General features: G+C 50.5%; 38 protein-coding genes, 1 tRNA gene and 1 CRISPR repeat array (2 of these 40 running past the window's edge). Of the genes, 17 read left to right on the top strand and 22 right to left on the bottom strand.

Going from position 1 to position 57,671, the window contains the following annotated elements:
* From murC to ACRQU7_RS16575, 3 genes are all read left to right on the top strand, one after another.
* Nucleotides 1-1,280, top strand: partial view of a UDP-N-acetylmuramate--L-alanine ligase gene (gene murC / locus ACRQU7_RS16585; RefSeq protein WP_444641979.1) — the 3' portion only. 97 nt of this gene lie to the left of the window's left edge; the window shows 1,280 of its 1,377 coding nt (coding positions 98-1,377); its start codon lies beyond the left edge, outside the window; the stop codon is at nt 1,278-1,280.
* A gap of 114 nt (nt 1,281-1,394) precedes the next feature.
* A complete protein-coding gene (locus tag ACRQU7_RS16580) occupies nt 1,395-1,904 on the top strand; it encodes a glycosyl-4,4'-diaponeurosporenoate acyltransferase CrtO family protein (RefSeq protein WP_444641977.1) in 510 nt (169 codons plus the stop codon).
* Nucleotides 1,905-1,988: 84 nt separating this feature from the next.
* The gene (locus tag ACRQU7_RS16575) at nt 1,989-3,116 is read left to right on the top strand and encodes a cadherin-like beta sandwich domain-containing protein (protein ID WP_444641975.1); all 1,128 of its coding nucleotides are present in this window, start codon (nt 1,989-1,991) and stop codon (nt 3,114-3,116) included.
* 115 nt (nt 3,117-3,231) lie between these two features.
* Here ACRQU7_RS16575 and ACRQU7_RS16570 read toward each other — a convergent pair whose 3' ends face one another.
* From ACRQU7_RS16570 to cas3, 9 genes are all read right to left on the bottom strand, one after another.
* A complete protein-coding gene (locus ACRQU7_RS16570; RefSeq protein WP_444641973.1) occupies nt 3,232-3,762 on the bottom strand; it encodes a CDP-alcohol phosphatidyltransferase family protein in 531 nt (176 codons plus the stop codon).
* A 355-nt stretch (nt 3,763-4,117) separates the two neighbouring features.
* On the bottom strand, nt 4,118-4,270 hold the full coding sequence (locus ACRQU7_RS16565; RefSeq protein WP_444641971.1) for a hypothetical protein: 153 nt from the start codon (nt 4,268-4,270) through the stop codon (nt 4,118-4,120).
* Nucleotides 4,271-4,462: 192 nt separating this feature from the next.
* A CRISPR array of direct repeats spans nt 4,463-8,241; the repeat unit is 32 nt; unit sequence GTTTCAATCCACGCTCCCGTGCGGGGAGCGAC.
* A 172-nt stretch (nt 8,242-8,413) separates the two neighbouring features.
* Nucleotides 8,414-8,704: a CRISPR-associated endonuclease Cas2 gene (cas2, locus tag ACRQU7_RS16560; protein ID WP_444641969.1), complete on the bottom strand. Its 291-nt coding sequence runs from the start codon at nt 8,702-8,704 to the stop codon at nt 8,414-8,416.
* Nucleotides 8,705-8,714: 10 nt separating this feature from the next.
* Nucleotides 8,715-9,746: a type I-C CRISPR-associated endonuclease Cas1c gene (gene cas1c / locus ACRQU7_RS16555; protein WP_444641967.1), complete on the bottom strand. Its 1,032-nt coding sequence runs from the start codon at nt 9,744-9,746 to the stop codon at nt 8,715-8,717.
* Complete coding sequence (gene cas4, locus ACRQU7_RS16550; RefSeq protein ID WP_444641965.1) at nt 9,743-10,408, bottom strand: CRISPR-associated protein Cas4; 666 nt, start codon at nt 10,406-10,408, stop codon at nt 9,743-9,745. Before cas4 ends, cas1c begins: the two co-directional genes overlap by 4 nt.
* Nucleotides 10,398-11,258 (bottom strand): type I-C CRISPR-associated protein Cas7/Csd2, encoded by an 861-nt coding sequence (cas7c, locus tag ACRQU7_RS16545; RefSeq protein ID WP_444641963.1) that lies wholly within the window; start codon nt 11,256-11,258, stop codon nt 10,398-10,400. The genes cas4 and cas7c overlap by 11 nt, the downstream gene beginning before the upstream one ends.
* Nucleotides 11,255-13,231: a type I-C CRISPR-associated protein Cas8c/Csd1 gene (gene cas8c, locus ACRQU7_RS16540; RefSeq protein WP_444641961.1), complete on the bottom strand. Its 1,977-nt coding sequence runs from the start codon at nt 13,229-13,231 to the stop codon at nt 11,255-11,257. The genes cas7c and cas8c overlap by 4 nt, the downstream gene beginning before the upstream one ends.
* Nucleotides 13,206-13,955, bottom strand: a complete 750-nt coding sequence (gene cas5c, locus ACRQU7_RS16535; protein ID WP_444641959.1) for a type I-C CRISPR-associated protein Cas5c — start codon at nt 13,953-13,955, stop codon at nt 13,206-13,208. The genes cas8c and cas5c overlap by 26 nt, the downstream gene beginning before the upstream one ends.
* A gap of 26 nt (nt 13,956-13,981) precedes the next feature.
* Nucleotides 13,982-16,453, bottom strand: coding sequence for a CRISPR-associated helicase Cas3' (gene cas3, locus ACRQU7_RS16530; protein ID WP_444641957.1), 2,472 nt, complete (start codon nt 16,451-16,453; stop codon nt 13,982-13,984).
* A gap of 406 nt (nt 16,454-16,859) precedes the next feature.
* On the opposite strand from cas3, the gene ACRQU7_RS16525 reads away from it, so the two are divergent.
* The 3 genes from ACRQU7_RS16525 to ACRQU7_RS16515 are packed head-to-tail and all read left to right on the top strand — an operon-like array spanning nt 16,860 to nt 20,439.
* Nucleotides 16,860-17,498 carry a TetR/AcrR family transcriptional regulator gene (locus ACRQU7_RS16525; RefSeq protein ID WP_444641955.1) on the top strand — a complete coding sequence of 213 codons (639 nt, stop codon included), beginning with the start codon at nt 16,860-16,862 and terminating at the stop codon, nt 17,496-17,498.
* Between the two features lie 2 nt (nt 17,499-17,500).
* Entirely contained in the window at nt 17,501-18,199 is a 699-nt protein-coding gene (locus tag ACRQU7_RS16520; RefSeq protein WP_038325831.1) for an ABC transporter ATP-binding protein, read from the top strand.
* Nucleotides 18,193-20,439 carry an ABC transporter permease gene (locus tag ACRQU7_RS16515; RefSeq protein WP_444641952.1) on the top strand — a complete coding sequence of 749 codons (2,247 nt, stop codon included), beginning with the start codon at nt 18,193-18,195 and terminating at the stop codon, nt 20,437-20,439. The genes ACRQU7_RS16520 and ACRQU7_RS16515 overlap by 7 nt, the downstream gene beginning before the upstream one ends.
* 48 nt (nt 20,440-20,487) lie before the next feature.
* Here ACRQU7_RS16515 and ACRQU7_RS16510 read toward each other — a convergent pair whose 3' ends face one another.
* From ACRQU7_RS16510 to ACRQU7_RS16500, 3 genes are read right to left on the bottom strand one after another with little or no spacing between them, the layout of a single operon-like run.
* Nucleotides 20,488-20,886, bottom strand: coding sequence for a DUF5616 domain-containing protein (locus ACRQU7_RS16510; RefSeq protein WP_444641950.1), 399 nt, complete (start codon nt 20,884-20,886; stop codon nt 20,488-20,490).
* A 44-nt stretch (nt 20,887-20,930) separates the two neighbouring features.
* Entirely contained in the window at nt 20,931-21,188 is a 258-nt protein-coding gene (locus ACRQU7_RS16505; protein ID WP_444641948.1) for a DUF434 domain-containing protein, read from the bottom strand.
* A gap of 30 nt (nt 21,189-21,218) precedes the next feature.
* Nucleotides 21,219-22,118 (bottom strand): ribonuclease Z, encoded by a 900-nt coding sequence (locus ACRQU7_RS16500; protein WP_444641946.1) that lies wholly within the window; start codon nt 22,116-22,118, stop codon nt 21,219-21,221.
* A 953-nt stretch (nt 22,119-23,071) separates the two neighbouring features.
* On the opposite strand from ACRQU7_RS16500, the gene ACRQU7_RS16495 reads away from it, so the two are divergent.
* Nucleotides 23,072-23,148, top strand: a tRNA-Met gene (locus ACRQU7_RS16495).
* 834 nt (nt 23,149-23,982) lie between these two features.
* On the opposite strand, the gene ACRQU7_RS16490 is transcribed toward ACRQU7_RS16495, so the two are convergent.
* Entirely contained in the window at nt 23,983-25,710 is a 1,728-nt protein-coding gene (locus ACRQU7_RS16490; protein WP_444641944.1) for a hypothetical protein, read from the bottom strand.
* A gap of 320 nt (nt 25,711-26,030) precedes the next feature.
* Here ACRQU7_RS16490 and ACRQU7_RS16485 point away from each other — a divergent pair, with 320 nt between their 5' ends.
* The 8 genes from ACRQU7_RS16485 (at nt 26,031) to ACRQU7_RS16450 (ending at nt 45,582) form a co-directional block, all read left to right on the top strand.
* Nucleotides 26,031-27,803: a hypothetical protein gene (locus ACRQU7_RS16485; RefSeq protein ID WP_444641942.1), complete on the top strand. Its 1,773-nt coding sequence runs from the start codon at nt 26,031-26,033 to the stop codon at nt 27,801-27,803.
* 203 nt (nt 27,804-28,006) lie between these two features.
* Nucleotides 28,007-34,342 (top strand): glycoside hydrolase family 38 C-terminal domain-containing protein, encoded by a 6,336-nt coding sequence (locus ACRQU7_RS16480; protein WP_444641940.1) that lies wholly within the window; start codon nt 28,007-28,009, stop codon nt 34,340-34,342.
* 289 nt (nt 34,343-34,631) lie between these two features.
* Entirely contained in the window at nt 34,632-40,286 is a 5,655-nt protein-coding gene (locus tag ACRQU7_RS16475; protein ID WP_444641938.1) for a leucine-rich repeat protein, read from the top strand.
* A gap of 302 nt (nt 40,287-40,588) precedes the next feature.
* Nucleotides 40,589-42,976 carry a pyruvate formate lyase family protein gene (locus ACRQU7_RS16470; protein WP_444641936.1) on the top strand — a complete coding sequence of 796 codons (2,388 nt, stop codon included), beginning with the start codon at nt 40,589-40,591 and terminating at the stop codon, nt 42,974-42,976.
* 15 nt (nt 42,977-42,991) lie between these two features.
* The gene (locus ACRQU7_RS16465; RefSeq protein WP_444645621.1) at nt 42,992-43,930 is read left to right on the top strand and encodes a glycyl-radical enzyme activating protein; all 939 of its coding nucleotides are present in this window, start codon (nt 42,992-42,994) and stop codon (nt 43,928-43,930) included.
* A 469-nt stretch (nt 43,931-44,399) separates the two neighbouring features.
* Nucleotides 44,400-44,744: a transposase gene (locus ACRQU7_RS16460; RefSeq protein ID WP_444641934.1), complete on the top strand. Its 345-nt coding sequence runs from the start codon at nt 44,400-44,402 to the stop codon at nt 44,742-44,744.
* Nucleotides 44,745-44,839: 95 nt separating this feature from the next.
* The gene (locus ACRQU7_RS16455) at nt 44,840-45,112 is read left to right on the top strand and encodes an IS3 family transposase (protein ID WP_444641932.1); all 273 of its coding nucleotides are present in this window, start codon (nt 44,840-44,842) and stop codon (nt 45,110-45,112) included.
* A gap of 20 nt (nt 45,113-45,132) precedes the next feature.
* Nucleotides 45,133-45,582, top strand: coding sequence for an IS3 family transposase (locus ACRQU7_RS16450; RefSeq protein ID WP_444641930.1), 450 nt, complete (start codon nt 45,133-45,135; stop codon nt 45,580-45,582).
* A gap of 254 nt (nt 45,583-45,836) precedes the next feature.
* On the opposite strand, the gene ACRQU7_RS16445 is transcribed toward ACRQU7_RS16450, so the two are convergent.
* Nucleotides 45,837-47,837: an oxidoreductase gene (locus ACRQU7_RS16445; RefSeq protein ID WP_444641928.1), complete on the bottom strand. Its 2,001-nt coding sequence runs from the start codon at nt 47,835-47,837 to the stop codon at nt 45,837-45,839.
* Between the two features lie 177 nt (nt 47,838-48,014).
* Here ACRQU7_RS16445 and ACRQU7_RS16440 point away from each other — a divergent pair, with 177 nt between their 5' ends.
* Entirely contained in the window at nt 48,015-48,638 is a 624-nt protein-coding gene (locus tag ACRQU7_RS16440; protein ID WP_444641926.1) for a TetR/AcrR family transcriptional regulator, read from the top strand.
* 242 nt (nt 48,639-48,880) lie between these two features.
* On the opposite strand, the gene ACRQU7_RS16435 is transcribed toward ACRQU7_RS16440, so the two are convergent.
* The 6 genes from ACRQU7_RS16435 to ACRQU7_RS16410 all read right to left on the bottom strand — a co-directional run bounded on the left by ACRQU7_RS16435 (nt 48,881) and on the right by ACRQU7_RS16410 (nt 54,782).
* Nucleotides 48,881-49,816 carry a thiamine pyrophosphate-dependent enzyme gene (locus ACRQU7_RS16435; protein WP_038325827.1) on the bottom strand — a complete coding sequence of 312 codons (936 nt, stop codon included), beginning with the start codon at nt 49,814-49,816 and terminating at the stop codon, nt 48,881-48,883.
* A gap of 15 nt (nt 49,817-49,831) precedes the next feature.
* On the bottom strand, nt 49,832-51,010 hold the full coding sequence (gene porA, locus ACRQU7_RS16430) for a pyruvate ferredoxin oxidoreductase (RefSeq protein ID WP_444641924.1): 1,179 nt from the start codon (nt 51,008-51,010) through the stop codon (nt 49,832-49,834).
* Between the two features lie 16 nt (nt 51,011-51,026).
* Nucleotides 51,027-51,338, bottom strand: a complete 312-nt coding sequence (locus tag ACRQU7_RS16425) for a 4Fe-4S dicluster domain-containing protein (protein ID WP_444641922.1) — start codon at nt 51,336-51,338, stop codon at nt 51,027-51,029.
* On the bottom strand, nt 51,335-51,913 hold the full coding sequence (locus ACRQU7_RS16420; RefSeq protein ID WP_444641920.1) for a 2-oxoacid:acceptor oxidoreductase family protein: 579 nt from the start codon (nt 51,911-51,913) through the stop codon (nt 51,335-51,337). Before ACRQU7_RS16420 ends, ACRQU7_RS16425 begins: the two co-directional genes overlap by 4 nt.
* Nucleotides 51,914-51,996: 83 nt before the next feature.
* Complete coding sequence (locus tag ACRQU7_RS16415; RefSeq protein WP_444641917.1) at nt 51,997-53,193, bottom strand: trans-sulfuration enzyme family protein; 1,197 nt, start codon at nt 53,191-53,193, stop codon at nt 51,997-51,999.
* Between the two features lie 59 nt (nt 53,194-53,252).
* Nucleotides 53,253-54,782: an alanine/glycine:cation symporter family protein gene (locus ACRQU7_RS16410; protein ID WP_141826309.1), complete on the bottom strand. Its 1,530-nt coding sequence runs from the start codon at nt 54,780-54,782 to the stop codon at nt 53,253-53,255.
* Nucleotides 54,783-55,382: 600 nt separating this feature from the next.
* On the opposite strand from ACRQU7_RS16410, the gene ACRQU7_RS16405 reads away from it, so the two are divergent.
* Entirely contained in the window at nt 55,383-56,270 is an 888-nt protein-coding gene (locus ACRQU7_RS16405) for a MerR family transcriptional regulator (RefSeq protein ID WP_444641914.1), read from the top strand.
* Nucleotides 56,271-56,565: 295 nt separating this feature from the next.
* On the opposite strand, the gene ACRQU7_RS16400 is transcribed toward ACRQU7_RS16405, so the two are convergent.
* Both ACRQU7_RS16400 and ACRQU7_RS16395 read right to left on the bottom strand, forming a co-directional pair.
* On the bottom strand, nt 56,566-57,573 hold the full coding sequence (locus tag ACRQU7_RS16400; RefSeq protein WP_444641912.1) for an electron transfer flavoprotein subunit alpha/FixB family protein: 1,008 nt from the start codon (nt 57,571-57,573) through the stop codon (nt 56,566-56,568).
* Nucleotides 57,574-57,593: 20 nt separating this feature from the next.
* A protein-coding gene (locus ACRQU7_RS16395; protein ID WP_444641910.1) for an electron transfer flavoprotein subunit beta/FixA family protein crosses the window boundary here: on the bottom strand, nt 57,594-57,671 show its 3' portion. The gene runs 723 nt beyond the window's last position; 78 of the gene's 801 nt are visible here — the last part of the coding sequence; its start codon lies off the right edge, out of view — the gene reads right to left on this strand; the stop codon is at nt 57,594-57,596.

Raw genomic sequence — 57,671 nt, 5'->3', positions numbered from 1 at the left:
GCGGCTATGAACTGACCGGGTCGGACACCAGCGAATCCGATACGCTCGCGAGGATCCGTTCCTACGGAATTCCCGTCTCAATGGGTCACAGGCCGGAAAACATAGGCGACGCCGAAATGCTCGTGTACACGGCGGCCGTCAAGGCCGACAACCCGGAGCTTGTCGCCGCCCGCGAAAAGGGAATCCCGGTTGTGGAGCGCTCCGTCATGCTCGGCATGGTGACGCGCCGCTATCCGCACCCGGTGGCGGTTTCCGGTACGCACGGCAAGACGACCACGACCGCGATGATTACCCAGATCCTGCTTCACGCGAAAAAAGACCCCTCGGCCGTGATCGGCGGAAAGCTCCCGCTGATCGGCGGGAACGGGCGCGTGGGCAAATCGGGCACCATCGTCTGCGAGGCGTGCGAATATGTGGACACCTTTTTGCAGCTGAACCCCGAAACATCGGTTATCCTCAACATAGACGCCGACCATCTGGATTACTTCGGAACGGTGGAGAATATTATTAAATCCTTCCATCAGTTTGCGCTTCAGACGTCAAAGACGCTCATTGTCAACGGCGACGACGCCAACACCATGAAAGCGGTGGAGGACATAAAAAATGCGTCCGTCGTTACGTTCGGCCTGAACCCGTCCAATGAGTACTACGCCGATCATATCGCGGACACAAAAGGTGCGAGAGAATGCTTTTCAGTGATGAAAAACGGGGAAAAGCTCGCGGATGTAACGCTGAGTATCCCCGGAAAGCACAATATCTATAACGCGCTGGCTGCGTTTGCCGCGGCGGACAGCATGGGTGTGGAGGCGGACACCATCGCGGAAAGCCTGCACCAGTTTACCGGCGTCCACAGGCGTTTTGAAATCCTCGGTACGTTCGGCGGAATTACGGTCGCCGACGACTTTGCACACCATCCCACGGAGCTGACGGCGACCCTTTCCGCCGCCATGAAAATGAATTTCCGGCGCGTGTGGGCGGTTTTTCAGCCCCACACCTATTCCAGGACCTACCTGCTTCTGGACGAATTCGCCAAGGCGCTTTCCATCCCGGATCGGGTTGTCCTTTCCGAAATCCTCGCGGTGCGCGAGGAGAACACCTACCATATTTACGCAAAGGACCTGGCCGACAAAATTCCGGGCAGCGTATGGTTCAAGACCTTTGAGGAAATCACGGAGTACGTGACCGCAAATGCGGAGGACGGCGATCTGATCCTTACCCTGGGCGGCGGCGACGTTTACAAATGTGCGAACATGATTGTAAAAAAATACAGGGAACACTGATCGGCTTTCATCTTGCACATGCCTGTAAATTGTATTATAATATGTATACGTTAATATTATCACATGCATATTATGATTGATCGGACTTTCATTTTTGCAGGGAAGGGATTACAAATGCTGAAAAATCTATCATTTCTCAACATGTTTCTATGGAATCTTTTTATTATCGGCGTCTGGCATTTGACGGTCTTTCTGGCCGGTGTCAAGCTTCCCCATTCCATTTCCCGGAAGGAGCGTTACGCGCCGAAGGAATGGGAACACGGCGGGCGTTGGTACAGGGATAAATTGAAGATCCAGCTTTGGAAGGACAGGGTGCCGCAGCATATCGGCAAAGACGGCTTTTCCAAAGAACATCTTACGGATATTTCCATTGATTATGTCGACGAGTTTATTTTTGAAACCTGCAGGGGCGAGTGGGTGCATCTGAAAAACTGCATCTGTATTGTCGTTACCATGCTGATTAACCCTTTTTTGGTGGGAATCGTGTTTTCTTTTTTGATTATGCTTGGAAACCTGCCCTTTGCCGTCATCCAGCGGTATAACCGTTTCCGGCTGCAGGTCCTGCGTAAAAAACTTTTACGCGATCTGCGCGCGAACGGAGTGGGGCAGACCGTTACCGCTTGACAAACCAAATGTTTTTTAAAAATCAGCTTTGCCGAAAACCGGCTCAGCTGGTTTTTATCTATCTGCCGTTGGGGGGAGCCGTCTGTGAAAAAACGGGATCTTCGCGTCTTTTTGCTTTTGCTGCTGTTTCCGGTCATTTTACGGATTCCTGCGCATGCTGCTACCGTACCCTATTTTACATACAGCGTGGACAAGCCCTCCGCCGCGCGCGGGGAGCTGGTCAAGCTGCAGATCAACGCGGGACAGGTCCCCGACACCGCGGCCGGATTCCGGATGCGGGTGGGGTACCACGCCGCCGCGCTCAGCTTTGTCCGTACCGAGACGTCCTCGCAGATCAAAAGCGGGACGATGGTCACAAACAGCGTGTCGAACCCGATCTGCAGCGTTTATGTGTGCAACGTGGATCAGGGTACCGCGCCGCAGCTTTCCGGAAATATCATTTCCTTTGTGTTTCAGGTCAGGGACGGCGCTCCTTCGGGCGATACGGTTATCAACGCGCATATCGACGAAGTCTGCAACTATGAGGCGAAGCAGCTGGACGTGGATATTGAGGAAAATCTGACCGTTTCCATCGAGCCGCCGGAGGAAGAGCCCTCCGACGAGGCGGCGCTTTCCCGTTTGGCCCCGTATAACGGCGAGCTGGTGCCGGAATTTTCCCCCGATGTCTATCAATACCGGCTGTCCGTAGATTACACGGTGGAGTCGGTGGAATTTTACGCCCGCGCGGAAGAAGGCGGGACGGTCAAAATCAACCGGAAATCCCTTTTCAAGCCCGGTACGGATACGCCCATTGTCGCGACGGTCACTTCCGCCGATAAGGCAAATCAGGTACAGTATGTCGTCCTTGTCAGCAGGGCCGAAAGGCCCGTTGCGGCTGCCGGGCTCAGCTCGGGCCCGCCGCGTTCCGGTGAAAAGGCATCCGGGCCGGAGAAAACGAATTCCAATCAGGCCAAGCTGTCCGAAAAGCGAACGGCAGAGATGCCGGCGCGGGAAGATGACTTTTCAGCGGCTACGGAAGCAGAAAATCAGGCTCAGCCGCAGACGGTACAGACGGCTGCCCAGCCATATGCAAATACCGGCTACGGCGGCAGGAATATTTATATTATTGGGAATCAGATGCCCGTCTATGTAAATGGAATGCTTACAGCCGCTTTATGCCTGATGCTTGGAATCGCGCTCAGTCTTTATCTGAAAATCAAGCCCAGGCAATAGCACCCATAAAAAGAAAACGGCCTGACGGCCGTCGGTATATGACAATACAATGAGAAAGGCCGTTTTACGGCCTTTTTTCTATGGCTTCGTAAGTTTTTTCTGCTTTGGGCTGTAATCAAAATTTAAAGATGCTCTTTCTGTTGAGGTCAAGAGTGGGGGAAGTGAGATGGATCAGGCTTTCCTCTGCCGCGGACAAGGCCGCAACGACGCATACGGGCCAGAGAATCTGTGTATTCTGGTAAAGAAGGAAAAGCGGAGTTATAAAAAGAAGAAATCCAGCCAGTTTATTTCCCCAGGTGTGCAGCATGGCGAAAGTATGGTATTTCAGGGCAGCCATTACAATATTTGCAAGACGGATGAGCGCAACAGCGATAACAAAGGGAAGAAATACCCGGCCCTTTTCCCCGATCCACAGGATAACGGATACGGTTATGACCGTGAACAGGAGAAAGTCCGCAATGGAATCCAGTCGGGCCCCCAGGTCGCTTTGCGTTTTCGTTTTCCGCGCGATATAGCCGTCCAGAATATCGCTGAGTCCGCAGAAAAGATAGATCACGGAAAACAGCAGAGGATTGTGAAGTGTAAAAAACAGGAAGAGCAGAAGCACGATCCTGCTGATGGAGAGAATATTCGGAACGTGTTTCAAGCGGCCACCGCCCTTCCTACCAATTGACGCTGCACAAGGTTCTGTTATCTAAGGATACCGGATGATTGTGCAATTAAAATTCCAAATTGGATTTTTGCACGAAACGTTCAGCACGCAATCAGTTTTTCCATGGGAGCGACCTTTGACACCTACTTTTGCAAATTTTTGAGCAATTTCAATCCGCGCTCCCCTGTGGGGAACGACCGTCCGAAAAGAAGGGGGTGACATAAGCCATGATGTTTCAATCCACGCTCCCGTGGGGGAGCGACTCGGGTCAATCGGCTCGTTCTGAATTTCCGAATTGTTTCAATCCACGCTCCGTGTGGGGAGCGACCAGAAGGTTCTCCATTTTCTTTTAAGGAGTAGTCGTTTCAATCCGCGCCCCCATGTGGGGAGCGACATCTCCGGCCTGTGCGAGCATTCTACCGATGCATAGTTTCAATCCACGCTCCCGTGTGGGGAGCGACCATTCCATCCGGATATGTCTTACCGGAATAGGAAGTTTCAATCCACGCTCCCGTGCGGGGAGCGACATTTTGACAATCGCGGTCCAGCAAAGCCGGAGCATGTTTCAATCCACGCTCCCGTGTGGGGAGCGACATTATCAGCCCGTATGATTTCTGCAGCTATGGAGTTTCAATCCACGCCCCCCGTGCGGGGAGCGACCCGTAAAATACGCCCCTGTACTTCACTCTGTGGTCGTTTCAATCCACGCTCCCGTGCGGGGAGCGACGGCCCGCAGCGGCCGCTCCCTTGATATTGGCTGCGTTTCAATCCACGCTCCCGTGCGGGGAGCGACTTGTTGGACATATTGCAATAATCAGGGTTTATATCGTTTCAATCCACGCTCCCGTGCGGGGAGCGACAAAACCATTGAATCAAAAGGTAATATCACCGCTACGTTTCAATCCACGCTCCCGTGCGGGGAGCGACCTATGCAGTATTATCCGTTCTATCTCGTCACCACCGTTTCAATCCACGCTCCCGTGCGGGGAGCGACAACAGGGTACATGTCACTGAACGGGACAATTGATGTTTCAATCCACGCTCCCGTGCGGGGAGCGACGGGCTTACCGGGTCAGAGCCGGACACTGGCACCAGTTTCAATCCACGCTCCCGTGCGGGGAGCGACCTTGAAGCATCTAATCAGCAGATTGAGCAGTTCGTTTCAATCCACGCTCCCGTGCGGGGAGCGACGCGCTCTTTACGGTGTCGGATACCTTGGAAGTCAGTTTCAATCCACGCTCCCGTGCGGGGAGCGACGTGTGTGTGTGTGTGTGTGTGTGTGGTTTCAATCCACGCTCCCGTGCGGGGAGCGACACATCCCGGATACATCAGACATCATCCAAAAAGCGTTTCAATCCACGCTCCCGTGCGGGGAGCGACTTACGGATCGGATATCCGTCAGGGTCTTTTCCCGTTTCAATCCACGCTCCCGTGCGGGGAGCGACGAATGGAATTCCGGTTAGGGTAGACAGCAAGTTTCGTTTCAATCCACGCTCCCGTGCGGGGAGCGACGGTAAGGGACTATATTAGGACTACTGCTTTATATGTTTCAATCCACGCTCCCGTGCGGGGAGCGACAGATCGTTCTTTGCTGTGATTGCTCCCCAAATACCGTTTCAATCCACGCTCCCGTGCGGGGAGCGACCGCTTCAAAGAAGCGTTTATTTTTATACCTCGAAAGTTTCAATCCACGCTCCCGTGCGGGGAGCGACACTCATGGAAAGCCCTTCTCCGTCCATCATTGTGTTTCAATCCACGCTCCCGTGCGGGGAGCGACCCAGTCTGTAACGCAGTGCTGGAAGATTCCTATTTGTTTCAATCCACGCTCCCGTGCGGGGAGCGACGAAAATTTCCGCGTTCTGGATAACAACCAGGAACGTTTCAATCCACGCTCCCGTGCGGGGAGCGACGTCAACCTGATATTGCGGGAAGTCCAAAGAAAACGTTTCAATCCACGCTCCCGTGCGGGGAGCGACTGATTCATTTCGCAGCCGGTCGTTTTCTTCGCGCGTTTCAATCCACGCTCCCGTGCGGGGAGCGACCATCGTTTTGCTACCAACGCCTACAGTATTGCAGTTTCAATCCACGCTCCCGTGCGGGGAGCGACGCCATGCAAGCGCAGAATGATCCGCAGCAGAGAGTTTCAATCCACGCTCCCGTGCGGGGAGCGACGAGCGCCAACCAATGCAGAAACCACCGCTTTCGCGTTTCAATCCACGCTCCCGTGCGGGGAGCGACCTGTCGAGGCTCCTGCGGCTCTGTAGGTTCAGAAGTTTCAATCCACGCTCCCGTGCGGGGAGCGACTTCACCGCAGAACGTTTTGACGCTCAAGTTTAATGTTTCAATCCACGCTCCCGTGCGGGGAGCGACCCGTCAGACTGTAGCTATATAGAGACCGTGGATTGTTTCAATCCACGCTCCCGTGCGGGGAGCGACATCAGCGGGCCTATGGCCTATAATCTGGCGGTTGTTTCAATCCACGCTCCCGTGCGGGGAGCGACCGTTGGATAATCGATACTCTGAAACGCGTCAAACGTTTCAATCCACGCTCCCGTGCGGGGAGCGACTTCGGCGTTCCGTTTGAGCCTTTCCCGCTAAAGGGTTTCAATCCACGCTCCCGTGCGGGGAGCGACTCTGATCGGGGTGTCACCATCAGGCAACGGAGTAGTTTCAATCCACGCTCCCGTGCGGGGAGCGACTCGATAATGTGATTTGCCCGTTTTGGGCTATAAGTTTCAATCCACGCTCCCGTGCGGGGAGCGACTATCCAACGGCTCAGACTATCACCTATGAAATTGTTTCAATCCACGCTCCCGTGCGGGGAGCGACTCAGCGAACCGACATTAACACGCAGACTCCGCATTGTTTCAATCCACGCTCCCGTGCGGGGAGCGACAGAGAGATTTTGTTCCGTGGCTACTCTGACCAAATGTTTCAATCCACGCTCCCGTGCGGGGAGCGACTGCTTAATTTTATTCCTATTGATAGCTGGTCAAGTTTCAATCCACGCTCCCGTGCGGGGAGCGACTGAACCTTCCTCTGGTATCCGCTGCCTGACTGCGTTTCAATCCACGCTCCCGTGCGGGGAGCGACCCTGCTGAATTTGCTCGTATACTTCTTTCGAAAGTTTCAATCCACGCTCCCGTGCGGGGAGCGACACATGCTGATAGCGCAGCGGAGCTTGAAATAGGTGTTTCAATCCACGCTCCCGTGCGGGGAGCGACCATGCTCGCATATTGCAGATTCGACGCCTCAAAGTGTTTCAATCCACGCTCCCGTGCGGGGAGCGACCTTTCCGATCAGTTTTGCGAGCCGATTATAACCGTTTCAATCCACGCTCCCGTGCGGGGAGCGACGTTTGAGCTTTTCTCTTTTCCTCATGCAGCAGCAGTTTCAATCCACGCTCCCGTGCGGGGAGCGACGTTAATCGCCGCTATGGGAGGGCACGCTCAATATGGTTTCAATCCACGCTCCCGTGCGGGGAGCGACTTTTTCGATCTGCTTGCGCATCACCCTGTCAGGCGTTTCAATCCACGCTCCCGTGCGGGGAGCGACCCATTCATGACTTTTATCCATCCGTGTTCAAGTGTTTCAATCCACGCTCCCGTGCGGGGAGCGACCAAGTGGTTTAATGTGGAGCTTTTCAAGAGTGCGTTTCAATCCACGCTCCCGTGCGGGGAGCGACATCAGGGGACATCCATCCATTGTGAAGTTTTGGGGTTTCAATCCACGCTCCCGTGCGGGGAGCGACAGCAGCCAGGTCAAGGCCGCCGATCCCGCTGAATGTTTCAATCCACGCTCCCGTGCGGGGAGCGACGAACTGCCGGAAATGCAAGAAAGAAATACCGGATGTTTCAATCCACGCTCCCGTGCGGGGAGCGACCAAATCAGTCTTGCTTTAGGGATATGGGCTACAAAGTTTCAATCCACGCTCCCGTGCGGGGAGCGACGCAACGCCGGGGCCGTGGGAAGCTGAGTTGAGCGTTTCAATCCACGCTCCCGTGCGGGGAGCGACAGAAGTAACGGGGTATGATCTATCAATCCTGGCAGTTTCAATCCACGCTCCCGTGCGGGGAGCGACCAACACTGCCATGCTGAGAGCCGTAGAAGAAATGTTTCAATCCACGCTCCCGTGCGGGGAGCGACATTTTCGTCATAGTCATAATAATATTGTAGCAAGTTTCAATCCACGCTCCCGTGCGGGGAGCGACAATATATGGGACAAATTATTTCCGCACGAATAAGTTTCAATCCACGCTCCCGTGCGGGGAGCGACAAACGTGACAGCCGAGGATTTGACGACGATAGCGTTTCAATCCACGCTCCCGTGCGGGGAGCGACCCGCGAACGATGTCTTGATATTCTTTCGAGGTATGTTTCAATCCACGCTCCCGTGCGGGGAGCGACTCGATAAATTATATTCACTTACCATAACTGGGGAGTTTCAATCCACGCTCCCGTGCGGGGAGCGACAGCAAAAAGTGACAAAGGAATTACCTGTTACCAAGAAAGACAGCAGCAACTTTCATATAAATTGGCTGGCACCATCCAAGGAAATTGAAAAATAATTCTAAATAGTGATTAAAATCAACTGTTATAAGGTGCGAACAGCAGCGTGAGAACATGTGTGCTTACCGTTCGCACTTTATAAAATAAGCGGTTCCGTAACATCAAAGGAAGGTTTTGCTCCAAGGTGTTCGACCTTTGTTTTGTAGTGATCGCCAAGGTAGTAAAAACGGAGGCTGTCTTTTTCCGGGTTGATTATTTTTTCAAGCTGATGCTTGACCGTGCAGCACAGGGCGGCGTCCATAATACATTCAAATACGGAATTTTGGACGCGCTGTCCGTAATTTACGCATACTTTTGCGACCTTGCGCAGGCGTTTTTGCCCGGCTGGGGTTTCCGTGTTCACATCATAAGTAATTAATACGAGCATGTGACCTCTCCTATTTCCATAAAAACGGCGGGTAAACATCCATGTCTCCGCGCAGATACCGCGCAAGAAGCAAAGCCTGCGAATACGGGACAAGGCCCCACTCCATTTTTTCTCCGAGCATTGGGTGGGTGATCTGTTCCTGCTTTTTCTTTTGCCACGCAGTCAGAATGGTTTTTCGCGTATCATCATCCATCAGGACAGCGCCGTTTTCTTTCCGGACAAAACCTCCGCCGTTGACCTGCTTGGTATTGATCAGCGTCAGGACAAAGCGGTCCGCCAGAACCGAACGGAATTCCTCCATCAAATCCAAAGCGAGGGAAAGCCTTCCAGGCCGGTCGCGGTGCAGAAACCCGACATAAGGATCCAGCCCCACGGTTTCTAAAGCGGAGGCCGTATCGTGGGCGAGAAGAGTATAGACAAAAGATATCAGCGCGTTGACGTTGTCCATGGGAGGGCGGCGGTTGCGGCTATGAAAGAAAAAGTCCTCCTTTTGCTGCAGAATCATATCGTCCAATACGGAAAAATACTGTGTTGCCGCTTTTCCCTCGATTCCCCGGATATCCTCAAGTGTTTCCGCGCTCGGAAGGCTTCGGATCGCGTCCGCCAGAGAAGCGGAAACACCGCTCAGTTTTTCCTTGTCCAGCCTCAGGGGATAATCTCGGGCGGCGCGCTCGACAATCCAGCGGGAATTGAAGAGTTTTCCGGTGATAAATCCCCGGGCGATCCCCGCGCTTTGCGCCTCGTCGTCGGAAAAGCGGTACTGGGTTTTGCGCAGCAGCACGTTTCCCTGTTCTGTTCCCGATACGCGCGCCAGAAAACGCCCGTGCATCGTGAGAAAGGTCAGCGCAACGCCGCGTTCGGCGCAGGCTCCCATCAGGGCGGGGCTGGCGCCCGTATAGCCGAAGGTGACGATTCCGTCCAGATTATGCAGGGGAATTCTTCGATTTTCGCTTTCCTCCCTTTGTATGACCACGTTTTCACCGTCCAGCGCCAGATAGGCGTCCTGTGATGTAACATACAGTGTATTTCCCGATATCCTCACGAAAATTCCTCCAGACGCTTTTTGAGATAATCCGCCGCAGAACCGCCGCGGCACAGCTTCGGCAAGCAAAGCCCTTTCAGCGAGCAGGCATTGCAGCTTTTTGTCGGTTTTACGCGCGGCGTATAGTTTCGGCGGGAAAGCTCGTGCATTTCCGAAAGCATGGCGGCGACTTTTCCGCGCAGGGCTTCGTCCAGAGGGACGGCGGTCCTGCGGGCGGTTTCTCCATAATACAGATAGGCCTTTGGAATTTCTCCGCACAGGAGCATTTCTTCCAGACACATGGCCTGGCAGCACAGCTGAAGACGGTCGGCGTCATTTTCTTTCGGCGAGCCGCGCTTATATTCCACCGGCACGGGAAGCCACTTGCCCTCACGGCCGAAAATGGGAACGCCGTGGGGTGACGCGTGAAATTCCACGATGTCACAGACGCCGTTTACGCCGAGTCGGCGGGAAAACACGGACATCCCGCGGGAGATGATCCGGTCCCCACGCTTTTCCGCGGAGAAGGAATCGTGCGCGTTCTCGTGCAGGATATGGCCCTCGGCGGTGCGCAGATTTTCGTTCCACTGCATCTCAAGATAGGCAAGCGCCCACTGGCGGCGGCAAAAAGCGAAATGCTGGAGGCCGGCGATGCTCAGAAATTCCTCCTCGCTATATTCCATCGTAAATTTCAGGAGAGAGCCCGTCCAGCGTATCGACCGTGACGGTATAGTAATCCTCCATTCGGAAAGGCAGATTGCCGCCCGGGGCCTTTTTGTTTTTGATTGCGGCAATGTGTAAGGAACGGTGCACCTTAGCGGAAGAGTACTGTCCGGTTTTACAGTTGTGCTTCCACCAGAATACCTTACAGATTTCCATGCTTCCGTCCGGCCGCGCCGAAGAGCTGTCGTTTTCAAACAGGGAAATCAGCGCATCGCGGATGAGCTCCGCGTCCTCTTCCGTAAATCCCGTCTTCTCCGCCAGCTGACAGTTGATGCTGCCGTAAAACACATAAACTCCGAAAGGAACGCAGTGCTTCATCCCCATGGTGTCTGAGGATTTCTTATCTCCCGTCACGCTGTTGACGCTTTTGGTAATCTGGATGCTGGCAATGTCGATGGGGTCGACGCTGAAAGCCGGGTGTACGGAAACGGGACCGCGTACGCCGACGGAAACGTCGTTGCCCTTGAAAGCGAACACCTGACCAAAGGAACGCACGTCCATCCATTTTTCACAGGCGACTTTCGCGTAGAGTTCACTGTCTTTTGTCTTTTTCAGTTCGTCTACGGAATCCGCGCGCTCCTTCAGGCTTTTAAAGCCGTCCGCGCGTTTGTCGTCGGACTGAACGAAAACAGGCTGTCCCATGTCCATCAGGCGGTTGCGGATTTTACGCTTGATGCATACGTCAGAAATTTCGCCGATGCCGTCATAGGTCTCGCGGGGGCGGTTGCCGTTCAGCGGGTCGCCGTTCGGATTTGCGTTCTTAACCGAAAGAATTACTGCGAAATCGATCTTATTGGCCAGTGTGCTCATTTGTTTTCCTCTCCTTTTATGCTGTTTTCAGCGGCTTCCATTTTTTTACGGATATTTTCCTGCTTGTCCTCATGAAATTTCTGCATCTGGCACGCGTAGCCCAGCAGGTAAATTTCGGAAAGCGGAGCGTTTGAAAATTCACTGAGGGGAATGCGGGAAATCACTTCGTTCAGTTCCTCCCGGTACCGTTTTCCTCTGTCGCCGAGCTTTTGCAGATAGGGCAGCAGCTGATGGTATAGTGTTTTCCATGCTTTCGCGGGGTGCTGGCTGAACGCCGCCTGCACCCGTTCCGCGTTGGTACTGCGGGATGCTTCCGACAGCCCGAGCGAATAGCCCTCTATCTGCTGTGCGTAGGCGAGCGCCCTGCCGAACAGGTAGCTCCTGTCGTTTTCCTCCGGATTCAATGCCATGGTCCAAACCTCCCTGTATGTTTCATCCTTGATTTGTTTACGGTTGATACGGTCGTTATGAAACTTGCGAATCAATGCACAGGCGATCCCAAGCGTATTTTGATAATTCTCTTGCTTTTTGTCGATTGCCTCGGGATTAGAGGCGCGCCGGGCCGCACAGTGCATCAGGTCTTCCGGCAGGGACGCGCCGTCCACGATACATGGCAGCAGGCGCTGTACGGCGCTTTTCATAAGCTTATCGTCGACACGGCTTCCGTAGGCCGCTTTCACGATGGATTTTGGGGAAGGCGCGCCCCGGAAGGGCATCGGTCTTGTTTTTTCGCCTGTCTTCCAAGCGTCCCGGGGAAAGTCGTTCAGCTCCCAGGAACAGGTGTCATGCCAGCTTTTCACTCGCGTAACAAGGTCCTTTGCCTGCATTTCACGGTAGTAAAAAACGGAAAGCCGGCCCGGTGTGGCGGAATCCAGCCCGATGACGCACATGTCCTCCCAGCCTTTCAGATTACCGCCGTATCCTGCCGTCGCTTTTGTAAAACGCGCCGCGAATTCCTCCCCGGTCGTGACCGGGGGCGGGTCCGGTTCGAGGTCGAACAGCAAATCCAGCGCTCCTTCGCACGGGTCGAGCCCTTTGCCGCCGTCCGTCCCCCACGCAAGGATGACCTGGTCCCCGTTGGTAAAGGCCTGTCGGGGAATCAGCCACTTTAAGGCATTGTGGGCCTTTTCCGTCGTTTCCCGCCCGACGCGGAACGCCTGGGAAGGCGTCTCAAATCTGCCGCGGTAGGTGAACCCGTCGCCGTCGTTGGCGGAAATCAGCTTCGCGCCGTCGCCCGGCCTGCGGATATATTTCGGGCTGAGGGACGATACGGGCATCTCCTTCCCTAAGACATAGCAATAGTCCCGGTCTGTCTGCAGACTGTTCTGGTAGTCGATAAAGCTTTTCCAGACGGTTTCATCTTCCCATGGACGGCTCTGCAAATCCTCCGCACCGTCTGCGGAGATCACCTGAAAGCGGACAAAGGCGTCGGCTTGATCCTTGGCGCAGACTTTGAAAATGGGAGGAGCATCTTCCTTTTTGCCGTCCCAGCTTTCCGGCAGCCGCCCGGATTCCTCCTGGTATAAAATATTGTCGCGTATCAAATCGGCCATCAGCGTTCCTTTTTTGAGGTATTCCAGAACGGCGCGGACCTTCGGATGGGCGTACGGAGAACCGCACCATGCGGAAAGCTGCTCAATATATTCGGCGTAATGGCTGTCCTTCGGGTCGCGGTAGTTCCCGTAATCCCCCGCAATGTATTTCAGACCGTCAAACAGCGGATGGGGCACGGGGCCGCTGGTTCTGGCGGACGACTGTTCCGTACAGGGAATCAGCGTGACGCGGTCCTTTTTGTCGGCCAAAACCTTCGCGCGGCCTGTACGCCAGCAGCCGTCGGTGTCGATCACCGCTTCCACATGTGCCTGCTGCGTGGTGTGGTAAATGGGCATGAGGGGAGGGAGCTCGCCTTCCTTTACGCCTACAAGGCTCCGGCAGTTTTCATAGGTTTCATAGAGCTTCTGCATCCAGCCCATTGGATACCGCCTCCTTTGCCGTATCGTCGCAGCCGGACATGTTCTGCCCGATTACAAACGCCTTTGGCTTTTGCTTTTTAATGACCCTTACCACGGGGCAGTCGCCGGGGGCACAGAACTCGATGACGCCGTTTCTCATTTTCGCATACCAGAAGCGGCTTTCCAGCTGATTCCGTCCGGTTTCGTCGGGATAATTGAATCCGTGGAACATCAGGCCGAAGGACAGCTCGGGCGTATCGCGGTAATAGCCCTTCGCCGTATCGGAAAAACCGGATTCGCAGGGCTCGACGTATGCCTGGCATTCTCTTGTCCCTAAAAACACGTCGCGCCGTCCGCCGCGCTCGATCATGCGCTTCGCGATCAGGTAATGCTTGTTTTCATTGCGGTCTCCCGAAAGGTCGGGCCTGTTTTCATTCCACTCAAAATGGGCTTTTACCTCATAGGCGACGTCGGTCAGGTACGTGTAAATGGAAAGCGTGTTTCCACCGGTATACCCGATGGGGCGGATTCCCTCCGACCGGCTGCGGATGGGGTTCATGACCCGCACCGCGTCTATGTGCCAGATAAAAGTCGGTTTCCAATAGACCGATTCGATAATGCCCTTGAGAGCCTGATAGGTCGGCACCTGATAGCTGCACTTTTCCCCGCCGGCCCTTGTGACCGGGTCGCTGAAAAGCGCCATTTTGCCGGAGACAAGAAAACTTACGCTGTTTTCATATTCCAATGATAATTCTCCTTTCTGTAACAGGATTATTCGATCAGCGCGTCCATTTCCGCGCGGTGTGTCTGTACGCCGAGGTCCGGGTGATAGAATCCTTCGAGCAGAATGGCCGCGCCGCTGTCGGGCAGGATACGGATCGCTCCCAGATCGCTGAGCTTTCTCCGCTCGCCGTCGAACAGGTGGACGGTAAAGCGCTGCGCCTGCCGGATCAGTCCCGGCAGTTCGCGCAGGTCCGGCTCCGCGCACAGCTCTGCGATCAGGATTTCTCCTTCCCCATATGGAACGATCACGTCAAGGCCGCCTTTCTCAATGGCCTCAAAAAGCTTTCCCGCCGTATCAAACGCCTGATGCATCGGGTGCGGCGGACGGGAACAATGATTTTCCGCACAGCTTTTTCGGGACAGGGAATTTTCCGATAAGAGATCGAATAAGTCGGTTGGCGCGAATAGCTTAGGGTCGTCTTTTTCGCCGACGGGATAAGAAAGCTGTTGTTCCTGTAGATGATAGTAATGATGGTAATATCGCCTGACCGCCCGGGGGGAGAGCGGGTCGTCCCCGAATTGCGCGGGATCGATCTGAAAGGCGTCCAGCACTTCGGCGGCGGCCTCCTGCGCCTTTTGGATATCCGGAAGAGAGGAGAGGTTTTCATCCGCGCATTTTACAAGGAAGATATCCCGGCAGGTGCTTTCCCCGTGGCGGTTGCAGCGCCCGGCGGCCTGTGCAATGCTGTCCAACCCCGCGAGAGAGCGGATTACGCACTGGAAAGACAGGTTTACACCGGCTTCGATCAGCTGAGTGCTGACGCAGACCATCCGGTTGGCGCCCGGAGACTGGAGCCTTTCGCGGATTTCCCGGATCCGGTCGATACGGTGCTGCGGGCACAGGCTGGTACTCAGAAAATAGAGCGGTATGCGATCTCCCTGTGGGAGTTCCTCCATGCGGGCCTGCAGAGCGCGGTACAGGGAAGCCGCGGCGGACTTCGTATTCAGAATTGCTAGCAGGCTTTCGCAGCCGGACAGCCGGTTGGCGCAGAAATCCGCCAGCCGGTCCGCAGAAAAAGTGCCTTCGGTGGTTTTGTCCACGACCCGGGTACGCCGGAAGGCTGCGAACGTTTCTTCCAGATTTTCCGTCATCTGCGCGGGCTTGCCCGGGATGACCGGAATCTCCAGCTCCTCCGAACTCGGCTGGGTCGCGGTGCAGAGAACGACCGCGCAGTCGCAGACGTATGCGAGAAAATCCAGCGCCGCGTTGAGCAGCAGCGTGCATTTCACGGGAATGGCCTGAACCTCGTCCAGAATGATCACGGAATTTGTCAGACTGTGCATACGGCGTATGCATCCGGTCTTTCCGTCGAAAAGCGTGTTGAGAAACTGTACCGTGGTGGTGAGGATCACCGGTGGCGACCATCGCTGGGTCAGAAGCTCGCGGCGTCCGGCCTCCTCCTTTTCCTCATCGTCGACGACCACGTCGCTGTGGTGTTCCAGCAGGATTTTGTCCGCCTGTGCGTCCTCGTCATCCAGGCCGAGGGCATCCCGGATATCCGAAGCGTTCTGTTCCAGAATGCTTTTGTAAGGGGCTATGTAAAAGACGTGCTCCTTGCCGTTTTCCTTTGCGCAGTTCAGGGCGTAGCGCAGGGAGCTGAGAGTTTTCCCGGAGCCGGTCGGTACGGACAGCCGATAGATTCCGTTTCCGTTTTTGCGGAAGCGAAGGCATTGCTCGGAAATTTCCCGGCGCTTTTGGTCAATGGGGGACTGCCCCGAAAATCCCCGCAGATGGGTTTCCAGCTTGTCGGCAAGCTCCCGCCATAAAGAGGGCAAATCCGGCGGCCGCGGTTCCTGTTCGTTCGCTTCAAATAAAAAGGTGTCATACCGGTCGGCGTCGATCAGGCAGCTCAGCAGATACCGCTGAACCATTCCAAAAAGGAAACAGAACGCTTTCTTTCTGCCGCTGGCCGGGATTTTTTCGCAGAGTCCCCGGATGGAATTTCCGAGCTTTCCGATCTCCTGCTGTGCTTTCAAAAATAGATCGTCCAGCTCCCGGGGGCAGGAGCTTTCCTGGAAATAGCTCTGTAAAGCCTCTTCGTAGTCGATCTCCTTTTCGGGCCATGCGCGCCGCCGCAGACAGTCGTCCCCGGTAACGCCTGTTACATCGGGCAGCCCGCCGTGGTGCCCGCAGACAGCGGCGGCAAGGAGCTCCGCTGTAAGCCCCCTGACGGAGCCGTCCAATCCCCAGCTTTCATAGCAATACCGGGCTCCGCAGAAAGAGTGGGGGATTTTCCCCCGCTGCGACGCGTCTCCGCCGCGCAGATAACGCTGGAATTGCATCGTTCCCTTGCCGCTGTCGTGCAGGAGGCCGGCCAGCAGCCCAAGGGAGGAGAGCCCGATTTTTTCACAGGCTTTCCCGCAGGATAGGGATACGTTCCGGCTGTGCTCCGCAAGCGGCTGTTCGCGGCCGGTTTTTTGATCGATATGTGCTAAAATGCTCAAACGGCGATCTTCCATTTGTCTACCTCTGAATTTTGGTGTTTAAAAGGTGTGTTTTTTTCAGTATACTTCCGAAATATAAATATATCAATGATGAACCGACAGAATTATGGTGTTATAGCTATAAATTTACATATTTTAAGTCGATTTTTATCGTAATATCAAAATCCAATCATGGCATTATAATTTCAGGAGGCCTTCCTTCTTTTGAAAGTAAATCATTTTTTAACCTTCACGGCAATGGGGCAGTTTCCTATTAAAATAGAGCGCATAATAAGGGATTATAAATCGTCCTGCATGGGGTAAATCAGCGTACTCGCTAAGCAATTTATTCCTTTTCGCTGAAAGCTATTGACATAATGACTTATGAGTCATATAATATGACCGAAAAGTCATTATGTAGTATTATTAGGAGGTAATTGGATTGCCAAAAAGGACTTTCAATCGTCTTGATGACGACAAAAAAGAAAGAATCATGCGGGCAGCAATTGAAGAGTTCCATGCCCGCGGCTTTGAAAATGCGAAAATAGAAACAATTGCCCGAAAAGCGGAAGTCGCCAAGGGCAGCATCTATCAATATTTCGATGATAAAAAGGAGATGTTTCTGTATTCTGTCACATGGGCGCTGAACTATTTTATGAAAATAATCGACAGGCAGACTCCGCTTCAGGATATGGATGTGTATGAGTATTTTCTCTCCGGAAGTCGCGAACGTTTTGAACTGTTGAAACAGGAGCCGCTGCTCGTTGCATTTTCGATGGATATCTACGCGGGTAAATTCGGCGGTTTGGCCCTCGAAGCGAGCCGCGAATTATCCCGGATCGGTGAGGAATATGAGCTGAAATTGATTGCCAACGGCAAAAGAAAGGCTACCGTCCGCGATGATCTGGACGACAAAACCCTTTTGCTGTTTTTTCAGGGAGTAACGGAAAAATTCGACATGGAGATCATGGAAAAGGTCAAAGGCTTTGATTACGACCCTACGGAAGAACAGTACTATGAAATGGAGAATTTATTAAAAGACATGATTTCCTTATTAAAGCAGGGAATGGGGAGGAATTAGGAATGTTTATTACAGTTGAAAACCTGAAAAAGAGCTATCAGGCGGGCGAAAGCAAAAACGAGGTGCTCAAAGGGATCAGCCTTACGCTTGAAAAGGGGCAGACAGGCGTGATACTCGGCCCGTCCGGTTCGGGAAAGTCGACGCTGATGAATATCATCGGCGGCGTTGACCGCGCGGACAGTGGAAGTGTTTCTGTTGACGGCATGGAACTGACCGCGCTTAGCGATGACAGGCTGACGGATTACCGCAGGGATTCGGTCGGCTTCATCTTTCAGTTCTATAACCTCGTTCCCAATTTGACGGTCACGGAAAATATCGAGTTGGTTTCCAACATATCAAAGGCGCCGCTCGATATGGATACCGTGCTGAACGCAGTTGGCCTCGAAATGAAAAAAAGGAGCTTCCCCAGGGAACTGTCCGGAGGAGAGCAGCAGCGCGTGGCGATTGCCCGAGCGATTGTGAAAAATCCGAAGCTTCTGCTGTGCGACGAGCCGACTGGCGCGCTGGATTATGAGACGTCCCACGGCGTGCTTTCCCTTTTGCAGAAGGTAAACCGCGGCTTTGGCACAACTGTCCTGATGATTACCCATAACACCGCAATCGGCGATATGGCGAACGTAGTTTACAAACTGCGCGGCGGAGAGATCGTGGAAGCCATCCGGCACGAGGAAACGGCCGCGGCGGAAAGGATCGAATGGTAATGGTACTTTTCAAAAAAGTAATACGGACCATGCTGGAGCATAAGGCGCGTTATATCGGTTCCATGCTGCTGCTCATGATCAGCAGCATGATGTTTATTACGATGAATCTGACGTCTATGAACCTGGATAATATGTTCAGAAAATTTTCCGAGCGGAACGCATTGTCCGACGCGGAATTCTCGACCGATGCCGACATCGACGCGGCGGCTTTCGGCCGGCAATTTTCCGCAAAGGTGGAGGGCGGCGGGACGGCGGACTGCAAAGTAAAGCCCGGGCAGACGCTGCGTGTATTTTCCGCCATGGATGAGGTGAACGTTCCCGCCGTTCAGGAAGGAAAACTTCCGGGCAGCTCGGAAATCATGATTGACCGCCCGTTCGCCCAGACAAACGGATATCGGATCGGCGACAAAATCACCATTGCGGGCAGGAAATTTACCGTTTCAGGCTATGCCCTTCTGCCCAATTTTATTTATGTGATCAAATCAAAAGAAGAAATGATGAATGACTCCACCGCCTTCGGCATTGCCGTGGTGGGCAAAGAGAATTTCGAGACCCTGCCGGGTGGAAACAGGGTTTACGCCATTCGCTTTGACGACAGGGAAAACATCAAATCCCAGGAAGCCTCGGTAAAGAACGCGCTGCGCTCTCAGGGCATCCAAATAACCAACTGGCAGAGTACGGCAAGGAAAGTCAACGTATCCTATATTCCCATGGAGATCAACGTATTATCCACGATGAGCGCCGCCGTACCGCTCGCCATGCTTGCGCTTGCCTGCGCTTTGCTCGGGATGCTGATGTGGCGCACGATCAAAAGCGAATCTGTCGTCATCGGGACATTTTACGCCCAGGGCTATCGGAGGCGTCAGCTTCGCCGCCACTATCTGACCTTTCCCCTTTTGATATCCATCATCGGCTCCGTGATTGGTTCCGCATTGGGACTGCTGCTGGTAAACAGCGAGCTTCGCTTCATGCTGGCCGCTTTTCCCATGCCTGTCTATGAAACGATTCTGAACCCGTGGCTGGTCGTCTTCGCCGTTGCGCTGCCGGTTATTGTTCTCTGCGGAGTTACCTGGTGGATCATCGGCAGGACGCTGAAAACAGCTCCGGCGGTACTCATGAAGGGCGGGGAAACAAAGGGTGAAGTCAATTTTCTGGAGCGCAGCTTAAGGCTCGACCGTTTTGGATTTAACACGAAATTTAGAATCAGGGAACAGGTCCGCAGCCTGTCCAGGACTTTCTTCCTGCTGTTTGGGGTTGTTGTCGCCACAATGCTCATGCTGTACGGGCTGACGATGAAAAGCTCCGTTGACTATATGCTGGGCGAAGGGATCAGCGAGCTGTACGATTTTAAGTACGAGTATGTTTTCACATCGTTAAAAACAGGGGGGCCTCCGGCGGGAACAGAACAGTTCAACGCGGCGTACGTGAGCCTTGCGGACAATGAAGACATCAGCTTTTATGTTACCGGGGTTCTGCCGGACACCGAGAAGGTCCGGCTGAAGGATGCGTCCGGACAATCGTTCCAGCCGGAACAGACCACGATTACTGCCACGCTTGCGCAAAAGCTGAACGTGAAAACCGGCGACAGCGTGACGGTATTCGATACGGAAAACGGAAAGAAACACACTTTCACCATTGAAAAAATAGCCGATACCTATGCGGGCGATTTCCTGTTCCTGCCGCTCGACCGGTTCAACGCGGAGTTCGGGTACCCCACGGACGCTTACCACGGGATCTGGAGCGGCAAGGCGATGACCTTCGCCGAGGGCGAGATCCAAAGCACCAAATCCATCGATGCCGTTGTCGCGGGGCTTGGCAGGATGATTGACCAGATGGGGCCCATGGTTTACGGCCTGATTGCCGCCGCCTTCCTGCTTGGTCTGATTATCCTCTATATTGTAACCGGCCTGGTGGTCGACGAAAGCAGAACCAGTATCTCGTTAATGAAAGTGTTCGGATATCGGAAAAAGGAAATCGGAAAGCTGGTGCTGGACAGTAATACGCTGATCGTTGTTTTGGGATATCTGCTAGGCATCCCCGCTTTGCTGGGGACAGCAGGGGCCTTCTTCGCCTCTCTGACGGAAAGCCTGCAGGTCGTGTTGCCCGTCAAGCTGAATGTCCTGTATATGCTGTTTGGCTTTATCGTCGTGATGCTGACATATGAGTTTGCCAAATGGATGTGCAGAAAAAAGGTGGCTCGGGTTCCGATGAGCGAAGCTCTGAAAGCGGGAACGGAATAAATCTTTTGCCTATGGGAAAGCGCCGGCCGTGACAAGTACACGGCGGCGCTAATTTATAATCCATGCGTCCGGGATACTGGGAATGATTGCTTCGTTCAGATTTACCCAGCTTAGACAACGGTTAAGAATAATGCTGTCACTGCTGATTACATTTGCACAGTCAAAAAGCACCCTGTCCACGTTACTGGTGATCTCAATTTCAATTTCAAATTGTTCTTTCTCTGCAACCTCGGCAATCCGGGTTTTCAGCCTGCCGGAATTTGAAACCGGCGCATCCAGCCAGAATACCGCCCGCTTTATGCAGAGCTTTTTCACTGCGGAAATGAGAGATCGTATGGCGTCATCTGTTTTGTCGATCAGTCTATAGGTACCGCGAAGTCCTGCCAGATCACGGTATGTGCCATCCATACACCTGAAAATAGGCGATCCGGATTGTGCAACCTCCAAGGTGATAATCTGATTGAAGCCGTCTATATTGACCGTTTCATCTGCTAAGGCCCCCAGATGCTTTTGCTTTGCCTTTCTCGTCCAATGTCCTTTTCAGATGAGACGATACGCGTCAAAGCAATTCGCTGGCGTTCTGAAAGCAGATAATGATTCCCGATAAATGTCGAAGCACCTTTCATCGGATAAGCACGATTCAGCAGAAAATACAGCTCTTCGGCGGAACGCTTCATCGTCTGTAACGCAGGGCCTGCAAAATCACGTTCGTCTTCAGGCGAATATCCACGCTTTCTATCTCCGCTCATTGATCCTTCTCACGCTTTCTTCTTTTATGGTCAAAGCGTTGTACGAATACCATCATAGCCAACCTCCGTATATCTGAAAATGCACCGGGCTGCATCCAGATATCGCTCCGGATACTTCATAGCAGGGCTGAAATGAGTCAGCCACAGCTGCTTGACTTCAGCGGATTTGGCGAGTCCGGCACTGTCCGAAAAAACCATATGTCCTTTTTTCCACATTTTTTCACTCTGCGCATTCTCTCCATACATTCCCTCACAGATAAATAAATCGGCGTCATGGGCAAAACGCGAAATCTCCTCAACAGACTGGGTATCTGTGCAGTAGCAGATACTGATCGGGGGACGCTCCCCGTCCAACACCATGCTGGGTACAATCAGGCTGCCATTGTCCAACACAACCGACTGACCTGCATGCAAAGTTTTGTAATGGTACAGGGGCACCCCCAGTTCCTTCGCCTTATTTGGGTTAAAGATCGGCTTTCGTTTAAAAGTCATGCGGTAACCCAGACAGGGAACGCCATGCTGCAAGTACATGGACGCAAAGTGAATACCGAAAAGCTCAAAGTCCTGAGCCTCTTCATCCAACTCATTTAAAACAACAGGATATGGAAGATTAGGCACGATGGTCATAAGCGATGTCACTATTTGTTCGAGCCCCACAGGTCCCGCAATGGTCAGCGGCGTCTTTTTTCCATAGTTGCCCAGGGTCAGGAGCAATCCAGGCAATCCTGCGATATGATCGGCATGAAAGTGCGTAATAAGCAGCAGTCCAAGCCGGCTCAACCTGCAATCCGCTTTCTTGAGCGCAATCTGTGTTCCCTCACCACAATCAATGAGGACAGCCGTGCCCTGAAACTCTACCCAGCAGCTTGCTGTCCAACGGTTTTCCAGCGGAAGTACCCCACCGGTTCCGGGCAAACACACTTCTACCATGGGTTTCCATCCTTTCAGCTTTACGACGCTAACAATTCAAATATTATTTGTTTCCATTCCTCCGGATATCCTGATGATAAAACGATATTTCAACGCTGCATGAAAGGTTGAAATTATCGTGCGCCTTGTTTCAGCGCTTTGATTATGCGGTGGAACTGCTCAAGGATGTCAAAGATCCTAAGATCGTTATCCTTAGGGGCACCTTGGGTGTTGATGCAGACAAGCAGAGGGATGAAGGTTTTATGCAGGGCATAAAGGGGCCCGCTTGAAAATGCAGTCGTTGTGCAGGTGAACGGTCAGTTTGACACCCAGACCGGGTTCTCCGTTATGCAGAACATAATTCAGGCACAGCCGAAAATCGATCTTGTTTACTCGGGGCACCGGCCACAATCAGAGCGCGGTCATGCCGGCCGGTGGACCGACTGGTAGGACCCATCACAGTCGAATCCTTTTCCTTGGAATGCTTGTCGTCGCCTCGGAGGTGCCAGAAGGGAAATAGTGTCTCCGATGGGAAGTCCCAATCAGATATGTGTGGGTAAAATCACTCTGCGCGTAGGCCATTTATTATTTCTGCTATACCTTTAATTTCAACTGTTGTTATATTTGAGATAAACTTTTTGGATATCGCGATCCGAGATGCAAGCATTTATTACGACAAATCACTTTCCCCTTTATCCGCTCATATTTAAATAAAAATGGCATATACTTGATATGAATGTTTTGTTGGGCTATAAAAAGCCTATTCTGTAATTCGAGAACATGGGAGAAAACAAAGAACAGCATTTATGTAACCATGTGCCAATCGTGTGACACCAACCGTTATCAAGGGTTATCATATGAATAGCAACCTTTTATAAAAAGGTCTTGACATTCGCTATTTGGAATGGTATTATAGTTAAGCACTCTAAACAAGGCATCACCGCTGAGTTTAGAAAAGATGCACAAATAAATATCGCGGAGTGGAGCAGTCCGGTAGCTCGTCGGGCTCATAACCCGAAGGTCGTAGGTTCAAATCCTGCCTCCGCAACCAAACAAAAGCCCGCATGGCTCTAGGCTGTGCGGGTTTTCTTCTATTTAATGATAGATGACTGAAAAACCGATTTAATGCACATAGCTGTCTTCCACTTCTTGGGGAATTACTTCCGGAGGGACCGGCAATGCATATTCTTCACAGAGTTTATGCTACAACATGGATTTAGATTCTTACCTAAATCAAGATATTACTGATTAAAGATGCCGGAGGCATATTATATACTCCAAAAAGACTTGACGGAAATCCTACGGCCTTTTTGAAGGCTAAACCTAAGACAATAAAGGAACAGCACTTTGCCCAAACAGGCAAAGTGCTGTTCCTTTATTGTAGTACGAAAACTCCCGACTGTTCCGGGAGTTCAAAAAAACTTTAGCGTTAAGCAAAACTGCAACCTTACCCACAACCCTTCTGCTTCGTTTTCAAAGCAAAAATAGGCAGCTTCCATAGAACGAGAGGAGCTTTGGCAGGGAGGGGACAGAGGGTGAGATGACCGGATCGCCGGAGAAGCTGGCGGGTCGCTTGTAGTCCTCCGGCAACTTCTGTTCGCCGTTCAGCGTGATCGCAAGGTCCACGGTGGCGATTTGGTTTTTTTTACGCCCAGCCCTTTGCTACCGCTCTCCGTTTCGTTGTATAGTCGGATGTCCTTGAAATGTGAGATCGCTTGTGAGCTTTTCATCAGGTCATAATTTTAATCGAACAGTTGGTTCTGCGGGCGGTCACGGCTCCATTTCAAAGACAATGGATGGAGAGGCTTTAAAGCTGTTGCTTTTTTATGCCGGAAAATGATCCACGAGCGAAAAGATGCGGGCACAGCTTTACTTTGCACCATAGTCAGAGATGAGGGGATGTTTTCACCCAGGTGTTCCATTTTGCTTTGTTACCTTCGTCTAGAATCAGTTTGTTCCGTAGAGCGGGGTCATTCCAGGAAATATTGCAGATTTTTGCCCGAAGCGCGTATTCCTTGAGAAGCGCATGGATAACCGTTGAATATTTTTCTATGCTCTGTTCTGTCTGGGAGTCTGAAAAATGGATGTCCCCCCACTCAGGGCGGTCTTTGATTTTCCGGACCGCTGTTAAGTTCAGCTCTTCATACGGGATTTGTCCTTGCTGCGGTGTCATCCAAGTTGCAAGCAGATAATCGATATCGTTCAGATCTGTCAATGTCTGTTGCTCCGAATAGCTGCCGTCCCGCAGATACCAGAGGGGAAGAAGCTCGTTTGACAGGAAGTATTTTTGGTAAATGGTTTCCGCACCGTTTCCCAAAACACGTACAAGAAGCTCATGCCAGGACGGAAGGCTTGAGCTCCCACGACTTTTCAGCAATTCCGTTAGCAGTGCGTCGTGTGTCCCCGCGCGCTTATCATCCAGGTCCTCAATCAGGTGGACAATCAGGGGAGCCTGTACGTAATGCAGAAATTCAATCTGCGCGCCGCCTTCTTCAGAGTCTCGGATCCTTTGCTCCTCCATCGGTGCCAACGAGAACTGTTCGGCGTCCTTTGTACGGATATACAGATATTTGTTGAACAGCGAGGTGAACTGCTGTTCGGGCCGGATGCCTGCTAACGTTTGTATCTCCTTCGGAAGCTGTACCATGGAACGGTTCTCATAATAAGTCACCAGTCCCTCATAAAACCAAAGACGGGGAGCCTTGTGAATTTCCTGCACCGGAAGGACGGTATCGAAATAAGCGTGAAACATGCGGTGGCTGAGCAGTTCCCAATCACGCCTCTTTGCGGGGTCGAATGTCGCGCATACGGAGCCGGTGCCCGCACCGCCGATTACGGATAATCCGGATTCTCCAACGGTCGGAAGTAAAATCACCTGATATGGCTTTTGGGGGAAGGAAAATAAATCAGCGTAGTAATCATACAAGGCGGAAATTCCTTTCGCGTCTGTGTCCGATATGGCCTTTTCATTCTGGGAGGCGGCATATATTTTCAGCCCGTCTTTTTCGCCAATCAGCGTGCACAGACCCATAAAGAAGCTGTTGCTGTTCAGGCTGTAAGCATCGAACCAGGTAACGTTTTTCAGTTCTATGTATGGGAAAACCTGCAGCCATCCGCTCCGTGCTTTCATGGTGACGGACAAACGCCCCACTACGGCCTTGTCCGGCGGATAGCCTTCCTGATAATACTCCATCGGGAGCAAAAAGGCCTGCCCCCCGTCAAAGACGCAATAGTTTTCTGTGGAATAGCCGCGATAGCCATGCTTTCCCGCAGAAGCAATCTGCGCTTCATAAATCAAAGAGGCTTTTTTTGCGCGTCCAAGATAAAGTTCGATGGTGTCTTCCTGCTGGCTGACGGGGAACTGGAGTCCTCCTCCGTCTGTTGAGGACTTGAGGGTGACAATTTTGTCTCCGGTGTAGAGGGTAATTGTTTTCCCCCTCGAAAACAAGGAGTTTTGAACTTCCATGGTGATGTTTAGCGTATTCGGCTTTGTTTGGGAAGGTGACACCGTGTAATGCAAATGATAGGGGAAATCGAGAAGAAGCAGAGCAGCAAAGCTTCCAAGCATAATCAGACCAACTGTAAGCAAAACAATCGTGTGGCGCTTTTTCATTTGATCACCTGCCAGCTATTTTATCGTTTTTATCATATACCTTTAGAATATTTATGTCAATATATACAATTTATATATTTTATAAAGCAATAATTTAAACATTTTTGTATAATATTGTAAAAATTTAACTAATATGTAAAATCTTAACAAACCCCCCATAAATCAGAATTTAGTCCCCTTTTTATCTTTCAATCAATACGATATACTGAATGCGTAAATAAAAATTGGAAAATTATGGATATATTTCACAAAATTATAAAGGCCATTGCTTTCCCTACGTGAGTACGGGGCGAATCTGTCAATCAAAAGGAGAGGAACGTATGAAACGGAAGATATGGTTGACCACCGGAGTGTCGGCGGCGGTAATTACGGCGGCCCTGCTTGGTGGATGGCTATGGAACACAAACGAGGTGAGGAACATGGACCGGGATGTGTCACGGTTTTCCGTCGAATACCGTGTAAAGCCGGAGAATGTGGAAGGAAAGCTGCTTTCTGTCTCCGTACGGTTAAAACCGGAATACCTTTCCCCGCAGAAGACGCTCTACTTGAACAAGGAGGAGGTTGATACCTCAAAACCGCTCTGCGTTGACCAGAGCGGAAATTCCGTTGTGGTTACCGATCTGAATGAAGTCTGGGAAATCGGACCTCTGAAGGACGGCGTATCTGATGTGGATTTTTCCTACAGCGTGAAACTGGGGGAAAGCTCCGGTGACGAATCCAGGACCGTGGGGGAGCTGTATTCCGATCTTCTGGTTTTCCAGGGAAAAAATGTCCTGATGCTCCCGTGGCTCGATTCCGGTAATATGCAGCATCCGGAAAAGTATATTACCGGCCTTTCCTTTCAGCTGACGGGTGAGGAATCCTGGGATGCGATTATGCCGTTCGGAAAAATCAATGACGGGGAGAAGTCTTTCCGGCTTGATCATCCAACCTGGTATGACTTTTACGATATCGGCAATTCCAGCTTTTGTTTTGGCAGCTTTGAGCCGCTGAAGGTTTCTACCGGTGCGGCGGAAGCGACCTTTTATCTGGACAGGGCTGCAAAAAACAGCTCAGATACTTACGATTTAAGCGTACTGCTTGCCTTTTATCAGTTTTATGCGGAGAAATTTGGGGAAGGATTGGGTGATTATCCGTTCGTACTGCTTCGCAGCACAGAGAACGGCAATGTGATTTTAGGAGGGGTCGGCGGGAGAAGTACGGCCCTGTCTCTGAGTATGCCGGACCCGGACGCCTGCCAGACTATGTCGCGTACGCTTTATCATGCATTTTTCGACAGTAAGGTCACCGCGCGCAATCTGAGATATCAGCCGAATCTTTGGCTCTACAACGGCCTCGCGGATTATTACGTTCAGGCTTCCGCAGACATGCTGACGTCCCAGCTCAAACAGATTTACGGGATAGAACCGCAGGATGATATGAAGAAGAAATATTTAAGATATCTGTATTTTTCACTGACCGACCCAATAATGATGGCGCTATCCCCTGACCAGGAAGGTAATATGCCGACCGCGCAGGAAACCTTTTACTACGAGACGAAGGTGCCTCTGCTCCTGCATACACTGGAGAATTTTACAGAGCAAAACGGAGAGGGAAGCATTCTTCGCCGCCTTGTACAGCAGAGGCCACGGGAGGACCTGGAACTTTCAGGATTTATGAAGGATGTGCTCGGCGGCAATGAGCCAGTCCTGCGTCAATATATTTCCGGCGCTTCTTTTATTCCCAATTACTGGGGGCTTTCGGGCAATTCCATGAGTCGTGAAGAGATCATTTCCGAACTATCGTTGTGCGAAGACGCCATTACGGATTCTTACCAGCAGGAAAATATTGCCTATCCAAAGGATACGTTTGAGCTGATCGATCCGGATACGTTAAAGAAAGAGATCAGCAGCCGGAATCTTTCGTTTGCTTCGAAGGAAGTTGAAAAAATCGTGTGGGAGTATTCGGATACGCTCTATCTTCTGCTGATGCAGAATGCTTTGCGTGCGGATATCTGCGGGATTCAGGACCCCGGAGAACTTGCCTCGAAAACAGCCTTTCATACAAAAGCCAACGAGCAGAAATGGCTTGACTATGTAAAAAAGGTAGCCTGAACGCCTCAGGAACGCAAAAAGCCTGCAGATACCGTTCCGCCCGCTTCCTGTCGGAAGGACGGAAGTCGAAGATGCCGGAGCGGCTGAAAGAAGGAAGGGGGAAAGAGAATGAAGTAATGAAGTTGGCGCAATTCCATTTGCAGCAATGCAGATGGAAGCGAATCCGCAAACAAAACCACGAGACGAGAGAAGAGAGGGTAAAAATGAGCGATTGGAGAATCGGAAACCACAAGAAAATGATTTCCCTGATTTTAGCTGCAGCGGTGGCGGTTTCTTCTTTCACGAGCGTAACGGCCATGGCTGCGCCCAGAGAAGATGTAAAATCCGACGCGACGCTCGACAGCGGCTGGACCATGTATCTGGTTCCGAACGCCCACATTGACACGGCATGGCAGTGGCCGTTCGAAGAAACCGCACGGGATGTTATCAGCGCTACATTCAGCCGTGCGGTGAATGCTCTGAAGAGTAATCCGGAATACAAATTCACCATGTCGGCTTCCAAACATTATGAGTGGGCCAAGGAATACTATCCCGAAATGTATGAAGATATTAAGGAACTGATTGAAAACGGCCAGTGGGATAATCCGGGCGGTCAGGTTGTGGAACCTGACCTGAACCTGCCGAGCGGCGAGGCACTGGTGCGTCAAAGTCTGGAAGGTCAGCGATTTTTCCAGAAGGAATTCGGTAAGATGAGCACGGTGGGATATGTTCCGGACACGTTTGGCTTTAACGGACAGTTTCCACAGATTTTGAAAAAAGCCGGAATGAACAGTTTTGTGACCACAAAACTGAACTGGCAGGACACCAATGTAGAACGCGATTCGGACATATTTAAATGGAGCGCGATCGACGGAACCCAGGTGCTTGCCTACGCGCCCATGCGCGACTACGTCAATATGTACACCGACAGCCAGATCAAAAGCGCTTTGAAAAGGAATGCCCAAGTGGACCATGAAACCGGAGTCAAAGAAGCCCTGGGGATGATGGGGGAAGGCGACCACGGCGGCGGGCCGAAACAAAACGAGTACGCCGATGTCCTGAAAAAGAACGGTTCGGCGTCTGTTGACGGCGTGCAGGTGAAATTGGCCACCATCAGCGAATATTTTGATGACGTCAAAGAAAAGGAACAGGAGAATATTGAGGATAATGTCCGTACGGTGGAAGGGGAAATGTATTTTGAGAACCACCGCGGGACCTACACCTCCTGGGCCAGACAGAAAGAGTACAACCGGAAGAATGAGATTCTTGCCGAAAAGGCTGAGAAGGCGTCGACGCTGGGCAACTGGCTCGGTGTTCTCCCCGAAGCGGACAACGAAAAAATCAGCAAGGCGTGGGATAAGATATTGGTCAACCAGTTCCACGACATTCTTCCTGGTTCCTCCATTCCGTATCAATATCAGGTTACATATAATAATCAGGAACTGGCAAAGAACCTGTTGAACAATGTGCAGAGCAGCGGATTACAGGCAATCGCATACCGGGCCGATACGAAAAACGGCGTAACCGGGATTCCTGTAATGGTGTTCAACCCCCTTTCCTGGGAAAGGGACGATACCGTTGAGCTTGCGCTCCAATTCGACGACAGCGTTCCGGAAAAGCTTGCGGTATACGATGTGGCGGGCGACACCCCGGTCGCTTCCTGTATAGTATCAAAAGATCAGGAGGCGAAACAGGCTATTATTCGTTTTGAGGCGAAAGAGCTTCCCGCCATTGGATACAAGGTGTTTGACATCCGGGCGGAAGATGCTCCTGTGGAAAACGGTCTCACCGTGAAGAAGGATTCGGATACCTTTATCATGGAAAATAATTCTCTTAAAGTCATGATCAACGCCAAAACCGGAAATATTGCGCAAATCTACAATAAGGGCGACGATTCCAGACAGGTGTTTGCCGACGGTTATGAAGGCAACGAGCTCCAAATTCTGAAAGATACCGGCGGAAGCAGCTATCCCGCATGGGACCTGGTCAAATCGGAAATGAACGCCAGCCCCGTTGCAACCCTGAACACCACGCCGGACTCCATCAAAATTGTGGAAGACACCCCGGTACGGAAAGTAGTCCGTGTTTCCAGGGCTTGGTCAAAGTCCACCTTTGTGCAGGATATTATCCTGAGCGCCGACAGCGAACGCGTCGACGTCAAAATGAATGTGAACTGGAACGAAGATCAGCGTATGCTGAAAATTGCGTTCCCCTTTGCAGCGGACGCCAGTAAGGCTTCTTATGAAATCGCTTATGGCAGCCTGGATCGTCCGACGACGCGTGATAACGTCGTCGATGCGGCGAAATTTGAGGTCAGCGGGCATAAATGGGCCGATGTGACGGATGACAGCGGCAGCTTTGGCGCAAGCATTCTCAACGATTCCAAATATGGCTGGGATGCCCTCAGGATTACAAATGACGCCGGAGACCCGGCCACCCGGCTCAGGCTGACCGCCTTGCGCTCCCCCATCGGGTCAACCGTCCGCAATTCCGGAAGCTGGGGGCCTCAGGCCTACTACATCGACAAAACGGAGCATAACTTTACCTATTCCATCTATCCCCATGCGGGAACGTGGCAGGATGCCGATACGGAGCACAGGGGCTATGAGCTCAATTACAGGACGGAAGGGGTTCAGGCGGATCCTCACGAATCCCGTGGACTGGATATTTCCGACTCCTTCGCATCTTCTTCCGAAGACAACGTGCTGATCTCCGTTCTGAAAACCCCGGCGGATGAGCCGGATTCCAAGGATCAGATGATTGTACGCGTTTACGAAGCGGAAGGACAGGACGATACGGACGTTACGATCACTCTCCCGTCCAATGTGGTTTCAGCAAAGGAAGTCAATCTGCTGGAGCAAGAGGATGAAACTCTGGACAAAGCAATTGAAACAGACGGAAACAAACTCAAATTTCATATGGGAAAATATGAAATTGCCACCATTGCAGTGGAGCTGCAGCCGTATGAGCGGGAGGAGGCCGTTGCCCTGCGGGATTCTTCGGTCGACCTGTTCGATTATTACAATGTGGACGCAGTCAGCTTCAACGAAAAGAAAAAGGACGGAAACTACGACGGCAAGGGCGACACGATTCCGGCGGAGCTGTGGCCCGACACCGTTTCTTTCCAGGGCGTGAATTTCCAGCTCGGACCGACCAATAATGGCTATGATAATATGGTTCAGGCCAACGGCCAAACCATCGCCCTGCCGGAAGGTAATTACAGGTATGTGTATCTTCTGGGCGCCGGAGCTGGCAGCGGCGACAAAAACGGTACATTTACCGTGAAGCAGTCCGACGGAACAGCGGTTACAAAGGATTTGAGCTTTGCCGACTGGGATACCAATCTTTCCGGCTGGGATCGCTTTACAAATTCGGATATCCATCCATATGTAAAGGATCAGGTGGGGTATTTCTTCACCCATTTCCACAATGGTTCCACCGACCGGATGACGGTAGACAACTATCTGTTCGTCTACGCGATTCCGGTGGATCCTGAAAAGACGCTGGAATCCATTCAGCTTCCGAAGGCCAGTGGAATCAAGATCGCGGCCATTACCGCTGCGGACAGTGATTTCCTGAGAAACTGGAACGAGGGAGTTTCGGAAAGTGGCGAACAGGCTTCCCTTCCGGCGATTACAGGAGTCTCGGCGGAGCTTGTCACAGGCGAGGACGCTTTGGGTGATCAGGCCAGAATCGAATGGGATCTGAGGGATGGAATCTCTCTCTACCGGATTTACAGGGGAGTTACCAGCGACTTTACGCTGGAAAATGCCGAATATCTGGGAATCGCTGGCGACACGCAGAACAGTTATATTGACACTCTGCCTTACAACGGAGAATTCTATTACAAGGTAATCGGTATAGACGCTTCCTCAAACCGCACTGTGCTTTCAGAAGCCTCAAAAGCCGTCCGGGGTGGACTCGACAACGCCTTCCTCACTGTGCCGTCCAGCCGGATTACCGCTCCCGGTGGCTACCAGAATGAGGAACCCTATCGGGCCTGTGACGGCGATACGGGTACGAAGTGGTGCTATCGTGCGGATGGGCTGTATCTGCAGGTCGATCTTGGCGAAGAAAACGACTGGGAAATTTCCAAATTCACTCTGGTGAATGCAGGAAACGAAAGACAGAGTTATATTACCCGTGACTTTTCAGTTCTGTCAAGCAACGACGGCAAAACCTGGAAGCTGGAAGTCCGAAAAACCGACAACACATCCAATGTTGTTGAGATGGTTCTGCCCGAACCGGTCAGCGCAAGATATTTTAGGCTGGTTCCGGATTATGCCGGGCAGACTTCCAGCGATTGGAACTGTCCAAGAATCTACGAATTCCAGGCGTGGGGGACCTCAAGTCAAATCTTCGAGCCGTCGGTAAAAGATGTTGCGATCAAAGCGTATAAGGACGAAAATGATTCAACAAAGGTAACGTTTACAGGCGGTTACGGGTATGTCAATTCCGGCGTGGCCGGAACGGAAGGCGCGACAAAGCTCCAATGGTTCCGCAGCAGGGACGGCGGTTCGTACGAGGAAATACCCGACGCCACGGGCAAGACACTTACGATGGATGCGGGCGAAGCTCTGAAAGTTTCCTCGTTCCAGTTTAAAGTGACGCCTGTTGATAAGTACGGTACGGAGGGCGAACCGGCACAGGCAATTTATATTTTAAACGAGCCGGGCAAAGATATCCTTACCGGAAAAGAGACAGTCGCTTCCCATCAGTTCAAGGATGAGGAAGGCGGAGCTATGCTTACGGACGGAAATTATGCGACGAAATGGTGTGCGGACGGCGTATATCCAAATGATCCGAGATGTGCGGTGATCGATCTGAACGGCGTTTATGATCTGAGCCGTATTCAAATCTGGCATAGTACCGCGCCATCTGAACAGAATATACCCGGTGACTTCTCAAGCGACAATAAACCGGAGTGGAACACAAGGGACTACAAAATTTATGTCAGCGACGATAAGGAAAACTGGCATGAGATTACTTCCATGACGGGGAATTCGAACGGGATAACGGAACATCTGTATTCCGACGGAAAAGCCGTGGGTCGTTATCTGAAGCTTGAAGTGAGTAAAGGGGTCGATTTCGGTAGCAATAATACGCCCGCGGATGGAAACAGCTGTGTGCGGATTTACGAAGTTCTGGGGTATGGGAAATTGATTGATTTTATAAACGAACCGAAGGAAACAGTTGTCGACGACATCACCGCGAAGAACGTCTCCGTTGAAAACGACAGTGAGGATCGGCTCCCGGCCGCAGGAGACCAGCTGAAAGCAGGCTTTGATCTGGACTCGGAATATGCGGGCCTGGCGAGAATGAGGTGGTTGGTATCTGACGCAAAGGCTGGACCGTTTACCCCGATTCCCAATTCGTATTCGGAAACACTGACAGTAGGAGATGACTTTGTCGGCCGGTGGGTCCGTGTGGAAATTAAGGTAGATCAGGGTGCTGTTGTGGCGAGCGAACCGGTTCAAATTCTGGACGGTACCGTCCGCAGGTGGAATATCCATCTTGACCCTTACCGTGAAGAATACCTGATTGTTTCTGTGGACAAAACAGCTGCGGCCGCAGGCGAAAGCGTCAAGGTCACCGCCAGCCCGATCACACAGGACAAACGGGCAAAGGTCACCGTTGACGATGCGCAGGGCAATTCGGTGCCAGTGGATGCAAAAGAGGGAAACGTCTATTCTTTCGTCATGCCTGACCGTGCGGTCACCGTGACAGTGACCGCAGAAGAGGTTGCGCCGCAGCCCATTGCAACGGGCATCCGGCTGAATCCGTCGTCCGTATCAATTTCTGTAGGAGGGTCACAGACAATACAGGCAACGGTATATGATCAGTTCGGCAGTGCAATGAGCGGAATTCAGGTAACTTGGTCAAGCAGCAATACAAATATCGTAACCGTGGACCAAGCTGGCAAAGTAACGGCGGTAAGAACGGGAACGGCTGTTGTCAGTACGTCGTATGGCGAATTAAAGGCAACGGCGAACATTACCGTAAAGCCATCTTCTTCCGGAGGAAAGCCGTCTTCGTCCAGAAACTCGCGGACATCGGATACCCCGGAGGAGCCGACTGTTCAGCTGGATACCGGCAGCCAATTGTCGGTGGAAGTAGGAAAAACGTATCAGTTTAAGATCGCCGCTTCTTCCAAACCGACTTTTGTCTGCGGCGGCGATGCTGTATTTCTTGTCGATTACGCCGGCTCCGTCGGAAACGACTATTTCTTTAAGGTGACTGCAATCGGGGCGGTCGGACAATCGGCCGGATTCTATGTGAACGGCGAAAAGACACCGCGCACGGTCGGAACTATCGTTCCGGCGCTCGACACGGGCAGATCTCTCGATGTGCAGAAAGGCAGAACGTATCAGTTCAAGGTCACCGCTCCCTTCAAGCCGGCCTTTGTTTGCGGAAACGGTTCAGTCTTCCGCGTCCTTTATGCCGGATCCGTTGGGAACGAGCATTTCTTTAAGGTAACGGCAATCGGGTCGGTGGGTCAGTCTGCCGGGTTTTACGTAAACGGGGAAAAAGTGCCGAGAACGATTAGTACAATCCGATAATCAAAAAAAGTTCCTACGGTTACTGAATGATGAAATGTGTCGTTCGAGTAGTTAATAAATTAATGTTTTGATTTGGTTTATAAGATAAAGGCTTTGATCATTTTAATGATCAAAGCCTTTGCACTTTCAATGGGATATAAAACTTGGTGGGTATGATTTATTAAATATATATATTAAAAGTGACTAATAATATTTTTGAATAAAATAATTAAATGTTATATATTGTAAAATTTTCAAAAAAGTTGTAATATTAAATTGCATAAAAGAATTTAGAGAGGGGATTTAGAGGATGAAAAAAGTAACGGTAAAGGCGTTGGCATTGGTTTTATCCTTGCTCTTAGTAATCCCACAGTGTATTGACATTGCGGCTTATGCGGCAGAAATTGACGATTTCACAATTGAGAACGGCGTTTTAGTAAAGTATACAGGCTCCGGCGGGGATATAGTAATCCCTGATGGGGTAATAAAAATCGGAGAAAATGCATTCGAAAACTGTGATGGTTTAACACAAGTTATTCTACCTGATTCCGTAATTGATATTGGTAATTATGCGTTCAATAATTGTAACAGTTTAACTGATGTTAATCTACCTAACTCCATAACTCATCTTGGATATGGTGTGTTTTTTCACTGCCATCGCCTTACTAAAATCGTCATTCCGGATAGCGTTGTAAGTAATGATGGAGGCACATTTTATGATTGTAATTCTTTATCAGATGTCAGTATTGGCAAAGGGCTAACTGAAATAGGTTATTATATGTTTCAAAATTGTACAAATTTAAAAAATATAATTGTACCAGATAATATAACCAGTATTGGATTCGAAGCATTTCAGTCTTGTAGTTCTTTAAAAAACATTGATATACCCCAGAATATTCTATATATTGGAGATTGGGCTTTTGAATATTGTACTTCACTGGCTGATCTCAACATAATTGGAAATGGATCGACTAATATTGGAATGTTTGCATTTGAAGGCTGTAGTGCTTTAAAAAGTGTTACGATGAATAATATTGCAAGCATCGGTCAATCTGCGTTTGAATATTGCATCGATTTAACAACTGTTAATATTCTTGGCGACGTAAAAACAAGAATAGATCAATTTTGTTTTGAGGATTTACCAAGTTTAACAAGCCTCACCATTAATGAAGTGGAATTAGGTCGAGGTGTATTTTATGGGTGTCTGAAATTAACAAACTTAAAAATAGCTAAGGGTATAATAGGCGATGAATCATTTTTCGATTGTGAAAATTTAAAAAATGTTAGTATAAAAAATGGTGTGACTAGTATTGGGTATGCTGCATTTAACAATTGTGGTATTGATAATTTATTCATTCCTGGTAGTGTCACAAATATAGGGGCATGGTCATTTCATGGTTGTGAAAATTTAATAGATGTTAGCATAGAAAATGGTGTAACTAGTATAGGCGAATTAGCATTTGGAGATTGTTTTAGTCTAAGAACAGTAAATATACCTGGTAGTGTGCTTAATATCGAACCTAGAACGTTTGCTATGTGCATTAATTTAGCAAATGTTGAAATTGCTAACGAAATACAAAACATAGGTAATCAAGCATTTTTATACTGTAATAATTTAAAAAAAATAACAATTCCAGATTCTGTTATCAATATAGGATCCGATGCATTTGGCAACTGCAGTAATTTAACAATCTATGGTAATAAGGGCTCATACGCAGAAACTTATGCCTCTGATAACAAAATCCCATTTTCTTCACTAAACTATACTGAACCTGCAACTTATGCCGTACGAATTGAAGAGAAGGTTAGCGGCCGGCCGATTGCGGGTGTATCTATAGGATATAACGGTGACACCGCTGTTACCGATTCCGACGGGATAGCGCTGCTGGAACTATCAGATAACTATGTAGAAACTTTAACGTTAAGTAGGGACGGGGACGGTATTCTTGCAGAAAGCAATGCAAAAACGGCAAATGCAAGTGCGTATGACGGTCAAACCCTAAATGGAGTTTATCTGCAGACAAATAAAGTCAACACGTTCTCCCTCTATAAGGAAGGAACTCAACCCGGTAATATGAAATTTGCCGATCCTCCAGAATCCAGCGATACAATGAACGGCCCAAGTGTGGATTTTATGGGTTATCATTTTCCATTATTCAAAACAGACATTTCAATGGCACTTCCAGTGTTTAAAGATCTGCAGTATCAATATGACGAAGAAAAGAAGACCATTCGGGTTCTCTTAGGTTTTGATGAAGAAGCTCCAAATAATTTCGGTTCGGAATATGATGACGTGAAGCATCTTGTTCAGGAATTATCAAAGGGAACAAGATCCACATCCTGGGAAAATCTATATTCTAATCTACAAAATAAAGCAACAAAATCGTCTGTCAAAACGGCTTTTTCCGCATCATTACAAATTATGGGCTACATAGAATACAGCTATGCCACTGGGCAAATGGTGTTAACAAACGGCGGCCTTTTTTCGTCCGGAGGAGTCGGCTATACCGGGTCCAGCCCTATATCTCCATTAATTTATGTTAAGTTTGGAATAAACGGCGAAATAGAAGCAGAAGGTTCGCTGATTTATAACCGCGCCAATAACAGTACAGAAACAGGCCCTGGACATTTCGCTATGACTCTATCGCCATCTATGGGAATTGGTGCCGGAATAGATAAAATTGTTGGCTTAGAAGGTGGAATTAAGGGGGACATAAAAGGAACGATAAATATGCCGTTTCACAGCCTCTCTGAAAATTTTATCGCTATTATGAACGCAAAATTATATTTTAAAGCACAATTGTTACTTATGGAACAGGAAAGCACTGTCAAATTTTTAGATTATCAAATATATCCAAATACACAGGCCACCATGCGAAATAATTTTAAAATAGATAAAGACAGCATGCATCTAGTCCCGAGAGATTATCTGAATAAAACGCAGAGTCTAACACTTCGTACACAGAATGCTGGTGAATTTGAAAGGTCAAACGTTTATCCATATGGAGAACCTCAGCTGATAGAAATTGATAATAATCGGAAATTGTTGGTTTGGATAGATGACAATGCAGACCGTACCTCGGAAAACAGAACGGAACTCTATTATTCTATTGAGAACAGTGGGGGAACATGGAGTGCAGCTACTGCTGTAAGTGACGACGGTACCGCAGATTTTTCACCACGCCTCTGTAAGGATAGCGGGAAAGTATATCTGGTATGGAAGAATGCTGTAAAGCAATTTGGTACAGATGTTACTTTACAAGAGATGTCAAAGAACACAGATCTAACTTTTTCCAGCTTCAATGGGAGTCAATTCAGTACACCTGTAAATATTTGCACAGCAGGAAATAGCAAGATGGAAGCTTTGCCCAGTATAGCTGCAGCAAACGGCAAGGTTTGCGTGTCATGGATTGAAAACTCCGAAGACGATCCTTTTATGCTGGAAGGAACAAACAGTATCCGCAGAGCACAATACTCCAACAATGTATGGCAAGCGCCGGAAACGATATCCTCCGGGTTGCATCCGATCAGCGGTATGGAAACTGAGTACGTAGGGGCAACCCCGATTATTGCTTACAGTATGGATAAAGACGGTGATATTTCAACGGAAGAGGATTCCGAAATATTTCTCATAAATGATACAATATCAACACAGATTACAGACGATAGTACGGATGACCTGGGTGTGCAATTCCTTAATGGCAACCTGTATTGGTGTGCAGGCGGAAGCTTAAAAGAAATGACAGGGTTGAATGCTTCTTCCATCCAGCAAGTAGGATTGGACTGCCCGGCAGATTTTACAGTTTTTGAAAACAATGGCAAAAAAGCGGTGTTGTGGCTGGAATCCAGTGGTTATGTTAAAGATGCTGTGATCTCTTACGAAAGTAACGGCGCTTGGAGCAACCCCGTGCCGGTTACAAACTATCAGAAGGCAATTAGTTCCATTTCAGCTCTCTTAAACGCAGACGGTAATGTTACTTTGGCTTTGGATCGCCGCAGCATCAAAGAAAATCCGTCAGAAGGTGAATTTCCCCTTGGAGATACGGATTTGATTGTTATGGAAGGCACTCAATGTCGAGACACCTCAGTCGAACAATTCGTATCATATAATAAAAACGAGGTGAAACCCGGTAATGATATTCAACTAATAGTCAAGGCTACAAACAACAGTATCAAACCTATCAAATACTGGAATCTGTATCTAAAGGACGAAAACGGTCAGACCATTTCATCTAATCTACAAAGCTATGCATATGCCGGTCCTGGAGAAACGGCTGAGCTCGATATGTATTATACTTTGCCAAGCAATCTTACTCACCATAATATCCAGTTTATAGCGGAGCCCGCTGATTTTACAGATGCTGATCTAAGCAACAATGCAGCAACTGCCGAGTTTGGGTTTGCTGATCTGACTGTCAGCTCAGTAAATGTAGAAAAAACAAGCAGCGGTGCAACAATAACTGCGGTCGTTTCTAATAACGGTTATGATGTAGCCCAAAATGTACGTTCGCAACTATACCAAGACGGAGCCAGCGGAACCGAACTCGATTCGCAGGAAGTTGGAACGCTTGCAGTAGGCGAGAGTAAAAATATTACTTATTATCTTTCAAAGGAGCAACTGGCCATTCCAGATGAATTAATAGCAGACCAATTCTATTTGGATATTACATCGGATTCGGAAGATGCGGATTTCAGTAATAACGGAATGAGTGTTGTAATCGACAACCGTCCGGAAAAGGTGTTGCTGGACAACGAAACTGTCCAGATATCCACTGAGAGTACCATGCAGCTTACCGCTACAGTTGAGCCTGACGATGCAGCCAATAAAAAGGTGGTTTGGCTGTCAAATAATACGGAAGTTGCAACGGTAGATCAAAATGGAATGGTAACGGCAATAAAAGAGGGAACGGCAACAATATCTGCCAGCGCAATAGATGGCGGTGCCTTTGGGGTATGTGAAGTTACAGTACATAACGCCAAAATCTTAGAAAGTATATCTGCGCCCAGAGCTGTTACGGCATACAATGGAACGGCAAAAACGGCGGAAGCCCTTGGCCTTCCCTCCACTGTAGAACTGATTACAAATGAAGATACTGTTAACGCGGATGTTAACTGGGACGTGAATGGCTGTCCATATGATACGGCTATAACAACAGAACAGAAGTTCACAGTAACCGGCGCTGTAGTACTTCCTGAAGATATTGGCAATCCCAATCACGTGTCCTTGACAACTACTGTTGAGGTCACTGTAAGTGCAGCAGATAGTGGAGATGTTCAGACAATCAATGCTTTCGAAGAATTGGACTCTTCTGTCAAGTCTCAAAATGTATCCTTCGGTACCCCCCGATCTTCTCTGAATTTATCGGAAACTCTTCGAGCGATAGTGGATGGGATCTCCGGAGTTTTTGTTAATGTATCAGAATGGATATCTGATATAACTTACGATCCAACAGCAGAAGGTACTTATATCTTTAGCCCTGTTCTTGACAGCGGATATGTCCTTGACAGCGGGATCACTGTGCCACAAATAATGGTTAGGGTTGCGGCTCCTTCAGCCACAGACAAAATCATTCATTCCTTTGAACCATTAAATAATTCAATAAGTATACAGGATGTGGACTATGGTACTCCTCGCTCCCTCCTCAATCTTCCTAATGTCCTTAAGGCAGTTGTGGATGGAGTATCCGGTGTTTTTGTCGATATTTCCGAATGGATATCCAACATAACTTATGATCCAACAACAGAAGGCGCTTATATCTTTAGTCCTGTTCTTGACAGCGGATATGTCCTTGACAGCGGAGTAAGTCTACCCGAAATTACGGTCACAGTTGGAGCCCCCTCAACGGCAGATAAAATCATTTCCTCTTTTGACGAATTAGAGCCTTCCATTAAATCACAAAGTGTCAGCAAAGGAACCGAGTTTTCCTCTTTGGACCTGCCACAAGCTCTCAAAGCGGTTAATTAATAAACGAATTTATTGTATTTGGCACATATTGGACAATTTTCACGATTTGGATTTTTTGATTGCTGAAACTAGATACAGAAAAATATATCCACCAGCTGCTGGAATTCGAGGATATCGTATGAATAATTGGAATAGTTATCGGATATAAGTTTTTTATTTTATAGTAAACCTAAAAATCTGAATTTATTAAATGGAAGTCGAACTTTAGTTTATAGTGTGCGGCTCAAAGGCCTCTCTGAACTTCGCAGTAGACCAGATATAATCAATCATAAGCAAATAAAATAAGGGAGGAGATATTTATTATGGCTATGACTAGGACACAGCGCATCAAAGCTTATATTTTGGAAAATGTACCGGAGATTTGCACGGAACGCGCGCGGATTTACACGGAAGAATGTCTTCGGTTTCCCGCACAGCCAACGGTGATTGGCAGGGCACGTGCGTTTTATCGCTTTTTGAGCGAAATGACCCTCTATATCGGGCCGGACGACCTGCTCCTGGGGAATACGGCGAGCAAGCCGCTTGCCGCCTCCCTTTTCCCAGAGTATGCAGTAAACTGGATTCAGGAGGAACTGGATACCTTTGGAGCACGTCCGCGGCAGTGCTTTTTTGTGTCAGAAGGGAAGAAAAAAGAAATTTCAAACATCTGTAGACAGTGGGACGGAAAGACCCACTTTGACCGAGTCGATTATACGCTTAAGGATACGCTAGGAGATATTTTAATGGGCTCCGACGGCACTCATCGGAACATCAATCAGGCAATGTCCATTGAGCATAACCAAAACGGCGACGGACATATTATTCCAGACTATGAAAGTCTGCTTCTTACCGGTTTTAATTCTGTGTTAGTTCATGCAAAGACGAAGCTGATGGCTCTCGATGAAAACGACGCGGAATATCTGGATCAGCGCGCTTTCTTAAAAGCGGTTATCCTCTGCCTGGAAGGTGCGGAGAAATATGCAGAATGCCTGTCATGCCTGGCAAAAGAGACGGCCGGGAAAGAGACTGACGCAAACCGCAGGGCAGAATTGCTGGAGCTTTCCCGTATTTGTCATAAGATTTCAACCCAAAAGCCCGATACTTTCTACGAGGCACTGCAGCTTGTCCTGATAGTGCATCTGCTGATCCAAATCGAATCCAATGGGCACAGCATATCATTGGGCCGTATGGATTCCTATCTTTATCCCTTCTATCAACATGACCTTCAGAACGGAATATTGGATGATGCCCGGGCGCAGCAACTCTATGAATGCTTTTTGCTGAAATGCTTTGAGGCAAATAAGCTTCGCGACTGGGGTACAACGGAGATATTGGGTGGAAATCAGCTCTTTCAGACCATTACTTTGGGTGGACAAACAGAGGATGGAGAAACTGCTGTTAACCCACTTTCCTATCTGTTTTTAAAGGCGCTGGGCAATACCAATATGAATATCCCTACAGTGGTGGTCAGTATCGGCAAAAAGACCCCCCTTGAATTCATTGAGGCCAGCCTTAAAGCATTGGTTGCCCACGGCGGCGGTATGCCGGCCTTCTTTAACGACGATGTTGCCGTCGATATGCTGACTCGTATAGGCATAGAGCTGAAGGATGCACGCAACTGGGGTTCGATGGGTTGCTCTGAGGTGCGCGTACCCGGTAAGCATGGTACGGGCGTCACACCGGTGTATATCAATCTGCTCAAGCTGTTGGAGCTAACGCTATACAACGGATGGAACCCTTCTACGGGCAAAACTTTTTGTCCTGCCACCCGCAGAGTGGAAGAATGCACCTCCGTCGACCAAATCATAGCTCTGTTTCAGGAGCAGATTGATTATTACCTGCCGTTTATCCCTAAAATTGAACGGGCCATTGCGGAAAGTTATTTTACTCTCACTCCAACACCTTTCCTGTCTGCCCTGACAGATTACCGCATTGATATGGCAAAGGATGTTTCGTGGGGACGCGGACCCAATTACAACGATACCATCATTCATGTACACGGTATTCCCAATGTCGCCAACACTCTGTCTGCGCTTAACGAGGTGGTTTTCCGCAAAAAGCAGTATACGCTGAAGCAGATTGTGCAGGCGATAAAGGTGGATTTTGAAGGGCAGGAAAACAACGCTATCCGAAAAGCGTTACTGAATTGCCCGAAATTCGGCAATGACATCGATGATGTAGATAATCTGTGCAGAAGTGTTTATGAGATCATCCCAAGAAAGATGAAAGCATTTCTTCCCCTGCGCGGCGGCCAATTCGGCTGCACCTCACAGACGGTTGTAATGAACGTCATTGACGGTGAGGTAATCGGCGCCACCCCAGACGGACGGAAGAGCGGCGAGGCTATTGCCGATAATCTGTCTCCCGTGCCGGGAACAGATAGGAACGGGATCACGGCGGTATTCAATTCAGTTTCTAAAGTGGACCACGCACTGATGGATAGTGGCTCGATCCTCAACATCAAGTTCCATCCGTCCGCCTTTTCCAGCGATGAGAAAATTGTAAAAATCGCACATGCAGTTCGTATTTATTTTCAGAAGGGTGGATTTCAGGCCCAGTTTAACGTGATTGGAAGAGAAACCCTGTTGAGCGCACAGCAGCACCCGGAACAATATCGCCACCTGGTTGTAAAGGTAGCCGGGTTCAGCGCATTTTACATGGAACTGGAAAGGCGCTGGCAGGATCAGCTGATTGCCCGTACAGAGTACTAATTCGGTTTCGCCGGGATTACAGGGGGGACAAGTACGATTAAAGCAGAGGATACACAAAAAACAGGATGTGTTTTTGATATTCAAAGATTTTCTTTGGATGACGGGCCGGGTATCCGGACGATTGTTTTTCTGAAAGGCTGCAATCAGGTTTGCCCCTGGTGCCATAACCCGGAGTCGATCAGTCCCCTTCCACAGTTGTTCTATGCACAAAACCTGTGTATAAAGTGCGGGAAATGTATTGCCAGCTGCCCGGAAAAAGCAATCTCTCTAGAAAATGGAAGATGTGTCACCGATTCCTTCCGGTGCAATTTCTGCAGGACCTGCATTGAGGTATGTCCCGTCAGCTGCCGGAGGGTGATTGGCGCTGAAATGTCGGTACGGCAGGTTATGGAAACCGTAATGAAAGATGAATCCTACTACCGTGAATCCCGGGGCGGAGTAACATTCAGCGGTGGGGAACCCACATTACAGGCGGATTTTCTGCTTGATTTGCTGCGCTGCTCAAAAGAAGAAGGGCTGCATACTGCGATTGAAACCAATGGAAACTGTGACTGGAGTGTTTACGATAAGCTTCTTCCTTATTTGGACCTGGTTCTGATTGACCTCAAGCACGCGGACGATGCTATCCACAGGGATGTAATCGGCGTCAGTAACCACACTGTTCTGAAAACGCTGAAGGAATTGAGCGGTAGAGTGGAAACGGAGGTACGTGTTCCTGTTATCCCACAGTTTAATGACACGGAAAAACAACTACAGGATATCGTGGATATCGTCGGAGGTCTCTGCTTTTCAACGATCCGGTTCCTTCCGTATCATACCTTCGGCATCAGCAAATATAACGGGTTGGGAATGCAATATGAATATCCTGTTCAACAATCGCTTCCAATAGAATCTCTGGTCAAGTTGGTGGGAGCGTTAGATACAGATCGTCTGACCGTATCAATTGGCAATTAAGCGAAGTGCAATAGAAGGATTGGACTTAGAAATGTCTTTATCGTCTAGAAAAATATAATTAACATTGAGAATGCGACATCCAGTTATCTACATAAAAGGTAGCGCTTAGATATTAATCCGGAAATCGAGGACTCTGAAATATGATAGTTTTAAAAAGCAGTTTGATAAATCAGAAAGCGTACCATGAAATATATCGTGCAAATCTGAGAAGAATTCGGGATATATCATAAAGAGAATTTTTGGTGAAAGAATTTATGTTAAAAAATGCCGGCAGGATCTGACCGCACAATATTCTACACCATTTATCGGCAAAGTAATACTCGGTCAAAATGATTCGACAATTAAAGGGAGGTTTATCCCTGCGTTTCAAATGACAATATTTCGGATCAATGCCCCCTGCAAGCTGTTTTGAATTGCACCCCATTTGTTAGACAGTATGATATACTGAAAACAAATGAGGTGTTTTTCTATGCCAAAAGGGATACCGAACAAGCGACATACAGGAGAATTCAAGCAACAGGTGGTGGAATACATGCGGGAACACAAGCTGTCCTGCGTAGAAACTGCAAAGATATTTGATACCGATCACAAAAATGTCGCACTATGGGAACGAATTTACCTGACCTACGGAGCAGAAGGACTGTATCTTGAGCGCCGAGGACGTGGTGGAAAGGGCAAGCTGTCAAAAGCACCCAAACAGGTAGAAGAAGACCTGATCGCAGAAAATCAGAGGTTACGCGCGGAGAACGACTATCTAAAAAACTTGCATGCCTTAGTGTCGAAACGGGTACGGCGGGAGAACGGTCACGAGTAATCCCGGCGCTAAGGCAAAAACATAAGCTGTCTATCCTGCTTGACGTCGCAAATCTTCCGCAATCGACTTATTACTACTACGCGAAGCAGGCGGATTTGCCGGACAAATACAGCCAGCTCAAGGAGCAGATTACCGAAATCTACGCAGAAAACCGTGGACGATATGGCTACCGTCGTATTACAGACGAATTGCACAACCGCGGCTATGTTGTTAACCACAAAACTGTGCAACGACTGATGAAGCAGCTTGGAATCGTTTGTCGTGTCAGAATGAAGAAATATCGTTCCTACAAGAGAGAGGTGGGCAAAATCGCACCAAACCTATTAGAACGCAACTTTGTAGCTAAGTTGCCCAACCAGAGTGGGTGACTGATGTCACGGAGTTCTGCTTGTTCGGACAAAAGCTGTATCTCTCACCAATTCTGGATTTATGCAGCAGGGATATTGTCAGCTACACCATTTCAGGCAGACCGGTACTTTCGATGGTCACAACGATGCTGGACAAGGCGTTTGAGCATCTTCCGAATGGAATAAATCTCATTCTGCATTCCGATCAAGGCTGGCACTACCAACACAAGCAATATCAGCGCATGCTGAACGCCAAAGGCATCCGGCAAAGTATGAGCCGAAAGGGTAACTGTTTGGACAACGCTGTGATGGAGAACTTCTTCGGTTTGCTTAAAAGTGAGCTGCTATATCTGCAAAAATTTGATTCTATCGATCAGTTCAAGAAGGAACTGATTGATTATCTGGATTACTACAACAATAGGAGAATCAAGGTATTGCTGAAGGGCTTGCCGCCTGCTATTCACAGACAACAAGCCCTTTCGGCTGCTTAATTAATATATTTGTCTAACTTTTTGGGGTCATTTCATTTTAAGCTGGCAGGGGGCATATATATTTGATGTTCTTTTACGCCTGCGCGGCTGCAATATACAAACGCCTTGAAACCCGCGTTACAGCTAAGTTTCAAGGCGTTGTCTAGTAAACTGAAGTTTGATACAACTGAACGATTTCTTTTGAAAGTCTCATTTGGTTTCAAGAGTTTTATTTTTGGCGGAGAACTGAGATGAAATTATAATTGTTTCTAATTTTAGAAAGCCAAAGCGAGGTTATATGCTGCGGAAACAACTGCCATAAGGTTGGCAACATGCTCAGCATCTCCGATTACATGAACGTTTGCGCAGCCTTTAAGCTGTTCCGCCAGCGGGGCGCCGCTGATGTAGCCGACAGCCAGAATAACGGTATCGGCGGCAATCACGGATTCGTCCCCGGCATGTTCAATTCTCACGCCGGAAGGAGTAACTTCACACAGTTTCGAAGAAGTATGTATGTCTACCTGATAATACTTCAGATAGTCCCGCAGCAGAGTCGCATTCGGGGCGGCGAGGTCCTTCACCTTCAGAATGTCGTCGAGCATTTCAACAATTGAAACTTTTTTACCGCTTTTTGAAAGCTCATAAGCGATCTCACAGCCGGTTAGCCCGCCACCGACCACCACAGCGCTTGTGCCGGCATTCTCGGGATGGAGCAGGAAGTCGATGGCGCTGAGAACGTTTTGGCCGTCTATGCCCGGAACCGGCAGAGTTCTTTCCTTCGCGCCCGTGGCAATCACGATTTCGTCTGCGGCCAATGATTTCAGCAGTTCCGGAGTGGCTTCGGTGTTTAGCCGGATATCTACCCCCAGCTTTTCGATCTGGCGGATATACCACTGAATCAGCTTTTTATCCGACTCTTTGAAGCTCGGAGAAGCAGCAGCCACGAAAACGCCGCCCAATTCGCCTGCTTTTTCAAACAGGATAACTGAATGCCCCCTCATGGCGGAAAGCCGAGCTACCTCCATGCCACCGATCCCGCCGCCCACAACGGCTATTTTTTTCTTTTTTTCGGCAGGCAGAATGCGGAGGGTACGCTCGTTCATTGCAACAGGGTTCAGCGCGCAGGTCGTTCCGCGCCCGAAAAGCAGGCCGAAACAGCCGGTGTGGCAGGCGATGCAGGGGCGGATGTCTTCTATCTCATCATTCTGAACCTTGTTGGGCCATTCGGGATCGGCCAAAAGCTGGCGGGCAATGCCGATGGCATCGATGGACCCTTTGGCGACGGCCGGTGCGGAAATCGACAGATCCTCCATACGGCCTGCACAGGCGACAGGAATATGTACGAATTGTTTAATAAAAACAGCATCCGGCAGGTTGCATGCGTGAGGCATGTAAACCGGAGGATGAGGCCAGTACCAGGAATCATAGGAGCCGTTATCTGCATTAAGAAGGTCGCAGCCAGCTGCCTCCAAAATACGGGCAACTGCCGGGCTTTCCTCTAAGCTCCGACCAAACTCTTGATAGGGTTCGCCGGGAATCGCACCGGAATTAAATCCTTTCATTTTACTGGCGACGCTGTAGCGGACGGAAACCGGAAAATCTTCCCCACAGGTTTCCTTGATTTTACGGATGATTTCAACGGCAAAACGCATCCGATTCTCCAGAGAACCACCGTACTCATCGGTCCGATGATTGGTTGCGGCAATGGCAAACTGGTCCAGCAGGTACCCCTCATGGACGGCATGCACCTCCACGCCGTCCACGCCGGCATCTTTCACCATCTTTGCGGATTTGCCAAATGCTTCGATGATCTCGTGAATCTCGTCTAAGCTCAGTGCGCGATGCTTTTTATTTGGCAGCCAGACATTCTGCAGCCCCTCCGTCGGCCCGTTCAGGGCCTTGCAAAGGTCTGTGCCAGGAGGTAGCATGGGAGAGTTGATGGCAAGTGCGCGCCCCATTCCCGCACCAATCTGAAGAAATAGCTTGGCTCCGTAAGAATGAATGCTCTTCATCGTTTCCGTGAGAGGCTCCATGACGTTATCCCGGGCTTCGTAGAGCCAGCCGCCGCGCCCCCACATATCCGTGATGGTGGAAATGCCGGGAATAATCAGCCCTACGCCGCCTTTGGCACGCTCGATGAACATATCAGCAGATTTTTGTTCGAATTTACTGTGCTCGATCAGAGAGGTTCCTCCCATTGCACACATGATGATTCGATTTTTGATTTCAACACTTCCGATTTTCAATGGGGTGAAGATTGGGTCATAAGTTCCCATAACAACCAGCCTTTCATAAAATATGATTCAATGAATGTAATTTAATTATATCTAGATTCAATTGTTTGTCAATAAACAAATTATTGAATTTATTGCTGATAAACGGATATGCGGGTCCGGTTTCACTCTTGCGGAACCGTTGCTAATCCGGTATACTCAATTGCAGGGGGAATTCAAATGAAAAAAGAACTGACCAACCGCCAACGGCAGGCGATAGAAACAAAAGAACACATTCGGGAAAGCGCGTGGGAGCTTTTCCAAAGTGCGGATATTGAGCAGGTGACTATCGCGCAGATTTGTGCGGCGGCCCATGTCTCGGCCGGTAATTTCTATCACTATTATCATTCCAAAGAAGAGCTTTTCTTTGAAAATTATCCCCTCCTTGACGAGTATGTCTCAAATGAATTTCAGGCTAAGAGTTTCAAGTCGAATGTCGATGCAATCAAAGATTTGATTTGTCATGAAGTCGCCGGTGCGGGAAGGATCGGGCCCCATATTCTGGCACAAATGCTGCGCATTCAGTTGAAGCAGGACGAGCGATACCCTTATATGATCGACGACAGCCGACCCTTCCACATCTGCCTGAAGGGATTGGCACAGGCAGGAATCGACGAAGGGGAATTTCATCCGTCTTATACTGCGGAAGAAATTACAGGGACTATTCTGCGTCTCTCCCGAGGGATCGGATTTGATTGGGCAATTAGGAACGGCACATATCCGATCAATCAGCAGGTGGAAAACGACCTTGATTTGCTGTTAAGGTCATTTGCTTTTCCTAAATCCATCTTTGAAAATTCATGAGGTTCCTTGCCGGAAGCCTTGTTAATCGGCTGTTCCATGCCTCTCTTTTTCTCTTCTCTGGGATTACTTAGCTGCAGAGCAAGGCCGGACAATGATCAAGTCATTATCATAAAGGAACAGCCGTCCGCCGGAAAGGGTTGATAATCCCTTTCCGGCGGACGGCTGCATTCGAAAGAATAAATATCAGAGGTAAAAGAACTGCACTGTTAAAAACGGAGTGAAATCCAGGAGATCACGCAGAATTACAGTTCATTGCACTTTATCAGCAGTTCTTTCCAGTTGCGGTCTACTTCCTGTTGGGCCTGTTCCAGCATCCACTCGTTTCCGGGCTTGAACATGTGACGGAAACGGCCCTGCATTTTCAGATACTCGATTACCGGCAGTTTGTTCTTCGGCTTGTAATTTAAAATATATTTACCGTCCGCGACCTCGTACAGCGGCCACACGCAGCTTTCCACGGCAGCCTTGGTGACCTGAATCAACTGCTCGGAGGGATAGCGCCAGCCCCGGGGGCAGGGAGCAAGGATGTTTAGAAAGGCCGGACCTTCGGTGTAGATGGCCTTGTGAGCCTTGGTGCCGATGTCGGAAAAATTGCCGAGAAAGGTGGTTTGGGCCACATACGGAATGTCGTGGGCCGCCATGATCTTCGTCAGATCCTTCTTTCGCTGGGTCTTGCCGGGAATCACGGCGCCGACCGGCGTAGTGGTGGTGTCGGCAAAATGGGGCGTAGAGGAGGAGCGCTGGATACCGGTGTTCATGTACGCCTCGTTGTCGTAACAGACATAAACCATGTCGTGGCCTCGCTCCATGGCGCCGGACAGGGACTGAAAGCCGATGTCGTAGGTGCCGCCGTCCCCGCCGAAGGCGATGAACTTATAGGTATCGTCCAGCCCGCCCCTCTTTTTCAGAGCACGGTACGCCGTCTCCACACCGGAGATCGTAGCTCCCGCATTCTCGAATGCGTTGTGGATGAAGCTGTCTTTCCAGGAGGTGTAGGGGTACATGAAGGTGGATACCTCCAGACAGGATGTGGCGGAGCACACCACCGCCCTGTCCTCCGGATTCAGTGCCCGGAGAACGGCGCGGATTGCAATGGGGGAGCCGCAGCCGGCGCACATCCGGTGCCCGCCGGCAATACGGTCCTCCCGCATAAGATTTTCTTTCAGACTATAGCTCATAATGACTGTTCCTCCTTATTCCCGCACGTCCAGATAGCGGTAGGTCTCGCCCGTTTCGCCCGTGGCGGCGATCTGCTCCAGCTCTGCGTACACGCGGCGGATGCTCTCCAGACGCACGTCGCGGCCGCCCAGACCGTAGATATAGTTGATCGCCTTGGGCGCGGTCTCGCCCACCGCATACAGCGCCGCCGCAATCTCCGCAAACATCGGGCCGCAGTGGGCGTTGAAGCTGTCGTCCTTATCCATGGCCGCAAAGGCCTTTACGTTTTTAAGTGCTTCCACCAGTTCCTCTGCCGGGAAGGGGCGGAAGGAGCGTATCTTCACCAGGCCCGCCTTTTTACCCTCGGCCCTCAGCTCATCCACGGCGGCCTTGGCCGTACCGGCGGAGGAACCCATAATGACGACAGCTTCCTCGGCATCGTCCATCCGGTACTGCTCGATCAAGCCGTAGGACCGGCCGGTCATCGCGCCGAATTCCTCGCCGACCCTGCGAATGACCTCCTTGGCGTCGATCATGGCCTGAGCCTGCTGGCGCTTGCACTCCATGTAGTAGCAGGGCATGCCGAACGCGCCAACGGACATGGGATTCTCCCGGCCCAGAAGGGCATTGTCCGGATGGTATTCGCCGACAAACTTCCTGACCTTGTCGTCCTCCGCCAGTTCAATGTTCTCAATGGCGTGGGAGGTAATGAAGCCGTCCTGACAGATCATGACGGGCAGGCTGACGGCCTCGCCGATCCTCATGGCCTGAAGATAGTTGTCGTAGGCTTCCTGATTGGTTTCCGCGAAGAGCTGAATCCAGCCCGCGTCGCGCACGCCCATGGCGTCGGAATGGTCGTTGTTGATGTTGATGGGGCCGGACAGCGCCCGGGTCGACACCGCCAACGTAATGGGCAGGCGGTCCGAGGCCGCCACGTACAGCATTTCGGTCATATAGACTAGACCGCAGGAGGACGTGGCGCTGATGGCACGAACGCCCGCCGCCTGTGCGCCGATGCAGGTGGACATGGCGCTGTGTTCACTTTCCACGGGGATGAACTCCGTATCCACCTCGCCGTTATCTACATAAGTAGAAAAATATTGGGGGATCTCGGTGGACGGGGTGATCGGGAACGCCCCCATCACATCGGGATTGATCTGTTTCATAGCATAGGCAATTGCTTCGTTGCCTGAAAGTCTTTCTCTGATTCCCATTGTGCGCTCTCCTTTCTTATTTCTCCTCCGGGATCATTTCGATTGCTCCAAACGGACATACCGCCGCGCAGATGCCGCAGCCCTTGCAGAAGAAGTAATTGAAATCGCCCCGCTTGCCGTCCTTTTCCATCGGAATGGACAAGTCGGGACATACCGGTACACACAGCAGGCATTGTTTACACTTGTCTTCGTGCAGCACCGGGCGCATGGTCCGCCATTCGCCCGTGGCCACCGTGTCGGATGTGCCGCCCTCGTAGATGTTGCAGCCCGGAGTAATATCCCTCCAGCTGATGGTTTCGTTGATCTCCGCTGCCTTTTTGTAGTTCATCCTACCTGCACCTCCTCCATGGAGCGTATCAGGGCTTTGATATTGCCCTCGATCACCTGGGGCCTGCTGGCGAACTTGTGCCAGAAGGAGCCCTCCATGTCCTGAATGAATTCCTTCTCCGGCACCACGCCGCTGATCTTTACGATAGCGCCCAGCATCGGTGTGTTGGGAAAATTTTTCCCCAGCGTTTCCACGCTGATTTTGCCTGCGTCGATGGTACAGACCTTCCCTTGGTAGCCTTTTAGCCTGGAGCGCAGTTCCTCCGGCTTTTTCGTACTGTTGATGACGATGGCCCCGTCGGCCTTCAGTCCCGCCGTCACGTCCACGGAGGAGAGCAGTGTCTCGTCCACCACCACCACGTAGTCCGGCTCATAGATGTTGGAGTGCACGGTGCAGCGCTCCGTGCTGATCCGATCGTACGCGGTGATGGGCGCGCCCATACGCTCCGGACCGTATTCCGGAAAGCCCTGCACATACTTGCCCGTATTGAAGGCAGCGTCCGCCAGCAGCAGCGACGCCGTTTTCGCGCCCTGTCCGCCGCGCCCGTGCCAGCGGATTTCCACCATATCTTTCATTTGTCTCATTCTCCTTTTGAATTAACATGGGGGAACGCACAGTACTGTGCGTTCCCCCAAAATCGTTCGAATCACAGTTTCGCTTACTGATAGGCCGCTTCTATTGCCTGCAGAAAATCGCCAACCAGGTCGTCGGTGTTTTCAATGCCGCAGGAGATACGCAGCAGGCCGTCGGTGATCCCCATTTTGAGCCGTTCCTCCCGGGGCACATCGTAGTGGGAGCTCATAGGAGGGTAGGACAGGGAGGTGCGGTAGCCGCCCAGCGTCATGGCGTAGTGGGCAAAGTGCAGGCCGCGCATGAATGTATTCATCTTTTCCCGGCTTTCGGGGAACTCCACGCTCAGCATTCCGCCGCAGTACTTGCCGAATTGCTTTACGGCGATGTCGTGCTGAGGATGATTCATCAGGCTGGGATGGTGGACCTTCAGAACGTACGGACTTTTGTCCAGCGCCGCTGCAAGGGCCGCCGCGTTTTCGGACTGCCGCTTAATCCGCAGATCCAGAGTGCGGATGCCCCGCTGGACCAGCCAGGAGGTGAACGGGTCAGACTGAGTGCCCAGCAGAACCTGAAGCTCATAGCACTTGGCAATCAGCTCCCTGCCGCCGGTCACTGCGCCGCAGACGGCGTCGCTGTGTCCGTTGGCGAACTTGGTCAGACTGTTGACTACCAGGTCGGCTCCCAGGTCGAGGGGCCTTGCCAGCGCGCCGGTCATGAAGGTGTTGTCCACCACAAACCGGGCGTTGTGGGCATGGGCAATATCCGCCACGGCCCGCAGGTCGGGAACGGCGATCATGGGATTGGAGACCGTCTCCGTATACAGAAGGGCGGTGTTGGGACGGAGATTTGCTTTGATTTCGTCCAGATTTGTAAAGTCGATAAACGTGGTCTCCACGCCATAATTACCGAGAATCTTGGTGAAGATCTCCAGAGACTCGCCGTAGAGCGTCCGGTCGGAGAGAATGTGGTCTCCCTTCTTCGTCAGCGCGATCGCCGCCGTAGAGATGGCGCCCATGCCGGAGCTGCAGCAAATGGAGTCCTCACCGTGCTCTATGTAGGTTATCAGCTCCGCAAGGGCGGAACGGTTCGGATTACGGTTGCGGTTATAGCAGAAGCCCTTTTCGTCGTACCGCTTCTGCAGGTCATCCAGATCCTCCACGTTAAACGCGGTGGTCATGAAAATCGGAAGCGCCTCGGGGTTTGTCACCGGATACCGGGTATAGGCTCCCTTGGCGAGTATATCGGTGGAAAAAGTGAACTCTTTTTCGGTTTCCTTAAACATGATAGATTGTTGTCTCCTTTTTATAAAGCCGGCGGAGGTCCGCCGTTTTCGCCGGGGGATTACGAGGCCGATTTACCGGACTTGGCATAGGCCTCGCTGGTGATGCGGCGGGCCTCCTCGCGGATTGCTTCCTCCTCTGCCGCCACCTTGGGATCATCCTCGTAGAACAGGTTGAAGTCAGGATCAACCTTACCTGAACCCAGATAGCGGGCCTTGTAATCCTTCAGCAGTGTCCAGAACTTTTTGCGCAGGCAGATCAGCCCCAGCAGGTTCCCAAACACAGGAATGACCAGAGTGAGGTCCACAATGGTCCAGAACAAATCGGGGCCATTGCCTGTGAGTACTATGGAGGTCACGATAACGATGTTGGGCAGCGGGAAGAGGAACTTGAAAATCTTAATGACCCGGTCGCGGAGGACGGGATGATACCGCAGACCGTGGTTGATGATCGATATGTAATAAGTAAACCATCCGCTGGTGGTGGTAATGCCGAACATAACGCACATCAGGCCGATGAAAATAGGTCCGACGATGCCGAAGTTGTGTTCGAACGCGGCGATAGTCAGCGTGGCGCCGGTTTTTCCGGTGCCCAGAACGCCGGTGACCAGAATAGACAGGGCCGTGATGGAGCAGACAATAAAGGTGTCTACAAACACTTCAAAGCAGCCCCACAGGCCCTGACGAACGGGATGGACGGTGTTGGAGGTGCTGTGAATCTGGGGGGAAGAGCCCTGCCCGGCCTCGTTGGAGTTCAGCCCGCGGGCGACGCCGTTGCGCATGGCTACCACAATGGTGGCGCCGCCGAAGCCGCCCAGCGCGGCGGAGCCGTGGAACGCGTCGTGGAAGATGGAATAGAACACGCCGGGCAGGTTCCGGTAGTTGAGCGCCATCAGAAGGACGCCGCCCAGAAGGAAGGCCGTGCATTTGAACGGAACCAGCTTTTTGGCCACCGCTCCCACGCGGGGAACGCCTTTGTAAATGATATAAAACACAAATATGGAATAAATCACTGTGACGGCAATCATATTGAAACCGAAAGTGGTATTCAGAACTTCGGAAATGGTGTACGCCTGAGAACCGCCCAGGAACTGCGCCACAAATCCGATGCCGAACAGCCAGGCCAGAGCGAAACCGTATTTATGCCCCTGCTCTCTTCCGATGCCCTTTTCCATGTAGTAGGTAGCACCGCCGAAGTATTCCCCTTTTTCGTTCTTGTTCCGGTAGTGGCAGCCAAGGGTGATCTCCACCATCTTGACCATCATGGCCACCAGACCGAACACCCACATCCAGAACACGGCGCCGGGGCCGCCCACCGCCACCGCGGTGGCAATACCGCCGATGCAGCCGCAGCCCACGCTGCCGCCGATCGCAATGCAGATGGCCTCGAACGGAGTGGTCTGTCCGGCCTTTTTGTTATGAGTTTCCTTGCTGGTAAGACTGCCCAGAGTGTGGTGCAGCATATGGCGGAAATGCGCAATCGGAAAGAAACCGGAACGCACCAGAAAATACAGACCTACGCCGATGACAAACAGAGTAAACGGCGCACCCCACAAGAAGCTGTCCAAGTTTGTAAGGACACTGTTCAACATATTGTAATTCCCCCTCAGTTTTTCTCTACGGATTTAGAAAATGCCTAACTCACCAAACGAGTGCGGGAATGGGCTGCAACCAAAACGCTGATAGAGAGCGCATACAGCCCGCTTCCTTTTTTATCCCCAATCGAGCTGCCTTTCTCCATGCTCCTCACGGGAGAATACGCTGGATGAGGGAATAGATACTTTCTCTGTTCCGGCCGGGAACAAATCGGAAAATTGAATTTCCATTGCTAATTGTAAAGTCTATAGCGGCCTTAGAGTCAAGGCTGATACGAATTTTCTACATTTCATGGGGATTCAGAGGATTGAAATTGTGTAAAATGCTGATTTTTTGCAAAAAATAGTTCACTGAAGGCATATAGACGCAGTCGAGAACGCGCTGTCCATCAATAAAATTGTCCATTCAGAATAAAAACGGTAAGGAAACTGTTTGCGGCTGCAGAGTCGAAGTGTGATTTCCTAAGGATTATGATATAATGATCGCAATCGGTCATGGCGCGGGGTTTGACAAGTGTGTCTGGACAGTTGGGGAGTATGCCCGCCCTTTTCCCATTGTCTGTGCCGGACCCGAAAAAGCGGAGGAGACAAGCAAATATGGATAAGGAAAATCTGTACTCCATTGGCGAAGTCGCGGGGATTCTCGGAATTTCCGTGCAGTCGCTGCGGTACTACAGCAATATCGGGCTGCTGGAGCCGGCTTATACCAACCCGGAAACGGGATATCGTTACTACTCCTATATCCAGCTCTCCCTCATCGACCGCATCCGCTATCTGGAGACAATCGGGCTGTCGCTGAAGGAGATCAAGGACGCCTTTTCTGCAGGAAACGGCAAGGCGCTGCTGCCTTATCTGGAAAAGCAGCTCAGGGAAAAGCTGGCTGAGCAACAGAAAATGCAGGAGACCGTGGATATTCTGAAATGGTACATTAACTTTTTCCGCTATTCGGACAGACAGCAGTTTCAGGCCGTTCCCTATAAGCAGATGATCGGGGAGCGCTACATGCTGGCGGTTTCCAGCCTGCCGGAAGAGCGAAATATTCAAAACTCCAACCAGCCTTCAAAGGCATCCTTGCTACTGCGAAGCCTGAAAGCCGATAAGAAATTCAAGGATGTTGCTTTCCTGCGGCAGAACGGCAATATCATTTCCTTTCAAAGCATGTTGGAGAAGAAGTGGGAATCGCAGAAGTATTTTGTGTATCTCAAGGGCGATCCGGGATTTGAGGACCCCAATATCCTTCGGATCCCCGCCGGCGAATACCTGTGCTTTCAGGGCCGCCCTCTGGTCAACGACTGGGATACTACCTATATCCAAAAGCTTTTTGAGACGGTTCCGGAAAGCGAGCTCCCCACTCTTGTAATCGCAAACGAGTACGAGGAGGACTTCACCAGCTTTATGGAATCCCTTTATGAAATTCAAATCCTGATCTGGCAGTCGGACTACCAGTCTAGGGAGGAACTCTTCTTCCATAAATTCCCGATCTGACCGGACTCAAGCCGCTTCCCCGGTAATTTTCGGCAGTGAACCTGCGAAAACTGCCATCGTATTTCACTGGAAAGAAAAATCGTCTTTATCATAAAAAAAGCCCGCGGCAATACGCCGGGGACATGAAAGAAGGCAAGCGGACTTCTGGATGTTTTTTCTTTCTTATGCACCTAATGTTTTATTTAGATAAGTTGTGAGAACGAGCTTTATCTATAAAGCAGAAAACCAGCATATCATTCAATCTGAATGATATGCTGGTTTTTAGACATTTTACTTGGCAGTGCCCATAAAAAACTTATGCTTTCCGCTTCTTGATTTCGGCCGTCAGAATGGGGAGGACCTCATTCAGATTGCCCACGACACCGTAATCGGCCACAGAGAAAATAGGTGCATCCGGGTCCTTGTTAATGGCGATAATGACATCGGAACCGCTCATGCCTGCCAGATGCTGGATCGCGCCGGAAATTCCGCAGGCGATATACACCTTGGGAGCAACGGTCTTTCCCGTTTGTCCTACCTGATGGGAGTGGGGGATCCATCCCGCGTCAACCGCTGCACGGGAGGCTCCGACCGTGGCTCCCAATGCGTCAGCCAGTTCACGGACAGGAGCAAAGCCTTCCGGCCCGCCCAGCCCGCGACCGCCGGAGACGATGAACTCGGCGCCTTCCAGATCTACCAGCGCGCCGCCGGCTTCTTTGATATCTTCCAACAGTTCCGTACGAATCCGCTCGGCGGGAACATGAATGTCTTCCCGGATCACTTCGACGGAACGCCCGCTTTCCGCCTCCGGTTTTTTAAACACGCCGGGGCGCACGGTACCGATCTGCGGACGATGGTCGGAACAGAGGATGGTGGCCATCAGATTTCCGCCGAAAGCGGGGCGGGTCCAGGCGACATTTCCGCTCGCCTCGTCAATGTCCAGTGCGGTACAGTCGGCTATCAGGCCGGTCTTCAGCCGACAGGACAGACGGGGGCCCATATCGCGTCCAACACAGGTCGCTCCAATCAAAACAGCCGTAGGGCCGTATTTTTCCACCAGTATGTAAAAAGCGTCGGTATAGGCATCGGTCGTATATCGGCGGAACTCGGGACCGTCCACCGATATAATCCTGTCGGCGCCGTGGGCTGCCGCGGACTTGACCGCTTCATCGACCCGACTGCCGATCACCACTCCCACCAGCTCACCGCCCTGTGCGGCAGCAAGCTTACGGCCCGGGGTTAAAAGCTCCAGCCCAACGTTCCGGGCCTTTCCTTCCTCGTCTGTCTCAATAAATACCCATAAATCCTTATTCTTGACTTCCAATGATGCGTTCCTCCCTATTCTTAGATAATGTGGGCACCGCTGAGCATCCGGCACAGCTGCAGTGCCGACGCTTCATCCGATTCTTCCTGAATCTTCAC

This window comes from Caproiciproducens puteiluti (genome assembly GCF_052442865.1).
In the GTDB taxonomy this organism is placed as follows: Bacteria; Bacillota; Clostridia; order Oscillospirales; family Acutalibacteraceae; genus Caproiciproducens.
Note: the sequence above shows the minus strand (reverse complement) of the source record. Positions and strands in the feature narration are given on the sequence as shown.

What these genes read in the sequence shown, in the direction of transcription:
- ACRQU7_RS16580 (WP_444641977.1), top strand. Translation starts at nt 1,395, where the DNA reads ATGCTGAAAAATCTATCATTTCTCAACATGTTTCTATGGAATCTTTTT.
- cas2 (WP_444641969.1), bottom strand. Translation starts at nt 8,704, where the DNA reads ATGCTCGTATTAATTACTTATGATGTGAACACGGAAACCCCAGCCGGG.
- cas4 (WP_444641965.1), bottom strand. Translation starts at nt 10,408, where the DNA reads ATGGAATATAGCGAGGAGGAATTTCTGAGCATCGCCGGCCTCCAGCAT.
- cas7c (WP_444641963.1), bottom strand. Translation starts at nt 11,258, where the DNA reads ATGAGCACACTGGCCAATAAGATCGATTTCGCAGTAATTCTTTCGGTT.
- cas8c (WP_444641961.1), bottom strand. Translation starts at nt 13,231, where the DNA reads ATGGGCTGGATGCAGAAGCTCTATGAAACCTATGAAAACTGCCGGAGC.
- cas3 (WP_444641957.1), bottom strand. Translation starts at nt 16,453, where the DNA reads ATGGAAGATCGCCGTTTGAGCATTTTAGCACATATCGATCAAAAAACC.
- ACRQU7_RS16520 (WP_038325831.1), top strand. Translation starts at nt 17,501, where the DNA reads ATGTTTATTACAGTTGAAAACCTGAAAAAGAGCTATCAGGCGGGCGAA.
- ACRQU7_RS16515 (WP_444641952.1), top strand. Translation starts at nt 18,193, where the DNA reads ATGGTAATGGTACTTTTCAAAAAAGTAATACGGACCATGCTGGAGCAT.
- ACRQU7_RS16505 (WP_444641948.1), bottom strand. Translation starts at nt 21,188, where the DNA reads ATGAGCGGAGATAGAAAGCGTGGATATTCGCCTGAAGACGAACGTGAT.
- ACRQU7_RS16500 (WP_444641946.1), bottom strand. Translation starts at nt 22,118, where the DNA reads ATGGTAGAAGTGTGTTTGCCCGGAACCGGTGGGGTACTTCCGCTGGAA.
- ACRQU7_RS16490 (WP_444641944.1), bottom strand. Translation starts at nt 25,710, where the DNA reads ATGAAAAAGCGCCACACGATTGTTTTGCTTACAGTTGGTCTGATTATG.
- ACRQU7_RS16485 (WP_444641942.1), top strand. Translation starts at nt 26,031, where the DNA reads ATGAAACGGAAGATATGGTTGACCACCGGAGTGTCGGCGGCGGTAATT.
- ACRQU7_RS16480 (WP_444641940.1), top strand. Translation starts at nt 28,007, where the DNA reads ATGAGCGATTGGAGAATCGGAAACCACAAGAAAATGATTTCCCTGATT.
- ACRQU7_RS16475 (WP_444641938.1), top strand. Translation starts at nt 34,632, where the DNA reads ATGAAAAAAGTAACGGTAAAGGCGTTGGCATTGGTTTTATCCTTGCTC.
- ACRQU7_RS16470 (WP_444641936.1), top strand. Translation starts at nt 40,589, where the DNA reads ATGGCTATGACTAGGACACAGCGCATCAAAGCTTATATTTTGGAAAAT.
- ACRQU7_RS16460 (WP_444641934.1), top strand. Translation starts at nt 44,400, where the DNA reads ATGCCAAAAGGGATACCGAACAAGCGACATACAGGAGAATTCAAGCAA.
- ACRQU7_RS16445 (WP_444641928.1), bottom strand. Translation starts at nt 47,837, where the DNA reads ATGGGAACTTATGACCCAATCTTCACCCCATTGAAAATCGGAAGTGTT.
- ACRQU7_RS16440 (WP_444641926.1), top strand. Translation starts at nt 48,015, where the DNA reads ATGAAAAAAGAACTGACCAACCGCCAACGGCAGGCGATAGAAACAAAA.
- ACRQU7_RS16435 (WP_038325827.1), bottom strand. Translation starts at nt 49,816, where the DNA reads ATGAGCTATAGTCTGAAAGAAAATCTTATGCGGGAGGACCGTATTGCC.
- porA (WP_444641924.1), bottom strand. Translation starts at nt 51,010, where the DNA reads ATGGGAATCAGAGAAAGACTTTCAGGCAACGAAGCAATTGCCTATGCT.
- ACRQU7_RS16425 (WP_444641922.1), bottom strand. Translation starts at nt 51,338, where the DNA reads ATGAACTACAAAAAGGCAGCGGAGATCAACGAAACCATCAGCTGGAGG.
- ACRQU7_RS16420 (WP_444641920.1), bottom strand. Translation starts at nt 51,913, where the DNA reads ATGAAAGATATGGTGGAAATCCGCTGGCACGGGCGCGGCGGACAGGGC.
- ACRQU7_RS16415 (WP_444641917.1), bottom strand. Translation starts at nt 53,193, where the DNA reads ATGTTTAAGGAAACCGAAAAAGAGTTCACTTTTTCCACCGATATACTC.
- ACRQU7_RS16410 (WP_141826309.1), bottom strand. Translation starts at nt 54,782, where the DNA reads ATGTTGAACAGTGTCCTTACAAACTTGGACAGCTTCTTGTGGGGTGCG.
- ACRQU7_RS16405 (WP_444641914.1), top strand. Translation starts at nt 55,383, where the DNA reads ATGGATAAGGAAAATCTGTACTCCATTGGCGAAGTCGCGGGGATTCTC.